49 protein-coding genes and 5 pseudogenes (2 of these 54 only partly in view) are annotated in these 56291 nt (G+C 68.7%); 26 read left to right on the forward strand and 28 right to left on the reverse strand.

Annotation, left to right across the window (positions count from 1 at the left end):
• The 5 genes from J2728_RS13590 to J2728_RS13610 form a co-directional block, all read right to left on the reverse strand.
• On the reverse strand, positions 1-525 hold the 5' portion of the coding sequence (locus J2728_RS13590) for a DUF4019 domain-containing protein (protein WP_309999890.1). 252 nt of this gene lie to the left of the window's left edge; the window shows 525 of its 777 coding nt (coding positions 1-525); it begins with the start codon at positions 523-525; its stop codon lies off the left edge, out of view.
• Positions 526-600: 75 nt separating this feature from the next.
• Positions 601-1035, reverse strand: a complete 435-nt coding sequence (locus J2728_RS13595) for a DUF1178 family protein (RefSeq protein ID WP_309999892.1) — start codon at positions 1033-1035, stop codon at positions 601-603.
• Positions 1036-1054: 19 nt separating this feature from the next.
• Entirely contained in the window at positions 1055-1891 is an 837-nt protein-coding gene (locus J2728_RS13600; RefSeq protein WP_309999895.1) for a carbon-nitrogen hydrolase family protein, read from the reverse strand.
• A complete protein-coding gene (gene grxC / locus J2728_RS13605; RefSeq protein ID WP_309999898.1) occupies positions 1888-2142 on the reverse strand; it encodes a glutaredoxin 3 in 255 nt (84 codons plus the stop codon). The genes J2728_RS13600 and grxC overlap by 4 nt, the downstream gene beginning before the upstream one ends.
• A gap of 28 nt (positions 2143-2170) precedes the next feature.
• Positions 2171-2962, reverse strand: coding sequence for a ComF family protein (locus J2728_RS13610; protein ID WP_309999900.1), 792 nt, complete (start codon positions 2960-2962; stop codon positions 2171-2173).
• Here J2728_RS13610 and J2728_RS13615 point away from each other — a divergent pair.
• A complete protein-coding gene (locus tag J2728_RS13615; RefSeq protein ID WP_309999902.1) occupies positions 2961-3872 on the forward strand; it encodes a methyltransferase domain-containing protein in 912 nt (303 codons plus the stop codon). The two genes, J2728_RS13610 and J2728_RS13615, sit on opposite strands and share 2 nt — an antisense overlap.
• 179 nt (positions 3873-4051) lie before the next feature.
• Entirely contained in the window at positions 4052-4519 is a 468-nt protein-coding gene (locus J2728_RS13620; protein WP_309999904.1) for a DUF6265 family protein, read from the forward strand.
• A 13-nt stretch (positions 4520-4532) separates the two neighbouring features.
• On the opposite strand, the gene mutT is transcribed toward J2728_RS13620, so the two are convergent.
• Complete coding sequence (gene mutT / locus J2728_RS13625; RefSeq protein ID WP_309999906.1) at positions 4533-4937, reverse strand: 8-oxo-dGTP diphosphatase MutT; 405 nt, start codon at positions 4935-4937, stop codon at positions 4533-4535.
• Between the two features lie 105 nt (positions 4938-5042).
• Here mutT and J2728_RS13630 point away from each other — a divergent pair, with 105 nt between their 5' ends.
• The 3 genes from J2728_RS13630 (at position 5043) to J2728_RS13640 (ending at position 9774) form a co-directional block, all read left to right on the forward strand.
• Positions 5043-5492 carry a nuclear transport factor 2 family protein gene (locus J2728_RS13630; RefSeq protein WP_309999909.1) on the forward strand — a complete coding sequence of 150 codons (450 nt, stop codon included), beginning with the start codon at positions 5043-5045 and terminating at the stop codon, positions 5490-5492.
• Positions 5493-5860: 368 nt separating this feature from the next.
• Positions 5861-7285, forward strand: a complete 1425-nt coding sequence (locus tag J2728_RS13635) for a DEAD/DEAH box helicase (RefSeq protein ID WP_309999911.1) — start codon at positions 5861-5863, stop codon at positions 7283-7285.
• A gap of 224 nt (positions 7286-7509) precedes the next feature.
• A complete protein-coding gene (locus tag J2728_RS13640) occupies positions 7510-9774 on the forward strand; it encodes a sensor histidine kinase (RefSeq protein ID WP_309999913.1) in 2265 nt (754 codons plus the stop codon).
• A 4-nt stretch (positions 9775-9778) separates the two neighbouring features.
• On the opposite strand, the gene J2728_RS13645 is transcribed toward J2728_RS13640, so the two are convergent.
• On the reverse strand, positions 9779-11329 hold the full coding sequence (locus J2728_RS13645; RefSeq protein ID WP_309999915.1) for a hypothetical protein: 1551 nt from the start codon (positions 11327-11329) through the stop codon (positions 9779-9781).
• Complete coding sequence (locus J2728_RS13650; protein ID WP_404979763.1) at positions 11329-12150, reverse strand: ABC transporter ATP-binding protein; 822 nt, start codon at positions 12148-12150, stop codon at positions 11329-11331. Before J2728_RS13650 ends, J2728_RS13645 begins: the two co-directional genes overlap by 1 nt.
• A gap of 85 nt (positions 12151-12235) precedes the next feature.
• Here J2728_RS13650 and J2728_RS13655 point away from each other — a divergent pair, with 85 nt between their 5' ends.
• Complete coding sequence (locus J2728_RS13655) at positions 12236-14845, forward strand: glycosyl hydrolase 115 family protein (protein ID WP_309999920.1); 2610 nt, start codon at positions 12236-12238, stop codon at positions 14843-14845.
• A gap of 142 nt (positions 14846-14987) precedes the next feature.
• On the opposite strand, the gene J2728_RS13660 is transcribed toward J2728_RS13655, so the two are convergent.
• Positions 14988-15563: a hypothetical protein gene (locus J2728_RS13660; RefSeq protein WP_309999921.1), complete on the reverse strand. Its 576-nt coding sequence runs from the start codon at positions 15561-15563 to the stop codon at positions 14988-14990.
• 86 nt (positions 15564-15649) lie between these two features.
• Entirely contained in the window at positions 15650-16132 is a 483-nt protein-coding gene (locus tag J2728_RS13665; protein ID WP_309999922.1) for a hypothetical protein, read from the reverse strand.
• 280 nt (positions 16133-16412) lie between these two features.
• Here J2728_RS13665 and J2728_RS13670 point away from each other — a divergent pair, with 280 nt between their 5' ends.
• Positions 16413-18386, forward strand: coding sequence for a serine hydrolase domain-containing protein (locus J2728_RS13670; RefSeq protein ID WP_309999924.1), 1974 nt, complete (start codon positions 16413-16415; stop codon positions 18384-18386).
• Positions 18387-18434: 48 nt separating this feature from the next.
• On the opposite strand, the gene argJ is transcribed toward J2728_RS13670, so the two are convergent.
• Complete coding sequence (gene argJ, locus J2728_RS13675) at positions 18435-19898, reverse strand: bifunctional glutamate N-acetyltransferase/amino-acid acetyltransferase ArgJ (protein ID WP_309999926.1); 1464 nt, start codon at positions 19896-19898, stop codon at positions 18435-18437.
• Positions 19899-19910: 12 nt separating this feature from the next.
• Positions 19911-20900, reverse strand: coding sequence for a peptidylprolyl isomerase (locus tag J2728_RS13680; protein WP_309999928.1), 990 nt, complete (start codon positions 20898-20900; stop codon positions 19911-19913).
• A gap of 204 nt (positions 20901-21104) precedes the next feature.
• Between J2728_RS13680 and secA the strand changes: the two genes are divergently transcribed.
• Entirely contained in the window at positions 21105-23873 is a 2769-nt protein-coding gene (gene secA, locus J2728_RS13685) for a preprotein translocase subunit SecA (RefSeq protein ID WP_309999930.1), read from the forward strand.
• A gap of 145 nt (positions 23874-24018) precedes the next feature.
• Here the strand turns inward: secA and J2728_RS13690 are convergent.
• Together J2728_RS13690 and J2728_RS13695 are read right to left on the reverse strand one after the other, a co-directional pair.
• A pseudogene (locus J2728_RS13690) lies at positions 24019-24093 on the reverse strand (hypothetical protein); the annotation flags it as partial.
• Entirely contained in the window at positions 24089-25144 is a 1056-nt protein-coding gene (locus tag J2728_RS13695) for a DUF2855 family protein (protein ID WP_309999933.1), read from the reverse strand. The gene J2728_RS13695 and the pseudogene J2728_RS13690, both read right to left, overlap by 5 nt.
• 153 nt (positions 25145-25297) lie before the next feature.
• Here J2728_RS13695 and J2728_RS13700 point away from each other — a divergent pair, with 153 nt between their 5' ends.
• Positions 25298-26194, forward strand: a complete 897-nt coding sequence (locus tag J2728_RS13700) for an EamA family transporter (protein ID WP_309999935.1) — start codon at positions 25298-25300, stop codon at positions 26192-26194.
• A 42-nt stretch (positions 26195-26236) separates the two neighbouring features.
• Here J2728_RS13700 and J2728_RS13705 read toward each other — a convergent pair.
• A pseudogene (locus J2728_RS13705) lies at positions 26237-26329 on the reverse strand (hypothetical protein); the annotation flags it as partial.
• Between the two features lie 54 nt (positions 26330-26383).
• Between J2728_RS13705 and J2728_RS13710 the strand changes: the two are divergent.
• The 3 genes from J2728_RS13710 to J2728_RS13720 all read left to right on the forward strand — a co-directional run bounded on the left by J2728_RS13710 (position 26384) and on the right by J2728_RS13720 (position 30007).
• On the forward strand, positions 26384-27523 hold the full coding sequence (locus tag J2728_RS13710; protein WP_309999936.1) for an epoxide hydrolase family protein: 1140 nt from the start codon (positions 26384-26386) through the stop codon (positions 27521-27523).
• Between the two features lie 99 nt (positions 27524-27622).
• Positions 27623-28918: an O-acetylhomoserine aminocarboxypropyltransferase/cysteine synthase family protein gene (locus J2728_RS13715; RefSeq protein ID WP_309999938.1), complete on the forward strand. Its 1296-nt coding sequence runs from the start codon at positions 27623-27625 to the stop codon at positions 28916-28918.
• A gap of 60 nt (positions 28919-28978) precedes the next feature.
• Positions 28979-30007 carry a threonine aldolase family protein gene (locus J2728_RS13720; RefSeq protein ID WP_309999940.1) on the forward strand — a complete coding sequence of 343 codons (1029 nt, stop codon included), beginning with the start codon at positions 28979-28981 and terminating at the stop codon, positions 30005-30007.
• Between the two features lie 12 nt (positions 30008-30019).
• Here J2728_RS13720 and J2728_RS13725 read toward each other — a convergent pair whose 3' ends face one another.
• Both J2728_RS13725 and J2728_RS13730 read right to left on the reverse strand, forming a co-directional pair.
• On the reverse strand, positions 30020-31852 hold the full coding sequence (locus J2728_RS13725; protein WP_309999942.1) for a putative bifunctional diguanylate cyclase/phosphodiesterase: 1833 nt from the start codon (positions 31850-31852) through the stop codon (positions 30020-30022).
• A 152-nt stretch (positions 31853-32004) separates the two neighbouring features.
• Complete coding sequence (locus tag J2728_RS13730; RefSeq protein ID WP_309999944.1) at positions 32005-32364, reverse strand: phage holin family protein; 360 nt, start codon at positions 32362-32364, stop codon at positions 32005-32007.
• A gap of 87 nt (positions 32365-32451) precedes the next feature.
• Between J2728_RS13730 and J2728_RS13735 the strand changes: the two genes are divergently transcribed.
• The 4 genes from J2728_RS13735 (at position 32452) to J2728_RS13750 (ending at position 34699) form a co-directional block, all read left to right on the forward strand.
• A complete protein-coding gene (locus tag J2728_RS13735; RefSeq protein ID WP_309999946.1) occupies positions 32452-32556 on the forward strand; it encodes a hypothetical protein in 105 nt (34 codons plus the stop codon).
• Entirely contained in the window at positions 32553-33449 is an 897-nt protein-coding gene (gene rpoH / locus J2728_RS13740; RefSeq protein WP_310000115.1) for an RNA polymerase sigma factor RpoH, read from the forward strand. Before J2728_RS13735 ends, rpoH begins: the two co-directional genes overlap by 4 nt.
• Before the next feature lie 170 nt (positions 33450-33619).
• Positions 33620-33895, forward strand: a complete 276-nt coding sequence (locus J2728_RS13745; protein WP_309999948.1) for a hypothetical protein — start codon at positions 33620-33622, stop codon at positions 33893-33895.
• 84 nt (positions 33896-33979) lie between these two features.
• Complete coding sequence (locus tag J2728_RS13750; RefSeq protein ID WP_309999949.1) at positions 33980-34699, forward strand: alpha/beta fold hydrolase; 720 nt, start codon at positions 33980-33982, stop codon at positions 34697-34699.
• A gap of 61 nt (positions 34700-34760) precedes the next feature.
• Here J2728_RS13750 and J2728_RS13755 read toward each other — a convergent pair whose 3' ends face one another.
• The 6 genes from J2728_RS13755 to J2728_RS13780 form a co-directional block, all read right to left on the reverse strand.
• Complete coding sequence (locus J2728_RS13755) at positions 34761-37448, reverse strand: TonB-dependent receptor (RefSeq protein WP_309999951.1); 2688 nt, start codon at positions 37446-37448, stop codon at positions 34761-34763.
• A gap of 113 nt (positions 37449-37561) precedes the next feature.
• A complete protein-coding gene (locus J2728_RS13760) occupies positions 37562-38422 on the reverse strand; it encodes a response regulator (protein ID WP_310000116.1) in 861 nt (286 codons plus the stop codon).
• A 48-nt stretch (positions 38423-38470) separates the two neighbouring features.
• Positions 38471-39619 carry a hypothetical protein gene (locus J2728_RS13765; RefSeq protein WP_309999952.1) on the reverse strand — a complete coding sequence of 383 codons (1149 nt, stop codon included), beginning with the start codon at positions 39617-39619 and terminating at the stop codon, positions 38471-38473.
• Between the two features lie 88 nt (positions 39620-39707).
• Positions 39708-41366, reverse strand: a complete 1659-nt coding sequence (locus J2728_RS13770) for an ATP-binding protein (RefSeq protein WP_309999954.1) — start codon at positions 41364-41366, stop codon at positions 39708-39710.
• 348 nt (positions 41367-41714) lie between these two features.
• Positions 41715-43001 carry an adenylosuccinate synthase gene (locus J2728_RS13775; RefSeq protein ID WP_309999955.1) on the reverse strand — a complete coding sequence of 429 codons (1287 nt, stop codon included), beginning with the start codon at positions 42999-43001 and terminating at the stop codon, positions 41715-41717.
• A gap of 138 nt (positions 43002-43139) precedes the next feature.
• Positions 43140-43763 (reverse strand): acyloxyacyl hydrolase, encoded by a 624-nt coding sequence (locus tag J2728_RS13780; RefSeq protein WP_309999957.1) that lies wholly within the window; start codon positions 43761-43763, stop codon positions 43140-43142.
• 155 nt (positions 43764-43918) lie between these two features.
• Between J2728_RS13780 and J2728_RS13785 the strand changes: the two genes are divergently transcribed.
• The 8 genes and pseudogenes from J2728_RS13785 to J2728_RS13820 all read left to right on the forward strand — a co-directional run.
• A complete protein-coding gene (locus J2728_RS13785) occupies positions 43919-44896 on the forward strand; it encodes a threonine ammonia-lyase (RefSeq protein WP_309999958.1) in 978 nt (325 codons plus the stop codon).
• Between the two features lie 78 nt (positions 44897-44974).
• Positions 44975-46168 carry a DSD1 family PLP-dependent enzyme gene (locus J2728_RS13790; RefSeq protein ID WP_309999959.1) on the forward strand — a complete coding sequence of 398 codons (1194 nt, stop codon included), beginning with the start codon at positions 44975-44977 and terminating at the stop codon, positions 46166-46168.
• Between the two features lie 33 nt (positions 46169-46201).
• Positions 46202-46288, forward strand: a pseudogene (locus J2728_RS13795) (hypothetical protein); the annotation flags it as partial.
• 115 nt (positions 46289-46403) lie between these two features.
• On the forward strand, positions 46404-48059 hold the full coding sequence (locus tag J2728_RS13800; RefSeq protein WP_309999960.1) for a M28 family metallopeptidase: 1656 nt from the start codon (positions 46404-46406) through the stop codon (positions 48057-48059).
• Positions 48060-48205: 146 nt separating this feature from the next.
• Complete coding sequence (locus tag J2728_RS13805) at positions 48206-49594, forward strand: L-serine ammonia-lyase (RefSeq protein ID WP_309999961.1); 1389 nt, start codon at positions 48206-48208, stop codon at positions 49592-49594.
• 1 nt (position 49595) lies between these two features.
• The gene (locus tag J2728_RS13810; RefSeq protein WP_309999963.1) at positions 49596-49784 is read left to right on the forward strand and encodes a hypothetical protein; all 189 of its coding nucleotides are present in this window, start codon (positions 49596-49598) and stop codon (positions 49782-49784) included.
• Between the two features lie 203 nt (positions 49785-49987).
• Positions 49988-50734: a DUF72 domain-containing protein gene (locus J2728_RS13815; protein WP_309999964.1), complete on the forward strand. Its 747-nt coding sequence runs from the start codon at positions 49988-49990 to the stop codon at positions 50732-50734.
• A gap of 44 nt (positions 50735-50778) precedes the next feature.
• Positions 50779-50864, forward strand: a pseudogene (locus J2728_RS13820) (hypothetical protein); the annotation flags it as partial.
• A 17-nt stretch (positions 50865-50881) separates the two neighbouring features.
• Here the strand turns inward: J2728_RS13820 and J2728_RS13825 are convergent.
• Both J2728_RS13825 and J2728_RS13830 read right to left on the reverse strand, forming a co-directional pair.
• A pseudogene (locus J2728_RS13825) lies at positions 50882-51815 on the reverse strand (DUF1295 domain-containing protein).
• A gap of 27 nt (positions 51816-51842) precedes the next feature.
• Positions 51843-53066, reverse strand: a complete 1224-nt coding sequence (locus J2728_RS13830) for an acetyl-CoA acetyltransferase (protein WP_309999965.1) — start codon at positions 53064-53066, stop codon at positions 51843-51845.
• 98 nt (positions 53067-53164) lie between these two features.
• Between J2728_RS13830 and J2728_RS13835 the strand changes: the two genes are divergently transcribed.
• Positions 53165-54148: a winged helix-turn-helix transcriptional regulator gene (locus J2728_RS13835; RefSeq protein ID WP_309999966.1), complete on the forward strand. Its 984-nt coding sequence runs from the start codon at positions 53165-53167 to the stop codon at positions 54146-54148.
• An 85-nt stretch (positions 54149-54233) separates the two neighbouring features.
• Here J2728_RS13835 and dgcA read toward each other — a convergent pair whose 3' ends face one another.
• Positions 54234-55235: an N-acetyl-D-Glu racemase DgcA gene (dgcA, locus tag J2728_RS13840; RefSeq protein WP_309999968.1), complete on the reverse strand. Its 1002-nt coding sequence runs from the start codon at positions 55233-55235 to the stop codon at positions 54234-54236.
• Between the two features lie 40 nt (positions 55236-55275).
• Positions 55276-55497: a DNA damage-induced SOS-independent cell division inhibitor A gene (gene didA, locus J2728_RS13845; RefSeq protein WP_309999970.1), complete on the reverse strand. Its 222-nt coding sequence runs from the start codon at positions 55495-55497 to the stop codon at positions 55276-55278.
• Between the two features lie 118 nt (positions 55498-55615).
• Here didA and J2728_RS13850 point away from each other — a divergent pair, with 118 nt between their 5' ends.
• Complete coding sequence (locus tag J2728_RS13850; RefSeq protein ID WP_309999972.1) at positions 55616-55924, forward strand: polyhydroxyalkanoic acid system family protein; 309 nt, start codon at positions 55616-55618, stop codon at positions 55922-55924.
• Between the two features lie 127 nt (positions 55925-56051).
• Here the strand turns inward: J2728_RS13850 and J2728_RS13855 are convergent, their stop codons facing one another.
• A protein-coding gene (locus tag J2728_RS13855; protein WP_309999974.1) for a DUF983 domain-containing protein crosses the window boundary here: on the reverse strand, positions 56052-56291 show its 3' portion. 174 nt of this gene lie beyond the right edge of the window; only the last 240 of its 414 coding nucleotides appear in the window; the start codon falls outside the window, past its right edge; it ends in the stop codon at positions 56052-56054.

Genomic DNA, 56291 nt, shown 5'->3' on the forward strand with positions numbered 1-56291 from the left:
CGCTCCGGACGTCTTCCAGCTATCCGCCCAACGCTTATCGTCCAGCAGCTTGGCCCAAGATCGCGCGAACTCCACGCCAGCCTTGTCCGACGCCGGATCGGCCGCGGCATAGGCCACCGGCGTCTTGGCCGAGGTGGCCTTGCCGTCACCGTGCGGAGCCATCGTTATCGCCACCGCGGCGACCATCGCGAGCATCATCACCATTCCTCCAGAGAGCCAGACGAGGGGCGACCCCAAGCGTCGGCGTTGATCTGACGGGCGGTGTTCTGGGCCTGAGGTGGCGGCCTGGGCGACCTCCAATTGCTTGTCCCCCAAGAAATTTGGGCCCTCGGCCCGCGCCAGCACCCTGGCCGCCTCGCGGCTGCTGCCGACGCCGAGCTTGCGACGCGCCTCGCGCAAGCGCTCGTTGACCGTGTGCACGGACAGCCCCAGCGCCGAGGCCGCCGACTTGGCGTCGTGGCCCGCCAGGAGCAGCCGCAGCGTCTCCTTCTCGCGCTCGGTGAGCGTCTGGGACCGTTCATTCATCGCGGAGCGCCTTTCAACGACCGGTGGCAGTCTAGCGAGACACACCAGAGTCGGCCAAGGTTCGCCGCGCGCCGCCTAGTTGACCTCGGTCTTCTTCGGCGGACCGGGCGGCAGCGGGGCTACGCGGACGCCGTCCTCGACCAGGGCCTTCACCTCGGTGGGCGAGGCCTCGCCGTAGATGCCGCGTTCCTCGGACTTGCCCTCGTGGATGGCGCGGGCCTCCTTGGCGAAGGCGTCGCCGACATAGTCGAACTTATCTTCCACATAGCGGCGGACCTCGCCCATGGCGGCCATCATCATCTCGCGCATCTTCGGGTCTGGCGCGGGCGTGGCGCGCTGGGCCTTCGTGCCGGCGACGGCGGGGGCCATGATCTGCTTGGAGACGCCATGCGAGCCGCAGACCGGGCACTCGACGAGCCCGCGCGCGGACTGGTCGTCATAGTCCGCCGACGAGCCGAACCAGCCCTCGAATTCGTGAGTCTGATCGCACTGAAGCGCGTACTTGATCATCGACTAAAGATGGGACCCTTTACGGCCCAGCAAAAGGCCGAGCGTTCTTGAGCACGGGGATCGCGGCGCGCGCCTTGTCGGCGGCGGCCAGATCGAGGTCCGCCATCAGCACGCCGGGCTCATCGTGGTCAAGCTTTCCGAGCACCTCACCCCACGGCCCGATGGCGATCGAGCGGCCCCAGGTGCCGCGGCCGTCCTCGTGGAAGCCGCCTTGCGCGGCGGCGATCACGAACGAGCCGGTCTCGATGGCGCGGGCCCGCAGCAACACGTCCCAATGCGCCTCGCCGGTCGGGCGGGTGAAGGCGGCGGGGGCCGTGATCACCGTCGCGCCGGCCAGGGCCAGGGCGCGGTGCAGGGCCGGAAAGCGCATGTCGTAACAGATGGTCAGGCCGAACTTCGCGAGCGGCGTATCGACGACCACCGCACGCTCGCCGGCCGTATAGGTCGCCGACTCCCGCGCCGTCTCGCCGGTCGGCAGGTCGACGTCGAACATGTGCAGCTTGTCGTAGGTGGCCACGATCGCGCCGGTCGGGTCGATCACGGCCTGCCGGTTCGCCGCCTTTCCATCCTCGCGGCGGACCAGGGCCGAGCCGACGTCGATCCAGGTCCCGGTCTCGGCGGCGATCTCGCGCAGGCCGTTGACCACCGGATCGTCCTCGAGCGCGGTCAGGGTGGGCAGCAGCTTGGCGCGGTCCTTCTGCAGGACGTTCGTGCACTCCGGCGTCAGGACGAACTGGGCGCCCTGCCCGATCGCCTCGCGCACCAGCGGCGCGACGTGCTCCAGCGCGGCCGCGTGCGTGGCCGGCGTGCGCGTCTGGATCAGGCCGACGCGAAGCGTGCCCCCATGCTCCGTCATGCGGCGAGAAGCGGGTCCAGCTTGCCCTGCTCTTCCAGGGCCATCATGTCGTCGCAGCCGCCGATGTGCTGGTCGCCGACGAAGATCTGCGGGAAGGTGTTGCGGCCCGAGCGCTGCATCATCTCCTGGCGCAGGGCCGGGTCCATGCCCGCCTCGATCTCGGTGAAGTCGGCGCCCTTCTCGTTCAGCAGCGCCAGCGCGCGCGAGCAGTAGGGGCAGAAGGGGCGGGTGTAGATGGTGACTTTGGCCATGCTCTGACTCGTAGGTGTTCCGACGCCCTCATATAGGACGCGCTTGGCCTTCTGTAACGCGGGCGACGACGGATAGGCTCACGCTGGCCGCGCCGGCCGCCAGCAGGGCCCGCGCGCAGCCTTCGGCGGTGGCGCCGGTGGTCAGAACATCGTCGACCAGCACGATCCGTTTGCCCTCCACCCGATCGCGCTTGCCCGGCGGGACGGCGAAGGCCGCGGCGACGTTGCGGCGGCGGCCCGAGGCCGACTTGCCGCCCTGGCTGGCCGTGTCCCGCTTCCGGTTGAGGGCGTCCGGCAGATAGGCCAGCCCCGCCATCCGCGCCAAAGGCCGGGCGATCTCGGCGGCCTGGTTGTAGCGACGGCGCAGCAGCCGGGCGCGGTGGATCGGCACGGGGACGATCGCGTCCGCCTCGGCCAGCAGGTCCGCCGAGGCCCGAGACAGCCAGCGCGCGAACAGGCCCGACAGGTCCGTGCGGTCGGCGTGTTTCAGCTTCAGGATCAGCTCGCGCGAGTGCTCGTCATAGACGCAGGCCGCCCGCGCCCGCTGGAACGCCCGAGGCTTGGCCTGGCACGCCGGACAGCGCGTCTCGGCTTCATAGGCTTGCGCCAGGCCGCAGCCGTCGCAGACCGGGTCGTCCAGGAAGGTCACCTTGGCAAAGGCGCCGGCCGAAAGCCCGCCGGTCAGGGCCGTCTCGCCGTCCAGGCTGGCGGGCGGCAGGAGGAAGTCCAGCATCCCGCGCCCCAGCTCAGTGAAAAACGGACGCGCCTGGGCCGGCGCGGCTTTCCATGTCGATCGCAAATCGCCATGTTCCGCGCCCATGACCGCCTCGCCCCTTCTGTTCGACCGCGCCCTGCACCGGGCCCGCCTGGACCGCGCCGCGCCCGACTACGCCGCCGCCGATTTCCTGAAGGAACGGGCGGCGCAAGACGTGGTCATGCGGCTGGAGACGATCCTGCGACGCTTTCCGGTCGCCGTCGACCTCGGCGCGAGAAACGGCCATTTTTCCAAGGCGTTGGAGGCCAGTGACGCCCGGGCCAACATCGATACGCTGATCGAGACGGACCTGTCGGGACGGATGCTGGGCGGCCGGAACGGCTTGCGCGTCGTGGCCGACGAGGAGCGCCTGCCGTTCGGCGACGCGACGCTGGACCTGATCGTCTCGACCCTGTCGCTGCACTGGACCAACGACCTGGTGGGCGCCCTGATCCAGATCCGCCGGGCGCTGCGGCCCGACGGGCTGTTCGTCGGCGCGATCTTCGGCGGGGCCACCTTGACCGAATTACGCCAGTGCCTGCTGGCGGCCGAGTCCGAGCTGACCGACGGCGCCTCCATGCGCGTCTCGCCGTTCGCGGACGCCATCGACGCGGCGGGCCTGCTGCAACGGGCCGGTTTCGCCCTGCCCGTCGCCGATGTCGACCGGGTCAAGGTCCGCTACGCGCACCCGATCAAGCTGCTGCAAGACCTGCGCGCCATGGGCGAGACCAGCGTGCTGCTGGACCGCTCGCGCAAGCCGCTGTCCCGCAAGGTGCTGTTCCGCGCCATGGAGCTTTACGTCGAGCGCTTCGCCGAGGCCGACGGCAAGGTCCCCGCGACCTTCGAGATCGTCTCGGTGACGGGCTGGGCGCCCCACGAGAGCCAGCAGAAGCCCCTGCGGCCGGGCTCGGCGAAGATGCGGCTGGCCGACGCGCTGGGGGTCAAGGAGCAGCCGGCGGGGGACAAGGCGGGATAGGCCTCGAAAGCGGGGTCTGTTATCAATGGCGAGCGATCCAAAACACGCGCATCCGCTAGCCGGAGAATGAAGTGCCTCGCATTCTCGCTCTCGCCACAGCGCTCGCGCTCGCATCGTTCTCGCCAGCCTATGCCTCGGCCGCGGACGGGCCTGAATCGGCGGCGAGAAACCCGCGATCCATGATCAAGCTGCGCGTGGAGGGTCGGCCGGGCCCATCCGCCACGCTCGCCGACGTCGCGTGGCTGGAGGGGCGCTGGATAGGCCAAATGCCGGAGGGCCCGGTTGAGCACGTGATCCTCGCGCCCCGCTTCGGGCAACTGCCGGGGTTTGTCCGGGCCGTAAATCCCCGGGGCGTCATATTCTACGAGATCTGGATGCTCGCGGAGGCTGGAGGCTCTCTCACCAATCGCGTGAAGCACTTTTCGCCGGCGCTCGCCGGATGGGAGGCGCGGGAAGCCTATATCGACCGCCCACTCGTCGACCGAGACGCCACCAATCTGTTCTTCGACGGGGCCACCTACTCCCGGACCGGGCCAGACACCTTCACGGTCTATTTTCTCAATCGTTCAGGCGAGAAGGAGCTTGAGACGATCGTGATACCGTTCACGCGGATGTCGACGGATCGCTCCCTTCCCACGCGCCACTAACGGGCCACGCCCCTCACAGCACATCCCGCAGCCACGCCACCAGCGGCTCGTCGGCCGGCGGCATGGGGTAGTCGGAGAGCTTGTCGGGCTTCACCCAGGCCAGGCCGGCGTGCTCCTTGCGGGTCACCTGCCCTTCCCAGCGGCGCAGCAGGTAAAGCGGCATCAACAGGTGGAAGGTCTCGTAGGTGTGCGAGGCGAACACGAAGGGCGCCAGGCACGCCTGGGCGACCTTGATGCCCAGCTCCTCGTCCAGCTCGCGGATCAGGCATTGCTCGGGCGTCTCGCCGGCCTCGACCTTGCCGCCGGGAAACTCCCAGAGGCCGGCCAGCTGCTTGCCCTCGGGGCGCTGGCAGATCAGCACCCGCCCGTCGACATCGATCAGGGCGGCGGCGGCGACGAGGACGATGGGCTTGCTCATGGGTGGCGGTGTGGCGCGGCGAGCCCGGACTGGCAAGAGGTGGCTCGCCCCATCGGCGCCGCAATCACCCCCGTAAATCCTCTCGCTATTGGGAGGGACACCATCATGCGCCACACGATCGCGGCCCTGGCCGCCGTTACGACCCTGCTCGCCGCCGCTCCGGCTCTGGCCCAGGCCGCCAATCCCGAGGAACCCGCCGTGCGCGCGGTGCTGGAGCACTATCTGGCCGGCCACGCCACCGGCGATCCCAAGGAATTCCGCCAGGCCTTCCACGACGAAAGCCGGCTGATGTGGATCCGCGACAACGCCTTGGTCCAGCGTTCCGACGACGAGTACATCGGCGGCTCTTCTGGCAAGCCCGCCCCCGACGAGGCCCAGCGCAAGCGCTGGATCGAGTCGATCTCGATCACCGGCTCGGCCGCCAGCGCCAAGATCGTGCTGGACTACCCGACCGCCGTGCTGACCGACTACATGCAGCTGCTGAAGACCCCGGACGGCTGGAAGATCGTGCACAAGATCTTCGACGTGGCCCCCAAGGCCAAGCCGGCGGCGTAGGGTGACAAGATGCTCCCCCGCGATGCGGGGGAGCTGTCGCGGCAGCGACTGAGGGGGCAGGCGCCGTAAAGGCCGAGCTCGCCCCCTCCGGCCCTCTGGGCCACCTCCCCCGCGTCGCGGGGGAGGAACGTCGCATTTTCCCAAAACTTGACTTTCCCGCTGGGATAACTGATACGGGCCCTGCGCCACTCCGGCGCTATTGGCGCTCCAGCCGCGTGAGGGTCCGTTTTCGGGCCAGCCTGTCGAGCGCCTTGAGAGCTTTTCTCACCCGATCGCCCGTGCACGCGGGGCGCTCCCCGAACGATAGCCGAAGGGTTAGCCGTGCGAGGACGCATGGGCTGCGTCGGCGCACGAAAGAACCAACACACGTGACTCAATTTTCCGACCTTGGCCTGGCCAAGCCGCTGCTGAAGGCCCTCGCCGAAAAGGGCTACAAGGAGCCGACGCCGATCCAGGCCCAGGCCATCCCCGTGGTGCTGCAAGGCAAGGACCTCTTGGGCATCGCCCAGACCGGCACCGGCAAGACCGCCGCCTTCGCCCTGCCCATCCTGCAACGCCTGGCCGAAGACCGTAAGCCGGCCCCGCGCCGCGGCTTCCGCTGCCTGGTGCTGTCGCCGACCCGCGAGCTGGCGACCCAGATCGCCGAGAACTTCAAGGCCTACGCCGTCCACATGGGCCTGTCGGTCCACACCATCTATGGCGGCGTGAAGTACGGCCCGCAGATGAAGGCGCTGGCCGGCGGCATCGACGTCCTGGTCGCCACCCCTGGCCGCCTGATGGACCACATGGCCGAGAAGTCGGCCATCGTCTCGGGCACCGAGATCTTCGTGCTCGACGAAGCCGACCAGATGCTGGACCTGGGCTTCGTGGTGCCGATCCGCAAGATCGCCAGCCAGCTGACCAAGAACCGCCAGAACCTGTTCTTCTCGGCCACCATGCCCAGCGAGATCGGCAAGCTGGCCGGCGAGCTGCTGAAGGACCCGGTGCAGGTCTCGGTCGCGCCGCAGGCCACCACGGTCGAGCGCATCGACCAGCGCGTCCTGTTCATCGAGGCCCAGCGCAAACGTCCGCTGCTGGCCGAGCTGTTCGCCGACAGCAGCTTCTCGCGCACCATCGTCTTCACCCGCACCAAGCGCGGCGCCGACCGGGTGGCCAAGTATCTGAACGCCGCCGGCATTGAGGCCGCCTCGATCCACGGCGACAAGACCCAGGGCCAGCGCGAGCGGGCCCTGGCGGCCTTCAAGGCCGGCGAGATGCGGGCCCTGGTGGCCACCGACATCGCCGCGCGCGGCATCGACGTCAACGACGTCAGCCACGTGATCAACTACGAGCTGCCCAACGTGCCGGAGGCCTATGTCCACCGGATCGGCCGCACCGCGCGCAAGGGCAAGGACGGCATCGCCATCAGCTTCTGCGCCGATGACGAACGCAACCTGCTGAAGGACATCCAGAAGGCCACCCGCCAGACGATCCCGGCCTTCGACCGTCGCAACGACAAGCAGCTGGCGGCGGCCGCGGCCGTGGCCGACAAGCTGGTCCCGGCGGAGAAGTACGTGGATCCGCGCCGCGCCGACCCGCGCAACGACGTGCCCTCGGAACTACGCCGCAAGCGCAACCGCAATGGCAATCGCAATGGCGGCGGCGGTCAGAAGGGTCCCCAGGCCCAAGGCCAAGGTCGCGGCCAAGGCCAGGGCAAGCCGCAAGGCCAGAAGGCCGCCGGGGGCGGCAACGGCTTCCGCGGTCCCAAGCGCCCGCCGGCCCCGGCCGAGAAGCGCTGGTCACCGATCGACTAGAGCCTGTCCGTTTCTGATGGAAACATCAGAAACGGATAAACAGGCTCGCCTCTAAAAGTTGGAGCGTGGCGGGCGCCGAAACCGATCACACTTTCGGCTGCCACGCTCCAGAACCGCCATGCCCGGGCCTGCGACCTTTTGTTGCAGGCCCCCGCAACGGCAACCGCTATAGGGTTTGCCCCTCGCTTTAGGCCGGCCGACAAGCCGGATGGGGGGCCAACGGAATGGGCGGGAGCGAGCCCAGCGCCACGCCTGGACTGACCATGCTCGCCCGGGGCGAGATGGCCGAGCGCGTGCGCGCGTTCGACTGGTCCGCCACGCCCCTGGGCCCGATCGAAACCTGGTCCCCCAGCCTCAGGTTCGCCGTCGACATGGTGCTGACGACCCAGCTGCCCATGGCGCTCCGCTGGGGCCCAGAGCTGGTCCTGCTCTACAACGACGCCTATGCGCCGGCCCTGGCCGAGCGCCATCCCGAATATCTGGGCGTGCTATTCAAGAATACGTCCGCGGACTTCCAAGCCTCCACGCGGGCGCTCTACGCCGACCTCCTGAGCGGCGCCAGCCGGGGGTTCGTCTTCGAAAAGCTGCCGTACAAGCTGATGCGGACCGACCGCCAGGAGACCGCCTGGTTCACCGTCAGCTACAGCCCCGTGCCCGACGCGACCGCGCCCCATGGCGTCGGCGGCGTGCTGATCAGCGCCGTCGAGATCACCGAAACCGTCAAGGCCACGCAGGATCTGCGCGGCGCCGAGGAGCGGTACGCCCTGGCCCGCGAGGCCGCCGGCGTGGTCGGTGCCTGGGAATGGGACGTGCGGGCCAACAAGGTCTATGCCGACGCCCGCTACGCCGAGCTGCACGGCGTCGTGCCCCAACTCGCCGCGGCGGGCCTGCCGGTCGAGGCTTATACGCCGGCCGTCCATCCCGACGATCTCGACCGCATGATGCTGGCCGCCCAGACCTCGCTGCGAACCGGGGGCGATTTCTCCGAGGAATATCGGCTGGTCCAGTCCGACGGCTCGATCCGTTGGATCTATACGCGCGGCCATTCCTACCTCGGCGCCGACGGCCAGCCGGCCCGCAATACCGGCGTCATCGTCGACATCACCGAGCGAAAGCAGGTCGAGGCCGCCCTCGAGGCCGCGCGGGTGGACATCGACCTAGCCGCCCAGGCCGCCGGCATGGGTCGCTGGGACCACAATCCCTCCAAGGGCCTGCGGTACTGGGACCCGCGAGCGCGCGCCATCTTCGGCATACCGCCGGACGCGCCGCCCTTGACCTCGATCTTCGAGAAGACGGTGCATCCCGACGATCTGGCCGCCGTCCGCGCGGCGGTGGCGGCGGCCGTCGATCCGGACGGTTCGGGCCTGATGAACATGGAGTACCGGATCGTCCGCCAGAACGGCGCCCTGCGCTGGGTGGAGGTGTTCGGCCGCGCCTTCTTCGAGGGACGCGACTGCGTGCGCTTCGTCGGCGTGGTGTCGGACGTGACCGAACGGCGCGAGGCGATCGACCGGCTGCTACGCCAGGAAGAAACCCTGCGCCTGGCCATCGACGCCGCCGATGTCGGCACCTGGGACTACAATATCGAGACCGGCGATCTGGTCTGGTCGGACCGCGTCTACGCGATGTTCGGCATACTGGACCCGAGCGAGCCGCCCGACATCGGCGCGGTCCTGGACTACGTGCATCCGGCCGACGTGGACCGGGTCCGCGACGCCGTCACGCGCGCCATGGATCCCGCGGTCCGCGCCGACTACGCCAGCGAGTACCGGGTGATCGGCCGAGACGACCACGTCGAGCGCTGGCTGAACGCCAAGGGCAGGGTGTTCTTTGGCCCCAACGGGAGCCCCGCGCGGTTCGTCGGCGCGGCCGTCGACGTCACCGACCGCAAGCGCGCCGAGTTGCACCTGCGCCTGCTGGTCAACGAGATGAACCACCGGGTGAAGAACAGCCTGGCCACCATCCAGGCCATCGCCGCCCAGAGCTTCACCGACGCCCACTCCCTGCCCCAGGCCAAGGAGGCGTTCGCCGATCGCCTCGTCGCCCTGGCCGAGGCGCACGACCTGCTGACCCGTGAAAACTGGGAGGGCGCGGATCTGCACGAGGTGGCCCAGCGGCTGGCCACCCTGCACGGCGGCGCGGAGCGGTTCGCGCTAAGCGGCCCGGCCGTGCGGCTATCGCCGAAGACGGCGCTTTCGCTGTCGATGGCCCTGCACGAGCTGGCGACCAACGCGATCAAGTACGGCGCGCTGCATACGCCGCGCGGGCGTGTCCATATCGCCTGGAACGTCGCCACCGGCCAGGGCGCGGCGCGCCTGAAGCTCACCTGGACCGAGCGCGACGGCCCCCCCGTCACCCCGCCGGCCCAGCGCGGCTTCGGCTCTCGCCTGATCGAGCGCGGCCTGGCGGCGGAGCTGGCGGGCTCCGCCACCATCTTGTTCCGCCCCGAGGGCATCGTCTGCCAGATCGAGGCGCTGCTGGAGGCCTGAGCCCCTAGGCCACCGCCGCCGCGCGCAGGGCCGCGGCGATCTGCGCCTCGGTTCGGCGCAAAGCCATCATCAGCGCGCCGGCCACGATCAGGGGAAGCACGGCCCAGACCAGCCAACCGGCGACCGCAAGGGCGGTCGCGACGCCGATCAGCATGGTCACCGCCAGCTCGCCCAGCGCCGCCAGGAACGAGCTTCCCCGGCGACGGCGGAAGTCGGCGCGCTTGCCTGGCTTCTGACGCCAGATGCCGATCATGCCGGCCGCCCAAGCGGTGAGGCCCGCGCCCAGCGCCGTCCAGAAGCCCGCCAGAGGCTGGAACCAGGCCAGCACCGCGACCGGAACCACCAGCAGCAGGCCCACGGGAATGAGGGCGGCCGTCAGCTTGGCCCGGTTCAGCACCGACACGGGCGTCGGCGACAGCGCCAGGAGGTCGGGCGTGTCCTCGGCCGAGACGGTGATCCAGATCAGGCTGCCGGCGACCTGGCCGGCCAGGAAGGCGACCCCCGCCGCGCCCCCGGCCAGCATCCAGGCGGGCTGATGCGCGGCGTTGCGGGCCAGCACCAGGGCCAGCGGCAGCATGTACAGCACCCGCAGCAGCACCTGTGACAACAGGGCCGCGTCGCGCCCCATCAGCCGCAGCTCCTTGCGCAGCGTCGCGCGAAAGGCGCCGGCGGCGAAGGCTCGGCCGGGGCCCTTGGCGGACTTGCGGGTCTCGGCGCCTTGGGTGGCGGCGGCCGCGTCGGCGAAGCGGCGGCCCAGGGTCCAGGCGGCCACCAGAAAGATCCCCGCGCCGACCGCTACCAGGGCCAGCAGCGGCAACGGCTCGCCCAGCGCCGCGCGCAGCGGCAGGTCGGCCAGGGGCGGCGGCTGAAAGCGACCTTCCTTGGCGTCGAGCGCTATGCGGGCGAACAGGCTCTCGCTGGCCTTCTCCCCCATCAGGTTGCGGTACTGGCTGGCCAGGAAAAAGGCCGCGCCGATCAGGGCCGCCATCACCTGGGCCACGGTGCGCGTGCGGCGCGGGCCGATCAGGGCGAACAGGACCATGGCCAGCAGCAGGCCGACGCCGGCGGCCGCGAGCGCGGCGGCGATCAGCACGACGAACAAGGACGCCCAGGCCGCATGCCCCATCACGATCGCCGGGGTCAGCAGCAGCACGGCCGGGATCAGAAACCAGAGCGAGGCCGACACCGCCAGACCCAGCGCCCGGACGAACAGCACCTTGCGCGGTGACAAGGGCGACGAGAACAGAAGATCGAGATCCCCGCGCACATAGAGAGCGTCGGCGGCCCCGGCCAGGGTGCTGGCCAGCATCAGGGTCAGGATCACCGCCAGGGCGAGGGCCGCGATCGTGATCGACAGCGGCTGGACCGGAACCTCGTGCCCCCTCATGCCCAGGGCCAGGAACACGCCGCCGATCAGGATCATCACCCCCAGCACCGAGAAGGCGATGATGCCGCCGACCGCGCCGTGCTTGCGTCCGGACATGGCCCCGCGCCAGGCCAGGCGCAGCTCGTGGACCAGCAGCCAGGGCGTGCTGGCCGGCTTGAACAGCGCCATCACGCGTCCTCGGCGGTCAGCTGCAGGAAGATGTCTTCAAGGGTGCCGCCGCCGGATGCGCCGCCGACGGCCTCGCCGGCCTTGCCGCGCAGCTCGTCCAGCGTGCCTTCGGCCAGCAGGCGACCGCCGGCGATGATGCCGATTCGGTCGGCCATGCGCTCGGCGACCTCCAGGATGTGAGTGGTCAGGATCACCGTGGAGCCCGCCTCGACCCGGGCGCGCAGCATATCCTTGACCAGGCGCGCGGCGGCGGCGTCCAGGCCGGTCAGCGGCTCGTCCAGGATCAGGAGCTTGGGATCATGGATCAGGGCTCCGGCCAGGGCGACCTTCTGCTTCATGCCGCGCGAGAAGCCCTCGCAGCGCCGCCGCGCCTCGGCGGTCAGGCCCAGGGTGGCCAGCAGCTCTTCGGCCCGCGCCTTGGCGGTCGTCGGGTCGATGTTCCAGAGACCGGCGACGAACTCCAGATATTCCAGCGGCGTCAGCTTGTCGTAGATCATCGCCTCGTCGGGCGCCCAGGCCAGCAGGGCCTTGGCGGCGGCGGGCTCCTTGCGCGCGTCGACGCCGAAGATCGACACTTCGCCCTTGTCCGGCTGGGTCAGGCCCGCGACCATCCGCAAGGTCGTGGTCTTGCCGGCGCCGTTGGGACCCAGCAGCGCGTAGAGCTCCCCCGCGCGGACCGTCAGGTCGAGATCGGACACGGCGGGCTTGGCGAAGGTCTTGCTCAAGCCACGCACGATCAAAGCTTCCGTCACACTCGTCCCCCACTGGTCACGCGGCGGAGTTGAGCCTGTTTGCGAGGTCGCGGCAAGCCGTCGGCGTATCGCGCTTGCCATGGTCTGACCTCCCGGCTTTATTGGTCAGATGATAAGGCTGGCGTTCGCGCCGCCACAGGTTTGGGGAGAGCGCGTGCGGGTTCATCGGTTCATCACGCGAGGCGCGTTCGGCCTCGCCCTTTCCCTGTCGGCCGCGTCGGCGGCCTTCGCCTGCGATACGCCAGTCAGCGTCTGCGCCACCGGCAAGGGCTCGAGCCTGGCCCTGATCCAGAAGGGCCACCCGGCCGCCGTCTATATCGACGCCAACGCCAATCCAGCCGTGCGCCACGCCGCCGAGAGCCTGCGCGGCGACCTCGCCCGCGTCGGCGGCGGCGAGGCCGTGAAGCTCGATGACCTCTCCAAGGCCAACGGCCCGGTGGTGATCCTGGGCGTGCTGGGCCAGAGCCCGGTGATCGACGGCCTGGTGAAAGCCGGCAAGCTGAAGGTCGAGGACCTGCAGGGCCAGTGGGAGGGCTTCCGCCAGGTGGTGGTCGAGCGCCCAGCCCCCAATATCCCGCGCGCCCTGGTGATCGTCGGCTCGGACCGGCGCGGGGCGGTGTTCGGCGCCTATGACCTTTCCGAGCGCATCGGCGTCTCGCCGTGGGTCTGGTGGGCGGATGTGCCCGTCACCCGCAAAAGCGACCTCTTCCTGACCGCCGGCGCCCGCGCCGACCACCCGCGCGTCAAGTATCGCGGCTTCTTCATCAACGACGAGAACCCCGCCTTCAGCGGCTGGACCAAGGCCAAATTCGGCGGGGTCAACTCCAAGGCCTACGCCCATGTCTTCGAGCTGATGCTGCGCCTGAAGGGCAACTATCTGTGGCCGGCCATGTGGGCGCCCAAGGCGTTCAACGACGACGATCCCCAGAGCAAGGTGATCGCCGACGAGATGGGCGTGGTCATGGGCAGCTCGCACCACGAGCCGATGACCCGCGCCCAGGCCGAATGGCATCGCGACAACGATCAGGGCGCTCCATCCAAGGGAGAAAGGGGCGGCCGCTGGGACTACACGACCAACGCCGAGAACCTGCGCACCTTCTGGCGCGGCGGCATCGAGCGGATGATGTCGAAGGGCGACGGCGCGCCGTACGAGAGCGTCGTGACGGTGGGCATGCGCGGCGACGGCGACGAGCCGATGGCCGAGGGCGCGGCGACCCAGCTGCTGGAAAAGATCGTCGCCGACCAGCGCCAGATCATCGCCGACGTCACCGGCAAGCCCGCCGACCAGACCCCGCAGATCTGGGCGCTCTATAAAGAGGTCCAGGACTACTACGACTACGGGATGCGCGTCCCCGACGACGTCACCCTGCTGTTCGCCGACGACAACTGGGGCCAGATCCGCCGCCTGCCGGTGGCCGGCAAGGACAAGCTGCCGCGCGCCGGCGGCTACGGCGTCTACTACCACTTCGACTATGTCGGCGGTCCGCGGAACTACAAGTGGATCAACACCAATCAGGTCGCCAAGGTCTGGCAGCAGATGGACCTGGCCTACCAGCGCGAAGCGCGGAACCTGTGGATCGTCAATGTCGGCGACATCAAGCCGATGGAATATCCGCTCAGCTTCTTCCTGCGCATGGCCTGGAACCCCGAGGCGATGACGCCCAAGGCCCTGGCGGCCTTCCCGCGTGAGTGGGCCGGCGAAACCTTCGGTCCTGCCCTCGCCGGCGAGATCGGCGCAGCGCTTTCGGAATACGAGACCCTGGCCTCGCGGCGAAAGCCCGAGCTGATCGACCAGGACACCTTCCCGCTCGGTCCAGACAACGGCGCTGGGCCGCTGGACGGCGGCGAATTCGGCGACATCGTCGACCGCTGGCGGGCGCTGGACGCCAAGGTCGCGGCGATCAAGACCAGGCTGCGGCCCGACCAGATGGACGCCTACTATCAGCTGGTCGAGTACCCGGTGACGGCGTTCGCCAACCTGTACGAGATGTACTACGCCACGGCCTTGAACCGGCGGCTGTCGGCGCGCAACGACGCCCGCGCCAATGTCTTCGCGGAAAAGGTCGAGACCGCCTTCAAGCGGGACGCCGATCTGACCGCCCAGTACCACGCCCTGAACGGCGGCAAGTGGGACGGCATGATGAACCAGGTCCACATGAGCTATGTGATCTGGAACGACCCGACCCAGCAGACCATGCCCAGCGTCGCCCGCGTCTCGGCCGACACCCCGCCCGAGAAGCTGAAGGCCAAGGTCGTCTTCGCCCGTTCCGGCGCGACCGATCCGAACCTCGTCACGGTCGAGGCCGCCAAGTTCGACCGCGCGGTCGGCGGCAAGGGCCTGTCCTGGACGGTGGTCCCGCGTCTGGGCCGGGGCGAGGCGGTCCTGGCCCTGCCGCAGGGCCAGGCCTCGACCACCGCCGCCGACGGCGTGCGGCTGGAGTACGGCGTGCAGGTCCCGCGCTCGGGTCCGGCCACCGTGCGCCTGGCCCTCGCCCCCACGCTGGACGCGACCGGCGGCGACGGCATCAAGATCGGGATCTCGATCGACGATGGCCCCATGCAGGTGGTGAAGTCCGACCTGATCCCCACCCCCGGCGCGGCGAGCCGTCCGGAACAGGCCGCTTGGATCGAGGCGGTGAAGAACCACGTCCACACGGTCGAGGCCCGCTTCCCCGACGTCTCGGCCGGCCGTCACGTGGTCAAGGTCTGGCGCCTCGACGACAACGCCGTGCTGGAGAGGGTATCGGTGGATATGCGGCCTTAGCCTTATCCATTTACGTGTCATCCCGGGCGGCGAAGCCGACCCGGGACCTAGGGGTGAGTGGCAGTGCGGTAGCCCCTGGGTCCCGGCTCTCCGCTACGCCGCGGCCGGGATGACACGAGGTTAGGGCTTAGGGAGCTACCCTCTAGAACTTCGTCTTGCAGCCCTGCTTCAGGTGCACGCCGCGCAGGAAGCCGCGACGGGCCAGGCCCGCGTCAACCGCCGCGTTCATCTGGCGGTCGGCGGGCGCGGCGCCAGTCACTTCGCGCACCAGGCCGCGGAACGGGATGATGCTGTTGATCAGGGTCTTGCCGCCGGCCTCGGCCAGCTTGCCGGCGCGGTTTTCCTTGTAGGCGTTGCCGACGATGTAGTCGGGGCCCAGCACGCCGTTGAGGTTGGAGACCTCGGCCGACAGCGCCCTGCAGGTTTTCAGTCCCTTGAGGCTGTAGGGGTCGTCATAGGCCTTTTGCAGGATCGGCGGGATCTCGCGCTTGGACATGCCGACGTCGCGGGCCGGCTGGGCGCCGATGTCGATGGCCTTCTTGCGCGCGTCGTCCCAGCGGCCGGGCTCGGCCTGCTGCGACGTCTTGGAGGCGTCGGACTTGGAGTCCGACTTGGACTGCTCCTTGGCCGTCTCGGACTTGGTCTGAGCCGCCATCACCGGCGTCCCGACAAGGGCCACGGCCAAGACCCCGAACAGAACCGATCGTTTCACGGACATCTCAAGCCCTCCACCCAGCTAAACACTGATCAGGAACGACGCCCGACGCGAGCGGTTCCGCTTCGGGCGCCAGTTTAAGGCCAAGCTTAGTTCGGGAGGGAGGCCGCTTCCAGGTCGAACGCCCCATCGAGGGCGTCCTCGTCGGGGATTTCGCCCAGCAGGGCCTGGGCGAACAGCGGCTCCAGCGCGTCCCAGACATAGGTCAGCTGCTCCAGCACCGCCGGCACGCCGGCCAGGTCGAAGCCCGGGTAGAGGTCCTCGACCAGCCACAGGCCAGATCCCGCGTCATAGGCGAAACGGCAGCCGATCAGGCGAAACTGCACACGGGCGATCGTCTCGAACAGCGCCGTCAGGTCACGGCCCTGATCGAGGTCCTCGGGATCGAGAACCAGGCAGCGCGCCTGCACCCAGCCGTGGTCGGGCAGCAGGTAGAAGGCGCCGTCCTCCTCGTCCTCGCCCGAGACCTCCAGGCCCCGGTCGATGGCCTCGACGACGTAACCCGCCGCGCCGCAGACCTCGGTCAGCTTGGCCAGTTGGGCGGCTTCTTTGTCGGGCGTGAGATCGGTCATGGGGGTCTCCGTATTGCCGCGAGCGTTCCAGCGGGGCGGCCGCCCCTCTATCACCGCTAGCGCCCGTCGTGGGATCATATCGACGTCGAGCGCTTGTCTTTCTCGCTTGTAACTTGATCGACGGTTTCCAGCCAACCTAGCGTCCACCGGGCCTGATCCAAGCGAGCGGGCTTGCTATCCCGCGTATCACGCGGGTGGGCGATAGCCTCCACCCCATGAGTTCGTCTTGCACCACTCCCCAGAAGCCAGGCGCTCCCACATCAGCCCGCTGAGCGGCGCCATGGCCCTGCTCGCCGTCGTCGGCGTCCTGGCCGCGGCGCCCGAAGTCAGCGTGGCCCAGACCTCGACAACCGCCCCCGCGGTGGTGAGCGCGGACACCGCGCTGACCACCGTCAACGGGACCCGGCTGGTCGCGCCGCGGGGATGGTCGCTCGGCCGGACCGGCGGCGTCTTCAGGCTCGACGCCCCGGAAGGCGGATCGTCGATCCTGGTCTCGGACACAACCGGCGGAGGCGCCGACGCCGCGGTGGCGCGAGCCTGGTCGGCCTATCGCCCCGGCGCCCCGCCGGCCTTGGCGGGCGCAAAGGATCGCCCGGTTCGCGACGGCTGGGACCAGGTTCGCGTCTACGGCTACCGACCGCCGGCCGGCGAAGAACGCACGATCTGGGCCCGCGCGCTGCGCAAGGGCGACCGCTGGACCGTGGTGCTCCAAGACATGGCCGACGACGTTCTGGAAAAGCGCGACTCCCAGGTCGAGGTGATCCTCAACAAGCTGCTGCCCGCCGGCTATGCGCGCGAGACGTTCGCCGGGCGGCAGGCTCACAAGATCGATGCCGCACGTTTGGCGGCCTTGACGGACCTGATCGAAACCGCGCGCGCGGAGCTCGACATTCCCGGTGTCGGCTTTGGCCTGATCCAGGACGACAAGATCCTGTTCGAAGGCGGGTTTGGCGTGCGCGAACTTGGCAAGCCCGCCCCCGTCGACGCCGACACCGCCTTCATGATCGGCTCGAACGGCAAGGCCTTGACCACCCTGATGCTGGCCAAGCTGGTCGAGCAGGGCAAGATGGACTGGGACACGCCCGTGTCGTCGCTATGGCCGGCGTTCCGTCTGGGCGACGCCGCGACGACCGCCAAGGTGCGGGTCAAGCATCTGGTCTGCGCGTGCACCGGCCTTCCGCGCCAGGATCTGCCGTGGATCTTCCAGGGCGACCAGGCCCAGGCCTCGACCGTCCTGACCTGGCTGTCGACCATGCGACCGACCAGCGGCTTTGGCGACCTCTATCAATACTCCAACCTGCTCGCGGCCTCGGGCGGCTATCTGGGCGCCCATGTCCGCGAGCCCGATCGCGAGCTGGGCGCGGCCTATGACGCGGCCATGCAGGCCCTGGTGTTTGACCCGCTAGGCATGTCGAACACGACCTTCGACTACGCCAAGGCCATGGCGGGCGACCATGCCGCGCCGCACGCCCTGGACATCGACGGCCGCCAGACGGTCGCCATCATGGGCCTCAACGCCGCCGGCATTCCATCGCGGCCGGACGGCGGCGAATGGAGCACGACTCGCGACATGCTGCGCTATGTGCGCATGGAACTGGCCAAGGGACGGCTGCCCAACGGCGAGCGCTACATCGCCGAGGCTCCGCTGCTGGCCCGGCGGATCCCCCAGGTGACCGAAGGCAGCGACGAATATTACGGCATGGGCCTGAAGATCGACCGCATCTGGGGCGTCCCGGTCATCCATCACGGCGGCACCGTGTACGGCTATCGCGCTGATATGATCTGGCTGCCCGATCAAGGCGTCGGCGCGGTCATCCTCATCAATTCGGACTCCGGCGCGGCGCTACGCTCGGCGTTCCGGCGGAGACTTCTGGAGGTGTTGTTCGACGGCGAACCTCGGGCCGCCGCCGATTTGGCCAACTACGGCAAGGCCTTCAAGGCCAGCCGGGGTGAAGGCCGCCAGACCTTGACCGCGCCGGCGGCCCGCGCGATCGCGGACAAGCTCGCGCCCCGTTACGCCAACGCAGACCTGGGCGATCTGATTGTTCGACGCGAGGGCGACAGGACGGTGTTCGATTTCGGCGGTTGGGCCAGCGAGGTGGCCAGCCGCGAGAACGAAGACGGGACCATCACCCTCGTCACCATCACGCCCGGCGCGGACGGCTACGAGTTCGAGCTCGCGAACGATCCCGAAGGACGCGGCCTGGTGATCCGCGAAGCGCCTCGCGCCTATCGGTTCGCGGAGGCGCGTTAAGGCGCGGACGATGCGATCGTCGCCCCGCCTTCATGGCCGCAGGAAGCCCTAGCTCCGATAGTCGCCGTTGATCGCCACGTACTGCTTGGTCAGGTCGCAGGTCCACACCGTGGCCGAGCCCTTGCCGACGCCCACGTCGACGCTGACCTCGAACTCCTGGTTCTTGACGTAGGCGCTCATCTTGGCCTCGTCGTACTCGGCCGAGATCAGGCCGTCGCGGGCGGCGTAGAGGTCGCCGAACTTGACGCTGATCTTCTCGCGCGCGACCGGCTCGTCGGCGCGGCCGACGGCCATGACGATACGGCCCCAGTTGGCGTCCTCGCCGGCGAAGGCGGTCTTCACCAGCGGGCTCTCGGCAATGGTGCGGGCGATCTTGCGGGCCGAGGCGGGGCTTTCGGCGCCGTTGACGGTGATCTTGACGAACTTGGTCGCCCCTTCCCCGTCGCGGACCAGCTGCAGGGCGAGATCCAGCAGCACGTGCTCCAGCTTGTCGCGGAAGTCGGCCAGGCGCTTGTCGCCCGGACGGCTGATCTTGGGCGCGCCCGATTGGCCGGTGGCGAACAGCAGCAGGGTGTCGTTGGTCGAGCGGTCGCCGTCCACCGTCACGCAGTTGAAGGTCGTGCGGGTATAAAGAGAGACCAGGGTCTGCAGGGCCGCCGGCGCGATGGCCGCGTCGGTGGCGACGAAGGCCAGCATGGTGGCCATGTCGGGCGCGATCATGCCCGAGCCCTTGGCGATGCCGGCGATCTTGACCTCGTGGCCGTCGATCATGGCCGTGGCGTAGGCGCCCTTCGGGAAGGTGTCGGTGGTCATGATCGCCCGGCCGGCCTGGGCCCAGGCGTCGGCGGTGAGGCGCGTTTCCACTTCCGGCAGGCGGGCGGTGATCTTGCTGTCGTCCAGGATGACGCCGATGACGCCGGTCGAGGCCATCATCACGTCGCGCTGGCGGCAATCGAAGCGCTTGCCGACGGCCGTGGCCACGCGGCGCACCGCGTCGGCGCCGGGCTTGCCGGTGAAGCTGTTGGCGCAGCCGGCGTTGACCACCAGGGCCCGCACGTCCGCGCCGCCCGAGGCGGCCAGTTGCCGCTTGCACCAGTCCACGGGGGCGGAGCCGACGCCGTGACGGGTAAAGACGCCCGCCGCCGAGGTGCCCTCGGCGAACCGCATCAAGAGCAGGTCCTCGCGCTCGTGCTTGTAGAAGCCAGCGCGGCCGGTGGCGATCTCGACGCCGGCGATCGGCGGGATCACGGGGAACGGCACGGCGAGAGGCGAGATCGCCAGGCCCGGCTTGCCCGCGCCAGCGGAGGTCGGCGCCGACGTCGCGGACGACGCCGAGGTCGTTTCACCGGCGTTCTTCTGGGCGCGGCGCAGGCCCGCGCGCTTGAGGGCGGACGTCAGCGGATCGACCAGGGCGCGCTCGATGGCGGCGCCCGCGCGCTCGACGGGACCGGACGTGGTCTCTTGCGCCTTCGCGGCGATCTTCTTGCCGGAGGCCTTGGGGGTCTTGGTCATCGGAACCGCGTCTTACTTCTTGGCGGGTTGAGCGGGAGGCGGCGCCGAGGCCGGCGGACCGCCTGGAATGTCGGCGGGCGCCGAGGCCGGCTCCTGGGGCCCGTTGATCGGGGCGTCCTGGGGCTTGCCGATCAGCATCTCGACCTTGGCCGAGCCACGCAGCTTCTCGAGGATGTCGCGGACCTGGTCATAGGTCAGGAAACGCACGATCTGCGGACGGGCTGCCTCGAGAGTGATCGGCTCCTCGACGCGCTTGTCCTCGACCCGGACCAGAACCCAGCCGCCCTCGGCGGCGAAGGGGCCGACCAGCGCGCCCTTTTGGGCGTCCTTCAGGGCCACGCCATAGGGCTCGGGCATCACGTCCAGGGTGAAGTAGCCCAGGTCGCCGCCGTTGAAGCGGGTCGCCTGGTCGGTCGAGCGTTCCATGGCCAGGGCGTCGAACGAGGCGCCAGAGGCCAGCAGCTTCTTGACGCTCTCGGCCTCGGCCTGGCTGCCGACGATGATCTGGCGGGCCCGGATCTCTTCCGAACGCTTCGAAAGCTTCTGCTGCTCGGCGTAAAGCTTGCGGATGGCCTCGTCGGTGACGGCCTTCTCGACCACGCCCTCGACCAGCATATCGCCCAGGATGCGCTCGCGCGCGGCGGCCAGGCGCCGCTGGGCGACCGGATCCTTGTCGATCTTGCGCTTCATGGCCTCGGCGGCCAGCAGCTTCTGGTCGATGACCTCGTCGAGGCGCTGGCGGAACACCTCGCTGGAAATATCCAGCGGTTCGCCCTCGCTGATCAGCCCTTGAGCGACGGCTTCGCGCTTGACGTCGCTGGCCCAGATCACCTGGCCGTTGACGCGGGCCACGGCCGTGTCGCCCGGCTCGGGCGGCTTGTCGGCGACCTTGTTCTGGCCACAGGCGGCGACCAGAAGCGCCAGCGCGACCGCCAGACCGACGCGGCCGAGGGAGAAGAAACCGCCTTGCCCACCCGATGCCCGGCCCTGCGTATTCGCCATGCGCGCTGCCCGTGTTACGTAAAATCCAAGGGGAACAGGAAAAACCCCGTCGCGTTGACAGGCCCTTGACCGGTGCTTAAGTCTCGCGCGCGTGCAAGTCGAGCGGTTTTTCCGTCGGTCAACACGCCCAGAAAACCCCCCGTGGTCGAGGCCGACAAAGCCTTTGCGTCGGCTTCCATAATAATCGCTTCGGATTTCCTCTTCATGCTTGGTTTCGCCAAAAAGCTCTTCGGCTCTTCCAACGAACGCAAGGTCAAGGCCTTGGCCGCGCGCGTGGCGAAGATCAACGCCTACGAAGCCGAATACAGCGCGCTTTCCGACGAAGCCCTGAAGGGCAAGACCGCCGAGTTCAAGGCGCGCCTGGAAAAGGGCGAGTCGCTCGACGACATCCTGAACGAAGCCTTCGCCGTCGTGCGCGAGGCTTCCAAGCGCGTGCTGGGCATGCGCCACTTCGATACCCAGATGGTCGGCGGCATGGTGCTGCACTTCTCGGGCATCTCGGAAATGCGCACGGGTGAAGGCAAGACGCTGGTCGCCACCCTGCCGACCTACCTCAACGCCCTGGAAGGCAAGGGCGTCCACGTCATCACCGTCAACGACTACCTGGCCCGCCGCGACGCCGACTGGATGGGTCAGGTCTACAACTTCCTGGGCCTCAGCTACGGCGTGATCGTCAACGGCCTGAGCCAAGGCGAGCGTCAGCGCGCCTATCGCAGCGACATCACCTACGGCACGAACAACGAATTCGGCTTCGACTATCTGCGCGACAACCTCGTCTACGACGTCTCGGAGATGGTCCAGCGCGGCCACAACTTCGCGATCGTCGACGAAGTGGACTCGATCCTGATCGACGAGGCCCGCACCCCGCTGATCATCTCGGGCCCGACCGAGGACCGCAGCAGCTTCTACAAGACCATCGACGTGCTGGTTAAGGAGCTGATCAAGGACAAGACCAACTACGACCACGACGAGAAGCAAAAGCAGGTCATCCTGACCGAGGACGGCCAGGAGCGGATCGAGGAGATCCTGATGGCCGGCGGCCATCTGGCCGAGGATTCGGCGGGTCTCTATGACGCGGCCAACGTCTCGGTGGTGCACCACGTCAACCAGGCCCTGCGCGCCAACGTCCTCTACACGCGCGACAAGGACTACATCGTCAAGGGCGGCGAGGTTGTCCTGATCGACGAGTTCACCGGCCGCATGATGACCGGCCGCCGCCTGTCGGAAGGCCTGCACCAGGCCATCGAGGCCAAGGAAGGCGCCGACATCCAGCCCGAGAACCAGACGTTGGCCTCGGTGACGATCCAGAACTACTTCCGCCTCTACAAGAAGCTGTCGGGCATGACCGGCACGGCCTCGACCGAGGCGCAGGAATTCGACGACATCTACAAGATGGGCGTGTCGGAAATCCCGACCAACCGCCCGATCCAGCGCATCGACGACGACGACGAGGTCTATCGCACCGAGCGCGAGAAGAACGAGGCCATCCTCAAGCAGATCGCCGACTGCCACGTGCGCGGCCAGCCGATCCTGGTCGGCACCGTCTCGATCGAGAAGTCCGAGGAGCTGTCCAAACTGCTGTCGAACTTCTCCTTCGAGAAGGAGGGCAAGAAGGTGAAGGGCATTCCGCACCAGGTGCTGAACGCCCGCTTCCACGAGCAGGAAGCCGTGATCGTCGCCGACGCGGGCGTGCCCGGCGCGGTGACCATCGCCACCAACATGGCCGGCCGCGGCACCGACATCCAGCTGGGCGGCAGCATCGACATGCGCCTGTTCAACTGGCGCCAGCAGCAGAAGGGCATGGGCCTCGAGATCACCCACGAGGACGAGGTCGAGGAGCGCGCGCGTCTCGAGGCCGAGATCGCGGACCGCAAGGCCCAGGCCCTCGCGGCCGGCGGCCTGTTCGTTCTGGGCACCGAGCGCCACGAAAGCCGCCGGATCGACAACCAGCTGCGCGGCCGCACCGGCCGTCAGGGCGACCCGGGCCGCTCGAAGTTCTTCCTGTCGTGCGAGGACGATCTTCTTCGCATCTTCGCCGGCGACCGTCTGGACGCGATCATGCGCACCTTCGGCGTCCAGGAAGGCGAGGCCATCACCCACAAGTGGCTGAACAACGCCATCGCCACGGCGCAAAAGCGCGTCGAGCAACGCAACTACGAAATCCGCAAGAACCTCCTGAAGTACGACGACGTCGTCAACGACCAGCGCAAGGCCGTGTTCGAGCAGCGCCAGGAGTTCATGGAGTCGAGCGACCTCTCCGACATCATCGCCGAGATGCGCCACGACACGATCGACGATCTGGTCGCCCGCCACCTGCCGCCCAAGGCCTATGCCGAGCAGTGGGACATCGAGGGCCTGAAGGAACGCGTCCAATCGATCCTGGGCCTGGACCTGCCGATCGAAGCGTGGGCGGCCGAGGAAGGCATCGCCGACGAGGAGATCAAGGACCGCATCACCAAGGCGGCCGACGACTACGCCGCCCAGCGCGAGGTGATCATCACGCCCGATCAGATGCGCCAGGTCGAAAAGAACTTCCTGCTGCAGATGATCGATCTGCAGTGGCGCGAGCACCTGATGCATCTGGACCACCTGCGCAACGTCATTGGCCTGCGTGGCTACGGCCAGCGTGATCCGCTGAACGAGTACAAGACCGAGGCCTTCTCGCTGTTCGAGAAGCTGCTGGGGGACCTGCGCACCAACACCACCCGCTGGCTGATGACGGTCGAGATCGCCTATGCCGAGCCGGAAATGCCGCACACGCCGCTGGAGGGCCTGCAGGAGGTCCACCTGGACCCGCTGACCGGCGAGAACGCCGCCGTGGCCGGCGCCATTCCGGACGGCTTGTCGCCCGAGCAGCGCGAGGCCCTGCCGGTCTCGGCTCTGCCCGAGGACTGGGAACGCACCAGCCGCAACGCCCCCTGCCCCTGCGGCTCGGGCAAGAAGTTCAAGCAGTGCCACGGCTCGCTGGTCTGAGCTTTGAGCTGACCTAAAGACGAGAACGCCCGCCCGGGGAGACCAGGGCGGGCGTTTTGTTTGGGGTTTGCGCCCCCTCCGTCTCGCTGCGTTTCCGCAGCGATCCACCTCCCCCGCTTCGCGAGGGAGGATGAAGTCGCTGCCTCCTCACCCGTGAAACGGGGGAGGTGGCGCGGCGCGGATACGCGCCGTGACGGAGGGGGCGCTCTTCGGCCCTAAGGCCTCAACACCACGCCCACGTCCGGCGCGGTCCCGCCGTCGACCTGTTCCAGATAGGCCGCGCGGATCGCCTCCGGCCCCCGCCCCTCCTTCACCGTCAGCCACCGGGCCGCGTCGGCGACGAACGGCGTCCAGGCCGCGCCGTAGCGCTGCTCCATTTCGGCCGGGGTCCAGTCCTGGAGACGCTTGGCCCGACGGTCGGGGGCGAAGAAGAAGGCCGGCGTCGGGCCTGGCAGATCGGCCTGGACTCGCGGGACCTCCCAGTGCGTGCCGCCGACCAGGATCGAGGCTTTCAGCTCGTCGCCGAACCGGCGGTGCGCCGCGCCCAGCACCTGGCTGTCGCCGGCGAAGTCGACGAACACGGCCGGCGTGGCGATCGGCGCGCTGGCGATGTCGTCGTAGAGGACCACCTGATCGTAGAACCCGAGCCCCTCGACGAACGCCTTGTTGCGGGGCGAGGTCAGGCCGACGACCTTCACGCCGCCGCGCCGCTTCAGCAGCGCAGCCAGGGCGATGGCGGTCTTGGACGAGGCGCTGGACAGCACCACGCTGGCCGCGCCGTGGAAGCCGGCCTCGTCTAGCTGGTCCTCGATCAGGAACGAGGTCATGAACAAGGGCTGCAGCAGGGCGCGATAGGCCTCCAGCGGCTCCTCGGCCCCGACGGCCGCGTACTGGTTGTAGACCACGGCCATGGGCTGGCGATGCGGGGCGGCGTCGAGGAAGCCGCTCTTGCCCGCCCTGGCCTGAACCGTCAGGTGCGCCGACATTGGCCAGTAGCCGTAGAAGCGCCGGCCCACGGCGATCTCGGGATGGGCGCTGGCCTCGACCCGCGCGTGGCCCCAGACCGGCACGCGGCCAAAGCCTTCCGGCGCCGGGAAGAAGTCCCAGTACCGCATCATCTCGCCGAACACGGCGTAGGTGATGTTGTTGGCGGTCAGGGCGAAGCTTTCGATGGCCAGGCGAACCTCGCCGTCGGCCAGCGGCGCGGGCGCCGCCTCGCGGATTTCCGTGCGGCGCAAGTCGTCCTTGGCGACCAGCAGGTCCCAGCCCATGGCGTTCTCTCCCTGTTTATCGGGGAGGCTAGGCGGCGGCGCGAAAAGCGTCAAACGCGCGTTCGTCGGCAAGCATTGTCACGAGGACAATGTTTCCATTGCTCCGACGCCGGCCAGGGGGCAATCCAAGCCATCCCCGCCGACGGAGCGCCCATGTCCCACGCGTCCCTGCCCTTGCGCCACTTCCTGCTGGCCCTGGCCGTGGTGGCGGTGTGGGGCACGAACTTCGTGGTCATCCGCGTGGGCCTGGACCACCTGCCGCCGCTGCTGTTCGCGACCTTGCGCTTCACCCTGGTGCTGCTGCCGATGGCCTTCATCGTCAAGCGCCCGCCGGTGTCGTGGAAGAACCTCGCCGCCTATGGCGTGCTGATCGGCGCGGGGCAGTTCGGGCTGCTGTTCGTGGCCATGAAGGGCCACATCTCGCCGGGCCTGGCCTCGCTGGTCGTACAGACCCAGGTGTTCTTCACGATCGGCATGGCGATGCGGATCAACCGCGAGCCGATCAAGCCCTTCCAGATCGCCGCCCTCTTGCTGGCCGCCTCGGGCATCGTGCTGATCGCCGCGCACGGCGGCGGCTCAGCGACGCCGCTCGGCGTTGTTCTGGTGCTGCTGGCGGCGGCCAGTTGGTCCGGCGGCAACATCGTCGCCCGACAGGCCGGCGCGGTGAACATGCTGGCCTATGTGGTCTGGGCCAGCCTGTTCTCGATCCCGCCGCTGTTCGCCATGTCGCTGTGGCTGGAAGGCTGGCCGGCCATCGTCAAGGGCGTGACCCAAGCCGACGCCCTGACCTGGGCCGCCGTCGCCTGGCAGGCCGTGGGCAACACCATGTTCGGCTACGCCGCCTGGGGCTGGCTGCTGGCCCGTCACCCGGCCGCCACCATCACGCCGATGGCCCTGCTGGTCCCCGTCTTCGGCATGGGCGCCTCGGCCCTGTTGCTGCACGAGGCCCTGCCCGCCTGGAAGCTGATCGCCGCGGCCCTGGTGCTGACCGGCCTGGCGGTCAACATGCTGTGGCCGAAGGTGCGGATGCGGTTCGCCACGGCGGCTTGACCTCCCAATTTCCGTGTCATCCCGGAAGCCTCGCAGAGGCTATCCGGGACCCAGGGGCGACAAGCGCAGAGTTCCCGCCCCCCCCCCTGGGTCCCGGCTCTCCGCTGCGCTCCGGCCGGGATGACACAGTTTGATTTGACCTCCGTCGGGGAAATCAAATGACCCTCCCCGCAAAACAGGGAGGCCGCCATGGCGACGCCGTTCGAGGTGAACTGGACCCGCGACCAGGTCGATAAGGTCCTGGGCCAGGTCCGCGCCTATAAGTTCCCGCCCGCCCCAGAGGGCGGCGGCTGGGGCTATGGCTGCGACGCCGATTTCCTGAAGGGCCTCTGCGCCTATTGGAGCGACGGCTTCGACGTCGGCGCGGTCCAGGCCAATCTAAACCGCTTCCCGCAGTTCACCGCGACGATCGAGGACCTCGACATCCACTTCGTCCACGTGGTCGGCGAGGCCAAGGGCAAGCGCCCACTCTTGATCACCCACGGCTGGCCAGGCAGCCATTTCGAGTTCTGGGACGCGATCGAGCCCCTAGCCTTCCCCTCGCGCCACGGCGGCGATCCGGCCGACGCCTTCGACCTAGTCATCCCGTCGCTGCCGGGCTTCGGTTTCTCGGGCAAGCCCAAGCGGCCGCTGGGCCAGCGGGCCACCGCGCGCCTCTTCAACACCCTGATGACCCGCGACCTGGGCTACGAGACCTACCTCGCTCAAGGCGGCGACTGGGGTGGGCTGGTCACCTCTTGGCTGGGTCTCGACCACGGCGCCCACGCCAAGGCCATCCACCTGAACATGATCGGCCTGCGCCCCGCAGGGCCGCCCAAGACGCCCGAGGAGATCGCCTGGATCACCGGTTTCGGCGCCCAGATGGACCTGTGGGGCGCCTATTTCCGGCTGCAGGCCAGCAAGCCGCAGTCCGTCGCATGGCTGGGCGCGAACAACCCGGTCGGCCAAGCCGCCTGGATCATCGAGCGCTTCCACGACTGGGCGGATCTCTCGACCAAGCCGTTCGAGCAGGTGTTCACGCGAGACCAGCTGCTGACCAACGTCATGATCTACGTGATGACCGGTAGCTTCACGACCGGCGCCTGGTACTATCGCGCCCTGCTGGAGGAAGGCGGCCCGGTGCTGGCCGAGGGCCAGCGCTGCGAGACCCCGACCGCCTTCGCCAACTTCCCCGGCGAGAGCATCTACAAGCCCCCGCCCCGCTCATGGGCCGACCGCGCCTACAACATCGTCCGCTGGAGCGAGATGCCGCGCGGCGGCCATTTCGCGGCGATGGAGGAGCCGGGGCTGTTCGTCGACGACGTTCGGGCCTGGGCGCGCGAGGCCTGAGTTTTTCTGAGGCGCGGGCGAGAATATTCGCTCTCATCGCCCGCCCCCGGCCGGCTAAGGTCGCGGCGTCGTTGTCAGTAAGAGCAACAGGAAACGCCGATGTCCGACCGCAAGCTTCACCCCGAGACCCTGGCCCTTCACGCCGGCTGGCGCGCGGACCCGACGACGGGGGCGGTGGCGCCGCCGATCTACCAGACCACCTCGTACCAGTTCGAAAGCGCCGAGCACGCGGCCGACCTGTTCGCCCTGCGCAAGCTCGGCAACATCTATACGCGCCTCGGCAACCCCACGACCGACATCCTGGAGCAGCGCCTGACGGCCCTGGAGGGCGGCGCCGCGGCCCTGGCGGTGGCCTCGGGCCAGGCGGCCTCGGCGTTCGCGATCCAGAACCTGGCCCGCGCGGGCGACAACATCGTCAGCTCGACCGACCTCTATGGCGGCACCTGGAACCTGTTCGCCAACACCCTGCGCGACCAAGGGATCGAGGTCCGCTTCGTCGATCCCGAGGATCCCCAGGCCTTCGCTCGCGCCACGGACGAGCGCACCCGCGCCTATTACGCCGAGACCCTGCCGAACCCGAAGCTCAGCGTCTTCCCGATCGCCGAGGTCGCCGAGATCGGGCGCAAGCTGGGCGTCCCGCTGATCGTCGACAACACCGCCGCCCCGCTGCTGGCCCGCCCGCTGGAACACGGCGCGGCGATCGTCGTCTATTCGACCACCAAGTACATCGGCGGCCACGGCACCTCGATCGGCGGCGTGATCATCGACGGCGGCAACTTCGACTGGACCGCCCATCCCGAGCGCAGCCCGACCTTGAACACCCCCGACCCCAGCTATCACGGCGCGGTGTGGGCCGAGGCGGCCAAGCCGCTGGGCCCGATCGCCTACATCCTGCGCGCCCGCACCGTGCTGCTGCGCGACCTGGGCGCGGCCCTGTCGCCGTTCAACGCCTTCCAGATCCTGCAGGGCCTGGAAACCCTGCCGCTGCGCATCACCCGCCACAGCGAGAACGCCGCGGCCGTGGCCAAGGCCCTGTCGGCGTCGCCGGGCGTGACCCGCGTCATCCACCCCAGCGTCCAGACCGGCCTCCAGCGCGAGCGCGCCGACCGCTATCTGTCGGGCGGCTATGGCGGCCTCGTCGGCTTCGAGCTGGCGGGCGGACGCGAGGCGGGCCGCAAGTTCATCGGCGCGCTGAAGCTGTTCTACCACGTGGCCAATATCGGTGACGCGCGCAGCTTGGCGATCCACCCGGCCTCGACCACCCACTCCCAGCTCAGCGCCGAGGAGCAGGCGGCGACCGGCGTCTCGGACGGCTATGTCCGCCTGTCGATCGGCCTGGAGCACATCGACGACATCCTCGCCGATCTGACGCAAGCTCTGGCGGCGGCGAAGTAGGCCGCCCCGCCGCGCGGGTTCCGCTTGCCCGGAGCCCGCGCGCGCCCCTATCCAGGGGCCATGACAACTCCTCGTTTCGACTTCGCCTCGGACAACGTCGCCGGCGCCATGCCCGAGGTCATGGACGCCCTGATCGCCGCCAACGCGGGCACGGCCTCGGGCTACGGAACCGACCACGTCAGCCGCGCGGCGGGCGATCGAATCCGCGCCCTGCTGGACGCCGACGCGGAGGTGCGCTTCACCGCCTCGGGCACGGCCGCCAACGCCTTCGCCCTCACCCTGCTCGCACAGCCGCACGAGGCGGTGCTGGCGCATGAGCACGCCCACATCTGCACCGACGAGACGGGCGCCCCGGGCTTTTTCGGCCAAGGCGTCGGCCTGATCGGCCTGCCCGGCGCCTCGGGCAAGGTCGAGGTCGCGGCGCTGGAGGCGGCGCTAGCGCGGCCGGAAGTGTCGTACAACCAGCCGGCCAACGCCCTCTCCCTGACCACCGCCACCGAATACGGCACGGTCTATTCGGAAGACCACCTGCGGGCCCTGGTCACGCCGGTGAAGGCCAAGGGCTATGGCGTCCATCTGGACGGCGCGCGCCTGGCCAACGCCGTGGCCGCCGGCTTCGACCTCAAGAGCGTCGCCAGGATGGGCGTCGACATTCTGGTAATGGGCGGCACCAAGGCCGGCTCTACCCCGACCGAGGCCGTGGTGTTCCTCAACCCCGCCCACGCCCGCCGGCTGGACGCGCGGCTCAAGCACGCGGGCCAGCTGGTCTCCAAGGGCCGGTTCCTGGCCGCGCCGTGGCTGGGCCTGCTGGGCGAGGACGGCGGGGCGGGCCCTTGGGCGATGCGCGCGGCCCACGCCAACGCCATGGCCCAGAAGCTGGCCGGCCTGATGCCCTTCCCGATCAAGCATCCGGTCGAGGCCAACGGCCTGTTCGTCGAGATGGACGAGCCGACCCTGGAACGCCTGCGCGGCGAGGGCTGGTTCGTCTACCGCTTCCTGGACGGCACGGTGCGCTTCATGTGCTCGTGGGCCACCACGTCGGAGATGGTGGAGGAGTTGGGCGCGGCGCTGAAGCGGGTGGCGTCCTAAGCGCCCCCTCCGTCACGCGGCCGCGCCGCGCGACACCTCCCCCGTACGCTCCGCTACGGGTGAGGAGGATGACATCCCATCCTCCCCCGCCCGCGGGGGAGGTGGATCGCCGCTTTGCGGCGAGACGGAGGGGGCGCTCTGGCGCTCTCCCTCGGCCCCCAGCATCTTCGCGATGTCCCCCGCCGGCGCGGGGCGGCTGATGAAGTAGCCCTGGATCTCGGCGCAGCCCTGGCCGCGCAGGGCGTCCAGTTGAGCCTGGGTTTCCACGCCCTCGGCCGTCGTGACCACGCCCATCGACGCGCCCAGATCCAGCACGGCCTTGATGATCGCCAGGGCGTCGCTGTCGTGCAGGATGTCGCGGACGAAGGTCTGGTCGATCTTGATCTTGTCGAACGGGAAGCTGCGCAGATAGCTCAGGGAGCTGTAGCCCGTGCCGAAGTCGTCCATCGAGATCCGCACGCCGAGAGCCTTCAAGTCGTGCAGCATGGCCATGTTGGCGGCGTTGTCCTGCAAGAGCACCGACTCGGTGATCTCCAGCTCCAGGCGCTGGGCCGGCAGGCCCGAGGCGGCCAGGGCCGAGACGACCGTAGCCACCAGGCCGCGGTCGCGGAACTGGGCCGGCGACAGGTTGACCGCCAGCCGCACGTGTTCGGGCCAGCGCGCGGCCTCGGCGCAGGCGGCGCGCAGCACCCAGTCGCCCAGCGGCACGATCAGGCCGATCTCCTCGGCCAGCGGAATGAAGTCGGCCGGCGAGACCATGCCGCGCTCGGGGTGGCGCCAGCGCAGCAGCGCCTCGCAGCCCGTCACCCGCTCGTCGCCCAGGTGATAGAGCGGCTGGTAGAAGAGCTCGAACTCTCCGTCCTGCAGCGCCCGGCGCAGGTCCAGCTCCAGCGCCCGACGGGCCTGCAGCTGCTCGTCCATGGCCCGCTCGAAGAAGTGGAAGGCGCCCCGGCCGTCGCCCTTGGCGCGGTAGAGGGCCATGTCGGCCTTTTTCAGCAGCTCATCGACATCCTCGCCGTCGAAGGGCGCGGCCGAAACGCCGACGCTGGCGCCGATCACCACCTGGTGGCCGGCCAGGTCGAACGGGGCGGCCATGGCCGTGACGATCCGGGCGGCCAGGCGCGTGGCGCCGTCCATGTCCGACAGCCCCGTCTGCACCACGGCGAACTCGTCGCCGCCCAGGCGCGCGACGGTGTCGCCCTCGCGCACGCAGCGCCGCAGCCGCTCGGCCGCCTCGCGCAGCAGGGCATCGCCCAGCGGATGGCCCAGGGTGTCGTTGACCGTCTTGAAGCGGTCGAGATCGATGAAATGCACCGCCAGCTGGTCGCCCTTGCGCGCCCGGCGGGCCAGGGCCTCGGTCAGCGATTTCTGGAACAGCACCCGGTTGGGCAGGTCGCTGAGCGGGTCGTAGTGGGCCAGCCGCGCGATCTGGGCCACGCCCCGACGGTTGGTCTCGTTGCTGGCCTGCAGCAAGGCCAGCACGGTGCCCACGCCCAGATACCGGTCCTTCTCGGTGACGATGAAGCCGCGCAGCAGGTCCGAGGCGCGGTACGAGAGACTATCGGTGGTGAATTCGGCCAGCTCGGTGTCGGCGTCGACGACCAGGGGCTCGCTGTCCATCAGGGTCGAGATCGGGCGATTGGCGTAGAGGGCGCGGCCATACTCCGCCGCCATGCGCAGGAAGAAGGCGTTGCGCTCGACGATGCCGATCGGCCGGTCCTCGCCGTCGACCACCGGCACGATCAGGGTGTCGGGTTCCTCGCGGAAGCGCTCATAGAGCGTCTTGCCCAGATCGTCCTGGCGCGCCGGCGCCAGGGAAGAAACCGTGTCCCGCAAGGTGAACATGCGTACGCCTCCACTATGGATGGCGAAGGACCATTTCTCGGCTAACGGCCCGCTAATGGCGGAGCCCGGCGGAGGTTATTTCGCGAAAACTTCATGGCGACGTCACAGTGCTTGCAACGCCGTTTACCGTGACTGGACGGCGGACCGAAAACCTACTCCCGTTCCGTCCGCGCCTCGCCCAGGAACGCCTGGCCGATCCAGCTGACGACACCGGTCACGATCGCGACCTGTATCCCCGCCCACAGGCCCGGGACTCGCAGGCCGTCCAGCAGCCAGTCGACGATCCCGATCATCGCCGCGTTCACGACCAGCAGGAACAGGCCCAGGGTGACGATGGTCAGCGGGAAGGTCAGCACCGTGACCACCGGCCGCACCACCGCGTTGACGACGCCGAGCAGGAAGCCGGCGATGATCAGGGTCTTCCAGCCGTCGGCGGTGACGCCCGGCACGATGCGGGCCGCCAGCCACAGGCCGCCAGCGGCGATCAGGACGCGAAGAATGAAACGGATCATCAGGCCCCTATTTCCCTTGCGAAAGCCACGCGTCCAAACTAACGCCGCATTCGTACAATACCCAAGCAGGCAACTCGGACATTACAAATGCGTTACCACTCTTCAACCCGCCGCTTGTTGAACTATCTATCCCCTCGTGTGGGGGATGATCGCGCGCGATTGGCGAGCGGATCCGCACGCAAGGGGATATAAGTACGATGGCCGTGAATTCTCTATCGGTGATGTCGCCGGACGGCGGCCTGTCTCGTTATCTGACCGAGATCCGCAAGTTCCCGATGCTGAGCAAGGACGAGGAGTTCATGCTCGCCCAGCGCTGGAAAGAGCATCAGGACCCGCAAGCCGCCCACAAGATGGTGACGTCGCACCTGCGCCTCGTGGCCAAGATCGCCATGGGCTATCGCGGCTATGGCCTGCCGATCGGCGAAGTGATCTCCGAAGGCAATGTCGGCCTGATGCAGGCGGTCAAAAAGTTCGAGCCCGACAAGGGCTTCCGCTTGGCCACCTACGCCATGTGGTGGATCCGCGCCTCGATCCAGGAATACATCCTGCGCTCGTGGTCGCTGGTGAAGATGGGCACGACCGCCGCGCAGAAGAAGCTGTTCTTCAACCTGCGCAAGGCCAAGAGCCAGATCGCCGCCTTCCAGGAGGGCGACCTGCGCCCTGAACAGGTCAGCGCCATCGCCACCAAGCTGGGCGTGCTGGACAGCGAGGTCATCTCGATGAACCGCCGCCTGTCGGGCCCCGACGCCTCGCTGAACGCGCCTCTGCGTTCGGACAGCGAGAGCGAATGGCAGGACTGGCTGGCCGACGAGGAGCAGGTCTCCCAGGAGACCCGCGTCGCCGAGGACGAGGAAAAGTCGCTGCGGATGTCGCTTCTGGAAGAAGCGATGGTCGAGCTGACCGACCGTGAGCGCCACATCCTGACCGAACGCCGCCTGAAGGACGACCCGACCACCCTGGAAGAGCTGGCCGCTCAGTACGGCGTCTCTCGTGAGCGGGTCCGCCAGATCGAGGTCCGCGCGTTCGAAAAGCTGCAGAAGACCATGCGCGCGGCGGCGATCGCCAAGAACATGGTCGAGGCCTGAGGCTTCGGCTCACCCAGCCAAGACGGAAGGGCGCTCTTCGGAGCGCCCTTTTTGTTTGGGCCGTAGGCCTCGCGGCGGTGAGAAGCCCCACTAACGCGAAGGTTGATTTACCGGAAAATCCGAGGGAGGGTTGAGGGCGCTCGCATGGCGCTTTCCAGACGGAGTGTCCGATGACCATTCGCATCAAGACCATCCTCGCCGCCGCGGCCGCCGTGGCCGCGCTCGGCGCGCCCGCGGCGATGGCTCAAGCTGATCTGACCGCCTACAGCTACGTCTACTACGCCGACGCGGCCAAGACGCAGGTTCTGGGCGAGGTCTATGACCGAGGCTGCGGGGGACGAGGCAATAACGTCTACGTGCTGCGCGCCAACATCCCCTCGCCCTACTACGACGCCACGCCAATCTACATCTGCACGGCCGGCGGCCCGATGCCGCTTGAAGACTAGCGGAAGCCTAGGGCGCGCGCCCGGCCGCCCTCGGGCGCGCCGCCCCATGTGACCGCCGGGGCGCCGGGATGCTATGAGCCGGTGATGACCGACTCCGCCCTGCCCCAACTGATCCTCCTCCCCGGCCTGCTCAACGACGCCGAGCTGTGGCGCGATCAGATCAGCGGGCTCTCCGACGTCGCGCGGATCTGGGTTCCGGATCTTACGCCCTACGCCACGATCCGCGAGATGGCCGAACATGTCCTGGCCCACGCGGAGCCGACCTTCGCCCTGGCCGGCTTCTCGATGGGCGGCTACGTCGCCCAGGACATCGCCCGGATCGCGCCGGAGCGCATCGAGCGCCTGGCCCTGCTGGACACCTCGATCCATGTCGACACACCCCAGCGCGCCGCCCAGCGCCGGGCGCTGAGCAAGGCGGCCGCCAACGGCGGGACATTCCTGGGGATCGGCCAGGCGATCCTGAAGTCCTATGTCGACGCCTCGCGGCTCGAGGACACCGAACTCACGACCCGCATCGTCGACATGACCCAGCGTTTGGGCCGCGAGGTCTTCCTGCGCCAGAACAGCCTGGAGCGCGAGGACGGCGAGGCGGCGCTGAGAGCGCTGCGGGTCCCGCTGGTGATCATCGTCGGCGAGAACGACCAGATCACCCCGGCCGAGGGTCACCGGGCCATGGCCGCCGCCATCGGCTGCACGCACCTGGTGGTGGTCCCGAACACCGGCCACATGGCGCCGATGGAGGCGCCCGGCCCGGTGAACGGGGCGCTGAGGCATTGGCTGGAGCGGCCAGCGGGCAAGCGGTAGCAAAAAGGAAACCTCCCCGGCGGACCGGGGAGGCTCCTCGTCACTCGCTGTTCAGCGCTGCCTAGAAGTTGAAGCGGATCCCGCCGACATAGCGCTGGCCGAACTTCTCGTACTCGATCGGATAGCGCTTCTGGTCGCCGTATCGGCGCGCGCCCTGGTTGGTCAGGTTGCTGCCGTCCAGGAACACCTCGATGTTCTTGTTGACCTGGTAGCGGACCGAGACGTCCAGCTCCTCGTCGCTGTCCCAGAAGACGTCGCCGTTGTCGGTCGGATAGACGCCGCCGTTGACGACGCGGTAGGTCCCGACCGACTGGCCCCACGGCGTGCGGTACTGGTAGGCGACGCGAACGGTCAGGCCGTATTTCTCGTAGATGGCCTGGACGTTGTAGACCGCGTCCGAGGCGCCCAGCACCGAGATGGTGCGGGCCGGCACGCCGCCGACCGACGGCAGGTTGACCTCCGACGAGGTCCAGGTCCCCGACAGGCGCGCGCCGAAGCCCCCCAGCCAGGACGGCAGGTTCCGCGACTGGACGAACGTCTCGGCCGTGCCGCTGTAGAACACTTCCAGACCCTGGATGTGGCCTTCGCCGGCATTGCCGATGCCGGTGAACGTATAGCCCGAACGGTCGACGCCGTTGCTGTTCAGCGTGGTCTCGCCGAACACCCCCGAGGTCTGCACCAGCACGTCCTTCAGATCCTTGTAGAACACGCCCGCCGAGATGAAGGTCTCGGGACCGGCGTACCATTCCAGATAGGTGTCCAGGCCGACCTGGCGCTCGGGCTTGGCGTGGGGATTGCCGCCAGAGACCGTCTGGTTGGAGTCGCTGAAGGTGTAGTTGGGGCGCAGGTCGTCGAAGTCCGCGCGCGAGGCGGAGGTGGTGACGCCCACGCGCAGCTTCAGGTCCTCGCGCAGGTTCCAGTTCAGGTGCGCGCTGGGATAGTACAGCGTGTCGTCGCTCTTCACCTTGACCAGGCGCGAGCCGACATAGGCCTGCCCCTCGTTCTCGATGTGCTCGACGCGAGCGCCGTAGACGATATTGCCCCAGTCGAAGCGGGTCGTGGCCATGGCGTAGCCGGCGGTGATCGTCTCGCTCACCCGCCAGTAGTTGGCGGTCGTGTCGACCTTGGTCGCCTGCCCCGTCTTCACCAGGTCATCGACGAAGTTCGTCGTGTAGTCCTTGTTGGTGTAGCGGAAGCTGTAGTTCAGGTTCTGGCTGCCCAGATAGCCGATATTGCTGGCGAACTGGCCCCAGGCCGGCGCGCCCGAACCCGAGTAGGCGCGGGTGAAGCTGCTCTCGCGCGACTTCTTGGTGCGGTCCGTCCACAGGCCGCCGAACTCGAACTTGGTCTCGTGACCGGCGAGCTCGCCCTCGTAGTCGAAGTCGCCCTTGGCGGTGTAGGCGTTGGTGAAGTCACCGCCCTTCAGCTTGCCGGCGCTGGTCAGCGGGAACTGGAAGTCCTCGATGTTGTTGACCTGGGCGCCCTTGGTACGGGCCGCGGTCGCGCCGCCGGTCTGGAACAGGCGCACCGTGTTCACGTCGCCGTTGCGGAAATCATATTCGACGGTCGGACGCAGAAGGAAGCTAGACGGGCTCTGGAACGCCATGGTCACCGGCGTGTCGCGGCCGTCCTGCGTGTAGGTGTAGTTCAGCCGCCACGAGGCGCTGAGCTTGTTCCACTTGTGCTCGCCGCCCACCGTGTTGGTGGACATGGCTTCCTTGGTGTCGCGGTAGTCGATGCGGCCGTTGATGCGCGCGCCGTAGACCGTGCCGGAAGTGGGATCGTTGGCGTTGATATAGGCGGCGCTGGTGTAGCTATTGCCGCCCACGTCCGTGCCCTGGTCCAGGCGGAAGAGGAAGTTATCCCGCAGTTCGTCGTCGTGATAATAGGTGTTGATCGTGCTGGCGAAGATCGAGTTGTTTTCGTCGAACTTGTAGTCCAGCCGGATCGAGGCCGACATGTTCTCGCGGGTCAGGCGGTAGTGCTTGTTCTCGTGTTCGCGAGCGAAGTGCTTCTGGGGCGCGACGGTGTTCGACAGATAGGGATCGGTCTCCCAGTTGTCGGTCGCCATCTCGCGCGAATAGTACGAGGCCTGGGCGACGATCCCGAACTTGTCGGCGAAGACGTTCGAATAGACGAGGTTGCTGTCCAACTCGTCGCCATTGCCCAGATCGACCTTGCCGACGCCCAGCTTGCCGCTGATCCGCTGCCCCTTGTAGTCGAAGGCGCGGCGAGTGCGGATGTCGACATTGCCCGCGACCGTGTCGCCCGGCATCGACGGCACGATGGCCTTCTCGACCGTGATCAGGCTGGCGATCGCCGACGGGATGTTGTCGAAGCGGGTGGCGCGCCCCTCGGGGCTGACGACGCTGAGGCCGTCGAACGACAGGGTCGTCCAGTAGACCGGCGCGCCGCGCAGGTTGACATAGCGGGCCTGGCCCTGGTCGCGCTCGACGCCAACGCCCGGCAGGCGGCCCACGGCGAAGGCGATGTTCTGGTCGGGCAAGGCGCCGACGGCGTCGGCCGACAGAACGCTGACCAGGGAGTCCGAGTTCTTCTGAATCTGCAGCGCGGCGGCCTGGCTCTCGGCCATCGGGCGGCGGGCGGTGATGACGACGTCGCTGACCGACGTGCTGTCGACGGCGGTGGCGTTGTCCTCGGCGCGGGCGAAACCGCCGGCGGCGGCCGCGAGCGCGAGCGCCAACGCGCTGACGCGGCGCAGCAGCGCCGCTTGGTTGCGAATGAACATGATGATCCCCTGTCACTGCCGCGACTGCGCGCGACTCCCGTGCCCAGGAAGGCTGTTAGCTTCGCCGTGTTGCTGGTCCGCGACGGTACGACGACGGCAAAACGTAGGTTTTGTTACGCCACCGTGACGGCGGGGGCGGCTCGACCTTTGTCGTCGGCGGCCATGAAGCCCATGACCGCGTCGATCCGCTTGACCAGATCCGCGCGGCCGCCGGGACCGGCCAGATCGGCCTGGGTGCAGGAGGCCAGGGCGGCGGCGGCGTGGATCAGGCGGCTGTCCTTGACCGCCTCGCCCACCCGGCGGAGCTCCTCGGCCTGGGCGGCCAGGGCGCGCCGGGCCTGGGCCGGATCGGTGTCGAGCGCCTGAGCGGCCGACTTGACGATGCGAAGGGCCTGCGAGAGGCGGGCGGCCGGCGTGGCGGCCACCGCGTCGGCCTTGCGCTTGCGAGGCCCGCGATAGTCGGCCGAGTTGAACCGGCGGCGATCGGGGCCGACATAGCCCACGCCCTCGACCCAGTCGCGCGGCTTCAAGGTCACCGCCTCGAGCCGGCGCTCCAGGTCCTTGATGTTGAACGGCTTGCGCATGAACTCATGCACGCCGGCGTCGCGGGCGCCGAAGATGATGTCGGCGGTGGCGTCCGTGGCGCACATGATGATCGGCGCTTCGCGGCAGACCAGGTCGCCGCGGCGGACCTTGCGGGTGAAGGCCAGGCCGTCGACGCCGGACTGGCCGTGCTCGACGAAGATCAACTGCGGATCGACCGCGCGGGCCATCGCGTAGCCCTTTTCGGCGGTCGGGGCGGCGAACATCTCGACAGCGCCCAGCGGACGCATGTGCTCGGCCAGCAAACGCGCCATGGCGGGGTTCGGATCGACGACCAGAACCCGCTGCACCTTGGCGGCGACACGTTGGAGAGTGCGGACGTTGCCGTCGAACACGAAACCCGAGGCTCCTGCGAATAGGGTCGGGACAATAGGCGCGGAACGTTAAGAATCCGCTCGCCAGGCGTGCAAGACGACGGTTTAGGGCGTGAGCTGTATCGCCAGGCTGGTCTCGAAGTCCTGCAGGATGTCGATCGCCTCCTCGGCGCTGGCGGTCAGCGGCTGCCCCTCGGGAAAGCGATAGCGCCAATAGCTGGCGATGTGGGCGATCGCCCCGACCCGCTCGCCGAGATTCAGGAACAACTCCGGCGCGCCCATCAGGAAGTCGCGGAAGGCCCGAGGCCGACGATTTCGCACCAGTTGCTCGAAGGCGTCGTCATAGATCTTCAACGTGCGCAGGATCGCGTGGCGTTCGACCGGCAGCGCGCCCCTTAGGCGTCGCCTGGCCACGGCCACGTAGCGTTCGTCGGTCTCGTCTCGCGCGCCCGTGACCTCCAGACGGCCCAGCTCGTCGCCGATCTGGGTGAGCTGGGGCCAAAGCCGAGTCAGCATCCACTTGTAATAGAGCAGCCCCTTCCAGGCGAAGACGCCATCCTTGAAGCTTTGGCCTTCCATGCCGAGGGTCTGGCGCAGGGGCGACAGGCGCTCGCCGAAGTCCGCCGCCAGCAGGGCCTCGACCATGCGGCTGGCCTGGGAGCGTCGCGACCCGCCGTGGTCGCCAAAGGCCAGCTCGATCAGATGGCCGATCTCCATGCCGACGAAGCCCTGCATGGCGTCGTAGTCGGCCGGAGACAGCGTGAAGTAGCAGTGCGCGACGGTCAGGTCGTGCTGGCGCAGGTGCTCGCGCAGCAGGAAGGGGTCCAGCGACGGCAGGGCGTCGATCGCGTTCAGAACGGTGAGATCGCGCGTCAGGCGGCCCGAGGCGTTGCAGGCGTCGGCCAGCATCTCGATCCAGCCCCGCTGGCCAACGAACACCGACCGGCCGCCCAGGCCCAGGTCGGTGCGGTCGAACGGAATGATGATCTTGGTGGCCAGCGGCCGGACTTCGTCGAACAGGTAGACGTCGTCATTGCGCACCCGGTGCTTAAGGATCAGGGCGCCGTTCAGGATGCGGTTCCGAAACAGCGGATGCTCGGCGTATTCGGGACGCTGGCCGCTCTTGGCCTCGATCTCCACCAAGTTCAGCACTCGGCTGGTCGAGCCTGTATGGGCCAAGGCCCGCAGGCTGCGGGCCAGGCGGTCCGCCGCGTTCACGGGCTTGATCTTGCGGCGGCGCGCGACGACGGACACGATTTCCCTCTGGATACTCGAACTCCGTCCTATCTCGGCGCGCGCTAACAAAGACTGACCGAACGACGTTCCGAACGGCGCCGTCCGATCACCGCGCGGCGCGCGTCTCGCTCCCGGCCGAGAGCCGCGCCACCGTCGCCAGCAGGCCAGCGGGCGCGATCGGCTTGGGGTGGGCGTCGTCGAAGCCCTGGGCCATCAGCCGTTCGGCGTCGCCAACCATGGCGTCGGCGGTCAAGGCCACGATCGGCATGTCGATCCGACCGCCCTCGCCCGCCCGGATCCGGCGCACGGCCTCGACGCCGTCCATCACCGGCATGTGGACGTCCATCAGCACCATGTCGAACGGCTCGGCGCCCAGCCGCGCCAGGGCGGCGCCGCCGTCACCGACGGCGGCCACCTCGATCCCGGCCGCCTCCAACACGGCGCGAGCGACCAACTGGTTGACGGCGTTATCGTCGACGACCAGGACCCGAAGCCCGGCGAGGCTGAACCTCGCCCCGGTCTCGCCCTCTTCGGCGGAGGGCGCGTCCGTCGCCGGCAGAGCCAGGCGAACGGTGAAGGTCGATCCCACGCCCGGCTCGCTGTCCACGCCGATCGCGCCGTCCATCAGCTCGGCGAGATGGCGGCAGATCGCCAGGCCCAAACCCGTGCCGCCGAAACGTCGGGCCGTCGAGCGGTCGCCCTGCGCGAACGGCGCGAACAACCGCGCTCGCTGCTCGGCGGTCAGGCCAACGCCCGTGTCGGCGACCGACAGGACAATCTCGCCCTCCGCCGGCGCCACCCGGATCACGACACGACCGGCCAGGGTGAACTTCAGGGCGTTGGACACCAGGTTCATCAGGATCTGGCGAACGCGCGCGGCGTCGCCCAGCAGCCAAGCCGGCGTGGCGGGGTCCACCTCCAAGGATAGGTCCACGCCCTTGGTCCGCGCCGTCTCGCTCCACAGCAGCCGGATTTGGCCGGCGAGCGCGCGGATGTCGAACGGCGCGATCTCCAATTCCAGCTTGCCCGCCTCGATCTTCGACAGGTCGAGAATGTCGTTCAGGATGGTCATCAGGCCGTCGCCCGACTGGATGATCATGTCGACATACTCGGCCTGCCGGACGTCCAGCCGGGTCTTGCTCAGCGCATGCGCCAGGCCCAGCACGCCGTTCATCGGCGTGCGCAGCTCATGGCTCATCATCGCCACGAAGGCGGATTTGGAGCGGCTGGCTTCCTGGGCTTCCGCCTGAGCCTTCTCCAGCGCCTGGGCGTTGGCGCGCAACAGGCGCACGGCGTCCAAGGAGAAGCTGAGAACACCGACCATCACCACCGCCAGGACCACGTACTCCCAGCCCCGCCAGTGCTGTGACGTCACGGCGGCGAAGATCAGCGCGGCGAACGGCGCCGGCGCCAGGGCCAGGAGCAGCGCGCGGCTGACCACGGCGTATTTCAGCCCTTCGATCAGCAGGCCGAACATGACCATCAGGGCGGCGAACTTCAGGCCCGCCGAACCGTGGATCCAAAGCAGGCAAGCCGTGACCGACCATGTCACGCTGAACGCGATCCCGGGCCCGAGGCGCCGGATCATCGGAAAGCGCCGCTCCGAGGCGGGACGGAACTGGGCCTTGATCAGCAGCAGCAGGCCTTCCAGCCCCGCGTTGACGACGATCCAGGGCAGCAGGGCGTAGGGACCGAAGGCATAGGCCAACAGGACGCCAACCAGGGCGGTCATGACCAGCCGGCCCGCCATTCCGCGTCGGCTCATCTCCAGCGATGCGCCGTCGATTCCGTCGTTGAGAAGCTCACTAAGGCCCAAACGCCGCCCCCCTGGATCACCACTGGCTGGACCATAACAGGATTCATCCAGCGGTCCGTTCCGTTCGTGGACGGACATAATCCGACGCCGCCGATGCGTGTTCCAGCGAGCGCGGGGCCAGGATGATAAACGGGCGACCGCCCAAGGAAATCCCGAGCGCGAGGAAGGCAGGCCAAGCTTTTCCGCGGGAAGTCTTCCCATCGCGCTCGACGCGGCCCTTTGCCGACACGCCCTCCACTGAAGGGATGGCGCGTCGGTCCACGCTATCCCTGGAAGGGATCGCGCATCAGGCCCCCGCTAGCCCTGGAAGGGGTCGCGCATCAGGATGGTGTCGTCGCGCTCGGGGCTGGTCGACAGCAGGGCGACCGGGGCGCCGATCAGCTCCTCGACGCGGCGGACATACTTGATGGCCTTGGCGTTGAGGTCCTTGAACGAGCGGGCGCCGGCGGTGCTTTCGCTCCAGCCTTCCAGCTCCTCGTAGACCGGCGTGGCGGCGGCCTGGTCGCGCAGGCCGGCGGGCAGGTAGTCGAGGACCTTGTCGCCGATCTTGTAGCCGACGCAGATCTTCAGGGTCTCCAGGCCGTCCAGCACGTCCAGCTTGGTCAGGGCGACGCCGTGGATGCCGTTGATGGCTACCGACTGGCGCACCAGCACCGAGTCGAACCAGCCGCAGCGGCGGGCGCGGCCGGTGTTGACGCCGACCTCGCGGCCGACGGTCGACAGGTGCTTGCCGACCTCGTCGAACAGCTCGGCCGGGAACGGGCCCTCGCCCACGCGGGTGGTGTAGGCCTTGACGATGCCCAGCACATAGCCGGTCGCCGACGGGCCCATGCCCGAGCCGGCCGAGGCCTGGCCGGCGGCGGTGTTGGACGAGGTGACGAACGGATAGGTGCCGTGGTCGACGTCCAGCAGCGAGCCTTGCGCGCCCTCGAACAGGATGCGGCGGCCGGCCTTGTGGGCCTGGTCCAGCACCCGCCACGCCGGCTGGGCGTAGGCCAGGATGCGCGGCGCCAGCGCCATCAGGGCGTCGTACAGCTCCTGCGCCGAAGCCTCCGGCAGGCCAAGGCCGCGACGCAGCGCGCCGTGGTGAGCCAGCAGGCGTTCGATCTTGGGCTTCAGCGCTTCCGGGTCGGCCAGGTCGGCGACGCGGATGGCGCGGCGGCCGACCTTGTCTTCATAGGCCGGACCGATGCCGCGGCCGGTGGTGCCGATCTTCTGGGTCGAGGCGGCCTCGCGCGCCTGGTCGAGGTCGCGGTGCAGCGGCAGGATCAGGCAGGCGTTGTCGGCCAGGATCAGCAGCTCGGGCGTGATGGCCACGCCCTGATCGGCGATCTTGTCGATCTCGGTCAGCAGGTGCCAGGGATCGACCACGACGCCGTTGCCGATCACCGACAGCTTGCCCTGGACCACGCCCGAGGGCAGCAGCGCCAGCTTGTAGACCTTGCCGTCCACCACCAGCGTGTGGCCGGCGTTGTGGCCCCCCTGGAAGCGCACCACGACGTCGGCGCGGTTGCTGAGCCAGTCGACGATCTTGCCCTTGCCCTCGTCGCCCCACTGGGCGCCGACAACGGTCACGTTGGCCATGGTAGAGATATGCCTTGTCGCCTGCCGGGTGACGCCGCGAGGTCCTTCGACAGGACTCGACCCCGAGCGTTCAATCAGTTTTAGGCGGCCCAATAAGCCAGACTGGGGCGCGAGCCGTCAAATCGGCTCTTCGCGAAGTCAGAAGGCGTAAACCAGCCGAACCCCCGCGTCGTCAAGCCCCTGGTTCTTGCCCTGGTGGAAGATCTGGCCGTTCGAGAGGTGGGTGTAGCTGAGCTCGACCGACACCCGATCGCTGACCTGATAGCCCAGCGCCAGCTCCGGCTCGAACAGCACGTGAGAGCCGAATTCGATGCGGTGGTAGTAGAGATAGGTGCGCCGCGCGCGCTCCTCGGGCGTCAGACCCGGAGCGTTGGCGGGGGGCAGCTTGGCCTTGCCGTCGGTATAGGCCAGGCCCATCCCCGGGCGCAGGTAGAAGCCGCCCGGCTGGCCGAAGTCGATCTTCCAGTTGAGGCCCGCGGCGACGAAGTTCGAGGTGTTCTCGCTGTTGATCGAGACCATCGCGTGCGCCTGCGGCTTGCCCAGCCAGTCGAGGCTTTCGATCTTGTTCGTGCGATAGCCCAGATGGACGTCGACCCCATCCTCGCGCCCCGCCGCGCCCAGGCCGACCGCCTTGCCGATGAAGGTGACGTCGTGCTTGTAGACGCCGACGAAAGCCTCTCCGGCGAAGGCGGGCGCGGCGAAGCCCAGCACGGCGGCCCCGAGCGAAAGAGAGGCCGCGGAGGCCCAGAAGGCGGTCTTCATCGAGTCGTCCTGAATTGAGCCCCCGTCGGCTCTTATGTCGTGAACGGCGAAGCTCGCAAAGGGTTTCTCCCCGAGCCCGCGCGGCAACGTCGTCGAGCGTTCAAATGGGGCGCATGTCTTCAAAAGCTAGCCGCGCGCCCGTAGAACTTCGCCACATGAGCATCACCCTCGCCGACATCCAAGCCGCCGCCCAACGCCTGAAGGGCCTGGCCGTCGAAACCCCGCTGATCGAGAGCCCGGCGCTGAACGAACGCCTGGGCGGCCGCGTCTTCCTCAAGCCCGAGACGCTGCAGCGCGCCGGGGCCTTCAAGTTCCGGGGCGCCTATAACCGTCTGTCCCAACTGACCGACGATGAGAAGGCGCGCGGGGTCGTGGCCTTCTCGTCCGGCAATCACGCCCAGGGCGTGGCCCTGGCGGCCAAGCTGATCGGCTGCCCGGCCCTGATCGTCATGCCGTCCGACTCGCCGGCGGTGAAGGTCGAGGGCACGCGCGGCTTCGGCGCCGAGATCCGGTTCTACGACCGCTTCACCGAGGACCGCGTCGCCATCGCCGACCAGATCGCCGCCGAGCGCGGCTGCGTGGTCGTGCCCTCTTATGATGATCCGCGCATCATCGCCGGCCAGGGCACGCTGGGGATCGAGATCGTCGAACAGGCGGCCGCGCGCGGCGCCAAGCTCGACACCCTGGTCTGCTGCGTCGGGGGCGGGGGCCTGATGGCGGGAACCTCGACCGCCGTGAAGGCGCTGTCGCCCGCCACCGAGATCTGGGGCGTCGAGCCGGCGGGCTTCGACGAGACCCGGCGCTCGCTGGAAAGCGGCCGTCGCGAGACCATCGACAAGGACGCCCGCTCGTTCTGCGACGCCCTGCTGACGCCGATCCCCGGCAAGCTGACCTGGCCGATCAACCAGCGCAACCTCGCCGGCGGCGTCGCCGTCACCGACCCCGAGGTGGCCGAGGCCATGCGCTACGCCTTCTCGGTCCTGAAGCTGGTCGTCGAGCCTGGCGGCTGCGTGGCCCTGGCCGCGGCGCTGGCGGGCAAGGTGGATCTCAAGGGCAAGACGGCGGCGATCGTATTGTCGGGCGGCAATGTCGATCCGGGCTTGTTCGCCCAGGTGTTGAGCGGTCAAATCTAGGCCAACAACATCGTGTCATCCCGGCCGCAGCGTAGCGGAGAGCCGGGATGACACGGTAAAAATACTGGGGAGAGAACCATGAACCTGCCGCCCGCGACCGCCCTCCCCCAGACGCCCCTCCTCGTCGTCGACCGCGCCGCCCTCGAGCGCAACATCGCCAAGATGCAGGCCCTCTGCGACGCCGCCGGCGTGCGCCTACGGGCCCACGGCAAGACCCACAAGTCCTCGGCCCTGGGCCGGCTTATCGTCGAGCGCGGCGCGGTCGGCCTGTGCTGCCAGACGGTGGGCGAGGCCGAGGCCTATGTCGCGGGGGGGATCAAGGACGTGCTGGTCACCGCTCCGGTACCGGCCTGGGGTCCGCCGCGCCTGGCGGCCCTGGCCAAGACCGGCGTCACGGTCGGCGCGGTCGTCGATGACGACGGGCAGATCGACCGCCTGTCGGACGCCGCCGTCGCCGCCGGCGTCACCCTGGACGTCGTGATCGACCTCGACCTCGGCACTCATCGCGCCGGTGTCTATCCGCATCAGGCTTTGGCCCTCGCTCGCGCCGCCGACGCCGCGCCCGGCCTGCGGTTCGCGGGCATCCAGGCCTATCTCGGCCACCTGCAGCATCTGGACGACGGCGCGCTGCGGAAGAGCGCCGACGAGGCCGCCTTCGCCACGCTGAAGGCCCTCGTGGCCGAGCTGACCCAAGCGGGCCTGCCGCCGGCGGTGGTGACCGGCGGCGGCACCGGCACCCACGCCTTCGACCTAGCGTCTGGCGTCTTCACCGAGCTGCAGGCCGGCTCCTACGCCGTGATGGACGTCGAATATGACGCCTGCGGCGCGCCCGGCGGCGGCGATTGGCCGTTCGAGCCGGCCCTGTTCGTGGCGTCCACGGTGGTCTCGGCCCGGCACAAGAGCCACGTCGTCTGCGACGCGGGCTTCAAGGCGATGTCGATGGATGGCCCGCCGGCTCGCGTCGTCGCCGGCGCCGCGCCGGGCTCGCTGTGGCGGCCGATGGGCGACGAGCACGGCATGATCGCTCATCCCGCGACCTTCGACGTGTTGAAGGCCTCGGGCGGGTCGCCCCTGGGCTTCGACAAGGCCGTGTCCGCCGCCGACGCCGATCCCGCCCGCGCCTGGCCCGCCGACGCGCCCAAGGTCGGCGAGGTCGTCTGGCTGCAACCGGGCCACTGCGACCCGACCATCAACCTCTACGACGCCCTGCACGTCTGGGACGGCCAGCGACTGGAGCGGTGGGCGGTGGATGGGCGACGGGTGACGAAATAGTAGCCGTCATCCCGCGCTTTATGCGCGGGACCCATCGTTCAGCTTTCACGTGAGCGCCTGGGTAATCTCCGCACGTGCGGCGGACAAATGGGTCCCGCGCATAAAGCGCGGGATGACGGTCTCTTTGGCGTTATCGCTACCTTGGCTTCCCCAACGCACCTTCCCCTAGCCACGCCAACAAACCCCCTCTACGTTCCCCGCCGCCTGACAAGATTTGCTCCCGAACGGAGTTGCGATGAAACGCCTGCTGCTCGCCACCGCTCTTCTCGCCGCGCCCATGCTAGCGCACGCTTCCGATGCGCCGAAGATCGACCCCGCGCGGCTGGCGGCCCACATCAAGGTCCTCTCGTCGGACGACTTCGAAGGCCGCGGCCCGGCCACCGCGGGCGAGACCAAGACCGTCGCCTATGTCACCCAGCAGATGAAGGCCGTGGGCCTGGAGCCCGGCGGCGACCTCCAGAAGGATGGAACCCGCGCCTGGACCCAGGACGTCCCGCTGGCGATGTTCGACATCGACGGCCCCGTTGGCGCCCACGTGATGGTCGGCGGCCAGCACATGATGCTGTCCCAAGGCGAGCAGGTCGCGATCCGCGCGGCCATGACCAATATCGACAAGGTCTCGATCGAGGACGCCCCGATCGTGTTCGCCGGCTACGGCGTGAAAGCCCCCGAGCGCAATTGGGACGACTTCAAGGGCATGGACCTGAAGGGCAAGATCCTGGTCGTGCTGATCAACGATCCGGACTTCGAGACGGGTTCCGGCGATTTCGGCGGCAAGGCCATGACCTATTACGGCCGCTGGACCTACAAGTACGAGGAGGCAGCCCGCCAGGGCGCGGCCGGCCTGCTGATCGTCCACGAAACCGCGCCCGCCTCGTACGGCTGGGCCACGGTCAAGAACTCCAACACCAACACGATGTTCGACATCGTCCGCCAGGAGCCGGCCAAGTCGCACCCCGCCCTCGAGGGCTGGATCCAGCGCGACGTCGCGGTGAACCTGTTCAAGGCCGCCGGCCTCGACTTCGAAACGCTGAAGAAGCAGGCCCAGAGCCGCGACTTCAAGCCGGTCGAGCTGAAGGGCGCGACCTTCTCGGCCGAGTACAAGGTCAAGCACCAGACGATCGTGTCGAAGAACATCGTCGGCAAGATCACCGGCGCCAAGCGTCCGGACGAGACCGTGTTCTTCACCGGCCACTGGGACCACCTGGGCGTCGGCGCGCCGGACGCCAAGGGCGACCGCATCTATAATGGCGCCGTCGACAACGCGACCGGCATCGCCGCCATGCTGGAGATGGCCCGCCTGGCCGCCAGCGGCCCCAAGCCCGCGCGTTCGATGGTGTTCCTGGCCGTGACCGCCGAGGAAAAGGGCCTGCTGGGCTCGGAATACTACGCGGCCAACCCGCTGTATCCGCTGGCCAAGACGGTCGGCGTGCTGAACACCGACGCCCTGGATCCCTCCGCCCCGGCCCGCGACTTCACGATCTCGGGCAACGCCAAGCTGACCCTGCTGGATGACCTGATCGCCAAGGGCAAGGCCGTGGGCCGCGTCTACACGCCCGACCCCGCCACCGAGGCCGGCTACTTCTATCGCTCGGACCACTTCCCGTTCGCCAAGCGCGGCGTGCCGGCGATCTCGTTCGGCTCGGGCGAGGACCTGGTCGAGGGCGGCGTCGCGGCCGGCAAGGCCCACGCCGACGCCTATCGCGCCAACGCCTACCACCAGCCCGCCGACGAGTGGAACGACAGCTGGCGCCTGGATGGCATGACCGCCGACGTGGCCCTGGTCTACAGCGTCGGCGCCGACCTGGCCAACTCCCCCCGCTGGCCCGCCTGGGGCGAGGGCTCGGAGTTCAAGGCCGTCCGCGACGCCACCGCGGCGCAGCGGAAATAGGGTTCGCTTGAAACGCTCCTTCTCTCGTCATCCCGGCCGGAGCGTAGCGTAGAGCCGGAACCCAGGGGCCGTGCGCACTGCCCCTGGGTCCCGGATAGCCTCTGCGAGGCTTCCGGGATGACACTTTGAGTTTGCGACCTTCCCCCATGACCACCTCCGTCTTCGACCTTTTCAAACTCGGCGTCGGCCCGTCGAGCAGCCACACCATGGGGCCAATGACGGCGGCTGTGCTGTTCGTCGCGCGGCTGCGCGCGGCGGATCAGCTTGAGCGGGTCGGGCGGGTCGAGACGCGGCTCTACGGCTCCCTGGCCCTGACCGGGCGCGGCCACGCCACCGACCGGGCGGTGATCCTGGGCCTGCTCGGTTTCATCCCCGCCGAGCTCGACCCGGATGCGGGCGAGGCGGCGCTGCTGGACGTCCAGGCCACCCAGTCGCTGAAGCTGGGCGGCGAGCGAGACATCGCCTTCGACGAGGCCAAGGACATCGTCTGGCTGGGTCACGAGCGCCTGCCGCAGCACCCCAACGGCCTGACCTTCAGCGCTTTCAGCGCCGAAGGCCATTTGCTGATGGAGCGGACCTATTTCTCGATCGGCGGCGGCTTCGTCCGGGACGAGAGCGAGATGGGCCGCAACGTCCCTCCGGAGGACGGCCCGGCCGTCCCCTACCCGTTCGAGAGCTCGGCCGACCTGCTGGAGCGGGCCGACGAGGCCAAGCTGACCATCGCCCAGGTCATGGCCGCCAACGAACGGGCGCGGATGAGCGAGAGCGAGATGAACGCCGGCCTCGACCGCGTCTTCGGCGCCATGGAGGCCTGTATCGATCGCGGCATGCGCCAGGACGGCGTGCTGCCCGGCGGCCTGACGGTCAAGCGCCGCGCCCGCCAGATCCACCAGACCATCCAGGGCCGGATGGAGCGCCAGATCAGCGACCCGCTGGCGGCCATGGACTTCGTCAACCTGTGGGCCATGGCGGTCAACGAGGAGAACGCCGCCGGCGGCCGCGTCGTCACCGCCCCGACCAATGGCGCGGCGGGCCTGATCCCGGCCGTGCTGCGCTTCTTCGTGCGCTTCCACAACGGCAGCCCCGAGCAGGTGCGGACCTTCCTGCTGACGGCGGCGGCGATCGGCGCGCTCTACAAGCGCAACGCCTCGATCTCGGGGGCCGAGGTCGGCTGCCAGGGCGAGGTGGGCGTGGCCTGCTCGATGGCCGCGGCGGGCCTGGCGGCCGCGCTGGGCGGGACCAACGCTCAGATCGAGAACGCCGCCGAGATCGGCATGGAGCACAACCTCGGCCTCACCTGCGACCCCATCGGCGGCCTGGTGCAGATCCCCTGCATCGAGCGCAACGCCATGGGGGCCATCAAGGCCATCGACGCCGCCCGCCTGGCCCTGCTGGGCGACGGCCAGCATTCGGTCTCTCTTGATAAAGTCATCGCCACCATGAAGCGCACCGGCGAGGACATGAACGAGATCTACAAGGAGACCTCGATGGGGGGTCTGGCGGTGGGCCTGTCGGTGAACCGGGTGGAGTGCTGAGGTGAAGCGGCGGCGCCTGGTCTGGTACGTGGCCGCTTTGGTTCTGGCCGCGGCCATCGCCGCCGCGCCGCACGTTCAGCAATGGCTGACCGTTGATGCCTGCTTGGATGGCGGTGGCGCCTGGATCAAGGAAACCAGCCGGTGCTCGCACGACCCCGCAGAGGTCGCACGGCTTAAATCCTCCCCCTAGCGGGGGAGGTGGTCGCGCAGCGACCGGAGGGGGAAGTTCCACGGAACCGGCCCCTCCCCTCTCCGTCGGCGGAGTTTATCCTCGGGCGCGCGCTCCGCGCGACCCGGGGGCCGACACCTCTCCCAAGGGGAGAGGATTTTCGGCCTCGACGCCCCGCCAAACCTCGCCTAATTTCCGCGAGAACATCAAGGGAACATTCGCGCATGGGCAAGATCCGAACCGGCATCGGCGGCTGGACGTTCGAGCCCTGGCGCGGGACCTTCTATCCCGATGATCTCAAGCAGAAGGACGAGCTGAAATACGCCTCGTCCAAGCTGACCAGCATCGAGATCAACGGCACCTACTATTCGACCTTCAAGCCCAACAGCTGGCAAAAGTGGCGCGACGAGACGCCCGACGATTTCGTGTTCGCGGTCAAGGCCAGCCGGTTCTGCACCAACCGCCGTGTGCTGTCGGAGAACAACGACTCGCTCGAGAAATTCTTGTCCCAGGGGCTGGAGGAGCTTGGTCCGAAGCTGGGTCCCATCAACTGGCAGTTCATGGCGACCAAGAAGTTCGATCCGGCGGATTTCGAGGGATTCCTGAAGTTGCTGCCAAAGGAGCTGAAGGGCCTGCGGCTGCGCCACGCGCTAGAGGTCCGCAGCCCCACCTTCGCCTGCCAGGAGTTCTACGACCTGGCCGCCAAGTACGGCGCGGCCATCGTCTACGCCGTCGACGACGAGGAGCCGACCTGGCCCTGCATCGACCAGACGACCGCCGACTTCACCTACGCCCGCCTGATGTCGAGCAAGCCGGACGAGCCCACGGGCATGACCTCGGATGAGCTGGACGGGATCGCCAAACAGGCCCGCGACTGGGCCCAGCGCGGCGATGTGTTCGCCTACTTCATCGCCGGGGCGAAGGTGCGCAATCCGGCGGCGGCGATGGCGTTGATCGAGAAGCTGGGCTGAAGCCTAGAACACCGTCGTCATCCCGCGTTTTATACGCGGGACCCATGGTTCAGCTTCCACGTGAGAACTCGCCTTTCTCCGCACCTGCGGCGGACGGATGGGTCCCGCGCATGAAGCGCGGGATGACGGGTGTTGTTTGCGGAGCCCTCACACCTTCTTCGGAAACCACGGCACGAACCCGCTGGTCCGCGCCACGTACTCCGCGTAGCCTGGCTTGGACTTCTTCATCTTGCCCTCGGTGGTCGGCACGCCGCTCCACTTGGTCAGCAGGAAGGTGATCAGCACCGGTCCCGGCAGCGCCCAGGCGCCCAGGCCCGTCTCGGCGGCGATCAGGTAGAGGCCCCACCAGACGCAGGCGTCGCCGAAATAGTTCGGGTGGCGAGTGTAGCGCCACAGGCCCTGGTCCATGACCTTGCCGGCGTTGTCCGGATTGGCCTTGAAGGCGGTGAGCTGGGCGTCGCCGATGGTCTCGAACAGGATGCCGACGATCGTCAACGCCGCGCCCGCATAGGCCAGGGCGCCCAGCGCGCCCGGCCCCTGGCCCAGCTGCACCGGCAGGGCGACGACATAGCCCAGCACCGCCTGCAGGCCGAAGACGATGATCAGCGAGGTGGTGGCGAAGTTCCACCGCTTGGTCTTCTCGTAGTGGGCGAAGATCGCGACATAGCGGCGGTCCGCGCCGTGCTTGCGCCAGCGCCAGAACAGATACCCGCCCAGCCGCGCCGCCCACAGGGTGCAGAGCCCCGTCAACAGCAGCCCGTGCGGCGTATGCGGGCCCTGCAACAGCGTGCTCCAGGCCAACAGCGCCATGCTCGGCCCCCACCAGGCGTCGATGAAGCTGACGTCCCGCGTCCGCAGGCTGACGGCCCACAGGGCCAGGAACGCGACCGCCGATACGGCGGCGTTGACGGCGAGGAGGGTCAGGAGGGGCATGGAAGGGCTCGGGCGGGAAGATGCGGTTGATACGGGCGGCTGCGGGAAATGGATCCTCCCCCCAGCGGGGGAGGTGTCGGCTCGAAGAGACGACGGAGGGGGAAGAGGCAAGCTCAGCAGGACTTCCCCCTCCGGCCCTTCGGGCCACCTCCCCCGCTGGGGGGAGGATTTGAGCTCACGTCCCCACGACGAAACTCACCGTCGTCGTGGTCGAGCCGCCGATATTGAGCGTCTGGACTGTCTTGGCGCCCTCGACCTGATAGTCGCCGGCCTGGTCGGACGTCTGCTTCCAGGCGTCGAGCAACATCCGCACACCCGTGGCGCCGACAGGATGGCCGGTCCCGATCAGCCCGCCGGACGGATTGATTGGCAGCTTGCCGTCCATGGCGATATCGCCCGCCTCGATCGCCTTCCAGCTCTCGCCGGGCGCGGTCAGGCCCAGGTGGTCGATGGCCATGTATTCGGTGGCGGTGAAGCAGTCGTGGGTCTCGACCGCGTCGACGCCCGAGACGTCCAGCGGGATCCCGGCCCGGGCGCGGGCGTCGAGAATGGCTCGGCGCACTTGCGGGAAGACGTACTCCCCGTCGCGCGAGGCCTCGACCTTGCGGGCGTAGCTGATCGGCGCCGAGCGATGCCCCCAGCCCTTGATGCGCGGGATGCTGTCCAGCGCGATGCCGCGCTCGTCGGCATAGGCCTTGGCGCGCGCCTCGGAGGCCAGGAACACCACGGCGGTCCCGTCGGTGACCTGGCCGCAGTCCTGCTTGCGCGTGCGGCCCTCGACCACGGGGTTGGCCTCGTCGTCGGCGGTGAAGGCCTCGGGGCCGAAATTCCAGCTCCGCGTCTGGGCGTTGGGATTGCGCCGGCCGTTGGCGAAATTGACCTCGGCGATGCCCATCAGGTGCTCGTACTTGAGGCCATAGCGGTGGTCATACTCGTCGGCGAGGTCGGAGAAGGCGCGCGGCCACAGGAAGCGGGCGTCCTGGAACTCGTGGCCGGCCCAGGCGGCGCTGCCCAGGTTCTCGGCGGCCTTTTGGCCGGGGACGTTGCGCATCTGCTCGATCCCGACCACGCAGGCCAGGTCATAACGCCCGGCCTCGATCTCGGCCGTGGCCGCCAGGATCGCGACGCTGCCCGAGGCGCAGGCCGCCTCGTGCCGCGCGGTCGGCAGGCCGTCGAAGGCAGGGTGGACCAGACCGAACATTCCGCCCAGCAACCCTTGGCCCGCGAACAGCTCGGCGGCGAAGTTGCCGACGTGGCCGGTCTCGACGTCTTCGGGATCGAGGTCGATGGCCGCCAGCCCCCGCCCCACCGCTTCGGCGAAGGCGTCGGCCAGCTCCTTGCCCTCGCGGGCCCAGTTGGCGGCGAAATCGCTCTGCCAGCCGCCCAGCACATAGACCATGCCGGCTCCTCCCGTTTTCTAGTTAGTTCGATTATACAAGCGACCTCTCCGAAGTCCACGCCGTTGACACGCCGCGCCGAAGCGTCCCACCAAGCCTCATGGTCCCGCAGAAGGCCCCCGCCGCCACGACGGCCCTGGTCCGCCGCAGTTCAGCCGCCCGCGCGCTGAACCTGATCGGCGACCGCTGGACCCTGCTGATCCTGTACGCCGCCTTCATGGGGGTGAAACGGTTCGACGGTTTCGCGGCGATGACCGGCGTGGCCCGCTCGCTGCTGACCGACCGATTGAAGCGGCTGGAGGCCGCCGGCGTCCTGACAAGGGTCCAGTATCAGGACCGCCCGCCTCGCCACGAGTACCGCCTGACGCCGATGGGCCGCGATCTCTACGACTCGGCGCTGATGCTGCTGGGCTGGGAGATGCGCTGGCGCTTTGATCCGGAGTGTCCGTCGCACCAGATCGTCCACCAGACCTGCGGCCAGCCGTTGCGTCCGGTCCTGGTCTGCAAGGCCTGCGGCGAAGCGGTGAAGGTGCGCGACGTCACGATCTCTCCGGGCCCTGGCGCGGGACTGGAGCCCGCCCCGCCGGCCCGCCACTCGCGGCGCGCCCGCCACGACGATGTCGGCGGCCCGTCGCTGCATCCGATGCTGGAGCGCGGCGTCGAGGTGCTCGGCGATCGCTGGACAGCCCACGTCCTGGCCGCCGCCTTCTACGGCAAGCGGCGGTTCACCGATTTCCAGGCGGAGCTGAAGGTCGCCAGCAACATCCTGACCGAGCGCCTGGGCCGCCTTGTCGAGCGCGGGATGCTGGAGCGTGTCCGCTACCGGGAAAAGCCGGAGCGCTGGGAGTATCGTCTCACCAAGGAAGGCCGAGACTTCTTCCCGTTGATCGTGGCGCTGATGGCCTGGGGCGACCGCTGGCTGGCGGGAAGCGAGGGAAGTCCAGAAATCCTGACACACCGCTGCGGAGCGCGATTGGAGCCGGTGGTGCGGTGTGGCGCGTGCGAGGGCGCGGTGGATCTGGGGAATACGCGGCTAGGCGAGATGCTCCCCCGCGATGCGGGGGAGCTGTCGCGGAGCGACTGAGGGGGCGAGCTGGGCATCGGCCCCGTTAGCCCCCTCCGGCCCGCTGGGCCACCTCCCCCGCATCGCGGGGGAGGATCTACGACGCCTACAGCCACAGCCCTTCCGCCCGCACCGCATCCCCCCAGAACCCCGGCTTCGGCGGCGTGATCCGGCCGCGCTCCACCTGCAACCCGCCGGGGTGATCCACCGCCAGCCACCAGGGCCCATCAAGGTCGGCATAATCGCTCGCCCCGCCCAGGTGCAGCGCCGGCGCGACGCCCAGGGACGAGGCGACCATGCAACCGGTCATCACCTGGAAGCCCAGGGTCCGCGCGGCTTTCAGCAAAGCGAGCGCCTCGGTCAGGCCGCCGGTCTTGTCGAGCTTCAGATTGACCGCCTGGTAGCGGCCGCGCAGGGCGGCCAGATCGCCGCCGACATGGACGGACTCGTCGGCGCAGACCGTGAACGGCGGGTCCCAGCCCTCCAGCGCCTGATCCTCGCCAGCCGGCAGCGGCTGCTCGACCAGGGCGATGCGCAGGTCGGCCAGCAGGGGCTTCAAATCCCGCAGGATTTCGAAGGTCCAGCCCTCGTTCGGGTCGACGATGAAGCGGGCGTCCGGCGCGGCCGCGGCCACAGCGCGCAGGCGGGCGGCGGGGTCCTCGGCCGACAGCTTGATCTTGATCAGCGGCGCGTCGGCGACGGCGCGGGCGGCGGCCTCCATGGCCTCGGGCGTGTCGAGGCTGACCGTGACGGCGGTGACGAGGTCTTGCGGAATGGGGAGGCCCGTAGCCGTCGCGACGCTGACGCCCGTGCGGCGGGCGCGCAGGTCCCAGAGGGCCAGGTCGAGGGCGTTGCGAGCCGCGCCGGGCGGCAGGGCGGCGCTGGCCGCCTCGGGATTGGCGGCGGAGAGCGCGGGCGCCAGCTGGGCCAGCACGCTGTCGACGCTCTCGCCGTAGCGGGCGTAGGGCACGCTCTCGCCGCGCCCGACATGGCCGTCAGCGGCGGCGGTCACCTCGACCACCTCGGCGGCGGTCTTGACCCCGCGCGAGATGCGGAACGGGGCCTTCAGCGGATGCGAGACCGGGCGGGCGGAAACGACGATCGACATGCCCGCAGGGATGGCGCCGTTCGGCCTTTCCGAACAGCCCCTACCAGCCCCAGCGACGCGGGATCGGCGAGTCCGCGCGACGCTCGGCCATCACCTTCAGCGCCAGAGGGCGGTCGACGACGAACAGCGCCGCCCAGACCAGCAGCACGCCAGCATAGTGGATGGCGCCCAGCAGGCCGCCGGGACGGCCCGGCCGAACAAAGCGGGACTTCGTGAAGCGGCGCGGCGCGGCGAACGGCGGGGTGATGGCGAAGTCGGTCATGTCGTCCGTGTCCCTCATGCGATGAAGGCACCTTGGCCTTCGTCTGCGCCAGAAACGGACGTATAGAACCGCATCCGCTCCGGCCGCGTTTTGACCGGGGAAGTTTCAGAGGATCGCCATGGCCAAGACCGTCAGCATCAACATCCCGCACCAGCTGGGCGCGGCCGAGGCCAAGCGCCGCCTGGAGGAAGGGTTCTCGCAGCTGGCCGGCCAAATCCCCGGCGGCGATCCCAGCCGCTTCACCCAGAGCTGGTCGGGCGACACCCTGAACTTCTCGGCCGCCGCCATGGGCCAAACGATCACCGGCATCGTCCAGGTGTTGGACGACCACGCCCGCCTCGACGTCAGCCTGCCCGGCCTGCTGGGCATGGCCGCCGGCAAGATCAAGGACGAGCTGAACCGCCGCGGGCAGCTGCTGCTGAAGTAATTCCTTCTCCCCTTGCGGGAGAAGGTGTCGGCTGAAAACCGACGGATGAGGCGTTGAACAGGCCGGCCAGACCCCTCACCCGGCCCTTCGGGCCACCCTCTCCCGCATGGGGAGAGGGGAACGGGCTCTACAGCCGCCGTTCGTCGAACTCGTGCTTGCCCAGGCTCTCGAAGCGGCCTTCCTCGGCCTTGTTGATGTACTGCGAGGCCACGAGCCAGGACTTCACCGGCCGCAGGGTGGCCAGACACCCGAGGATCAGGGCCGGGAAGGTCGTCACCAGGTGCACCCAGATCGGCGGCTGCCAAGCCACCTCGGCCCAGGCGAAGAAGGCCGTCACCACGATGCCGACGCCGCTCATCACGAAGAA

This window comes from Caulobacter segnis (assembly GCF_031454995.1).
GTDB lineage: Bacteria > Pseudomonadota > Alphaproteobacteria > Caulobacterales > Caulobacteraceae > Caulobacter > Caulobacter segnis_E.

What these genes read in the sequence shown, in the direction of transcription:
- J2728_RS13595 (WP_309999892.1), bottom strand. Translation starts at nt 1,035, where the DNA reads ATGATCAAGTACGCGCTTCAGTGCGATCAGACTCACGAATTCGAGGGC.
- J2728_RS13600 (WP_309999895.1), bottom strand. Translation starts at nt 1,891, where the DNA reads ATGACGGAGCATGGGGGCACGCTTCGCGTCGGCCTGATCCAGACGCGC.
- grxC (WP_309999898.1), bottom strand. Translation starts at nt 2,142, where the DNA reads ATGGCCAAAGTCACCATCTACACCCGCCCCTTCTGCCCCTACTGCTCG.
- J2728_RS13615 (WP_309999902.1), top strand. Translation starts at nt 2,961, where the DNA reads ATGACCGCCTCGCCCCTTCTGTTCGACCGCGCCCTGCACCGGGCCCGC.
- J2728_RS13610 (WP_309999900.1), bottom strand. Translation starts at nt 2,962, where the DNA reads ATGGGCGCGGAACATGGCGATTTGCGATCGACATGGAAAGCCGCGCCG.
- J2728_RS13620 (WP_309999904.1), top strand. Translation starts at nt 4,052, where the DNA reads ATGATCAAGCTGCGCGTGGAGGGTCGGCCGGGCCCATCCGCCACGCTC.
- mutT (WP_309999906.1), bottom strand. Translation starts at nt 4,937, where the DNA reads ATGAGCAAGCCCATCGTCCTCGTCGCCGCCGCCGCCCTGATCGATGTC.
- J2728_RS13630 (WP_309999909.1), top strand. Translation starts at nt 5,043, where the DNA reads ATGCGCCACACGATCGCGGCCCTGGCCGCCGTTACGACCCTGCTCGCC.
- J2728_RS13640 (WP_309999913.1), top strand. Translation starts at nt 7,510, where the DNA reads ATGGGCGGGAGCGAGCCCAGCGCCACGCCTGGACTGACCATGCTCGCC.
- J2728_RS13645 (WP_309999915.1), bottom strand. Translation starts at nt 11,329, where the DNA reads ATGGCGCTGTTCAAGCCGGCCAGCACGCCCTGGCTGCTGGTCCACGAG.
- J2728_RS13660 (WP_309999921.1), bottom strand. Translation starts at nt 15,563, where the DNA reads ATGTCCGTGAAACGATCGGTTCTGTTCGGGGTCTTGGCCGTGGCCCTT.
- J2728_RS13665 (WP_309999922.1), bottom strand. Translation starts at nt 16,132, where the DNA reads ATGACCGATCTCACGCCCGACAAAGAAGCCGCCCAACTGGCCAAGCTG.
- J2728_RS13670 (WP_309999924.1), top strand. Translation starts at nt 16,413, where the DNA reads ATGGCCCTGCTCGCCGTCGTCGGCGTCCTGGCCGCGGCGCCCGAAGTC.
- argJ (WP_309999926.1), bottom strand. Translation starts at nt 19,898, where the DNA reads ATGACCAAGACCCCCAAGGCCTCCGGCAAGAAGATCGCCGCGAAGGCG.
- J2728_RS13680 (WP_309999928.1), bottom strand. Translation starts at nt 20,900, where the DNA reads ATGGCGAATACGCAGGGCCGGGCATCGGGTGGGCAAGGCGGTTTCTTC.
- secA (WP_309999930.1), top strand. Translation starts at nt 21,105, where the DNA reads ATGCTTGGTTTCGCCAAAAAGCTCTTCGGCTCTTCCAACGAACGCAAG.
- J2728_RS13695 (WP_309999933.1), bottom strand. Translation starts at nt 25,144, where the DNA reads ATGGGCTGGGACCTGCTGGTCGCCAAGGACGACTTGCGCCGCACGGAA.
- J2728_RS13700 (WP_309999935.1), top strand. Translation starts at nt 25,298, where the DNA reads ATGTCCCACGCGTCCCTGCCCTTGCGCCACTTCCTGCTGGCCCTGGCC.
- J2728_RS13710 (WP_309999936.1), top strand. Translation starts at nt 26,384, where the DNA reads ATGGCGACGCCGTTCGAGGTGAACTGGACCCGCGACCAGGTCGATAAG.
- J2728_RS13715 (WP_309999938.1), top strand. Translation starts at nt 27,623, where the DNA reads ATGTCCGACCGCAAGCTTCACCCCGAGACCCTGGCCCTTCACGCCGGC.
- J2728_RS13720 (WP_309999940.1), top strand. Translation starts at nt 28,979, where the DNA reads ATGACAACTCCTCGTTTCGACTTCGCCTCGGACAACGTCGCCGGCGCC.
- J2728_RS13725 (WP_309999942.1), bottom strand. Translation starts at nt 31,852, where the DNA reads ATGTTCACCTTGCGGGACACGGTTTCTTCCCTGGCGCCGGCGCGCCAG.
- J2728_RS13730 (WP_309999944.1), bottom strand. Translation starts at nt 32,364, where the DNA reads ATGATCCGTTTCATTCTTCGCGTCCTGATCGCCGCTGGCGGCCTGTGG.
- J2728_RS13735 (WP_309999946.1), top strand. Translation starts at nt 32,452, where the DNA reads ATGCGTTACCACTCTTCAACCCGCCGCTTGTTGAACTATCTATCCCCT.
- J2728_RS13745 (WP_309999948.1), top strand. Translation starts at nt 33,620, where the DNA reads ATGACCATTCGCATCAAGACCATCCTCGCCGCCGCGGCCGCCGTGGCC.
- J2728_RS13750 (WP_309999949.1), top strand. Translation starts at nt 33,980, where the DNA reads ATGACCGACTCCGCCCTGCCCCAACTGATCCTCCTCCCCGGCCTGCTC.
- J2728_RS13755 (WP_309999951.1), bottom strand. Translation starts at nt 37,448, where the DNA reads ATGTTCATTCGCAACCAAGCGGCGCTGCTGCGCCGCGTCAGCGCGTTG.
- J2728_RS13770 (WP_309999954.1), bottom strand. Translation starts at nt 41,366, where the DNA reads ATGAGCCGACGCGGAATGGCGGGCCGGCTGGTCATGACCGCCCTGGTT.
- J2728_RS13775 (WP_309999955.1), bottom strand. Translation starts at nt 43,001, where the DNA reads ATGGCCAACGTGACCGTTGTCGGCGCCCAGTGGGGCGACGAGGGCAAG.
- J2728_RS13780 (WP_309999957.1), bottom strand. Translation starts at nt 43,763, where the DNA reads ATGAAGACCGCCTTCTGGGCCTCCGCGGCCTCTCTTTCGCTCGGGGCC.
- J2728_RS13785 (WP_309999958.1), top strand. Translation starts at nt 43,919, where the DNA reads ATGAGCATCACCCTCGCCGACATCCAAGCCGCCGCCCAACGCCTGAAG.
- J2728_RS13790 (WP_309999959.1), top strand. Translation starts at nt 44,975, where the DNA reads ATGAACCTGCCGCCCGCGACCGCCCTCCCCCAGACGCCCCTCCTCGTC.
- J2728_RS13800 (WP_309999960.1), top strand. Translation starts at nt 46,404, where the DNA reads ATGAAACGCCTGCTGCTCGCCACCGCTCTTCTCGCCGCGCCCATGCTA.
- J2728_RS13805 (WP_309999961.1), top strand. Translation starts at nt 48,206, where the DNA reads ATGACCACCTCCGTCTTCGACCTTTTCAAACTCGGCGTCGGCCCGTCG.
- J2728_RS13815 (WP_309999964.1), top strand. Translation starts at nt 49,988, where the DNA reads ATGGGCAAGATCCGAACCGGCATCGGCGGCTGGACGTTCGAGCCCTGG.
- J2728_RS13830 (WP_309999965.1), bottom strand. Translation starts at nt 53,066, where the DNA reads ATGGTCTATGTGCTGGGCGGCTGGCAGAGCGATTTCGCCGCCAACTGG.
- J2728_RS13835 (WP_309999966.1), top strand. Translation starts at nt 53,165, where the DNA reads ATGGTCCCGCAGAAGGCCCCCGCCGCCACGACGGCCCTGGTCCGCCGC.
- dgcA (WP_309999968.1), bottom strand. Translation starts at nt 55,235, where the DNA reads ATGTCGATCGTCGTTTCCGCCCGCCCGGTCTCGCATCCGCTGAAGGCC.
- didA (WP_309999970.1), bottom strand. Translation starts at nt 55,497, where the DNA reads ATGACCGACTTCGCCATCACCCCGCCGTTCGCCGCGCCGCGCCGCTTC.
- J2728_RS13850 (WP_309999972.1), top strand. Translation starts at nt 55,616, where the DNA reads ATGGCCAAGACCGTCAGCATCAACATCCCGCACCAGCTGGGCGCGGCC.